Here is a 56,342-nt window from a genome sequence, read left to right as displayed (position 1 = left end):
TCGATTCGCTGATCCCGGCCACCGTGGACCTCGACATCTTGGTCGACCGCTACCTGCCGAACTTGGTGGCCCGCCCGTTCTCACTGGGCCGCGATTTCGTCGAAGCCATTGCTGAGGTCGTCGATTCGCCCTATATCGCTGAGATTCTCGCCGATTGGCAGAGCGCGGCAGCCGATGAACACAAGCTGGCCCGCACCCTGCTCATCGAGTTGCTGGCGTGGCAGTTTGCCTCCCCGGTCCGCTGGATTGAGACCCAGGATCTGATCCTGCGCAGCCTGGACAATGACGGTTTGGGTATTGAGCGTTTCGTTGAGGTTGGCGTTGGCACCTCGCCAACCCTGGCCAATATGCTCGGCCAGACCTTGCGTTTGCCGCAGTACGCTGGATCTCCCATCGAGGTCCTCAACGTCGCCCGTGATCGCTCGGTGGTTTTCGCCACCGATGAAATCGTGCGCGAGGTCGCGGAGCCCACACAAGCAGCTGATCCGGTTGAAAGCACGTCGGCACCAGAGGCTGCGGCAGCTCCGGTCGCGGCTGCAGCATCGACTCCAGTCGCCGCCGCAGGTGCGGCTACTCCGGATGACATCACCTTCACCCCGGGCGATGCCACCGAGATGCTCGTGTCTATCTGGACCAAGGTCCGCCCGGATCAGATGGGTGCGGCCGATTCCATCGAGACCCTCGTCGAAGGCGTGTCTTCTCGCCGCAACCAGCTGCTGCTGGACCTGGGCGTGGAGTTCGGACTTGGTGCCATCGACGGTGCTGCGGATGCAGAACTTGAGGCTCTGAAGGCCACTGTGACCAAGATGGCCAAGAACTACCAAGCTTTTGGTCCGGTTCTCGGTGACGCCAGCGCGGATGCCCTGCGCCGGATCACCGGCCCGACCGGCAAGAAGCCCGGTTACATCGCCGAACGCGTCACCGGCACGTGGCAGCTTGGCCAGGGCTGGGCAGACCACGTCGTCGCGGAGGTCGTCATGGGCGCCCGCGAAGGCTCTTCCCTGCGCGGCGGTGACCTAGCCAGCCTGGCTCCGGCCTCACCGAGCAATGCCAAGGAATTGGATGCGCTTATCGACGCCGCCGTCCAAGCCGTCGCCGCTCGCCGCGGTGTCGCGGTGGGCTTGCCCTCAGCGGGCGGCTCCGCAGGTGGAGTCGTGGATTCGGCAGCACTAGGCGAGTTCGCCGAGCAGGTCACCGGCAAGGAAGGCGTGCTGGCGGAGACCGCCCGCACCATCCTGGCGCAGCTGGGTATCAGCGAGATCAGTGGACACAGCTTTGAAGAACAAGCCGATACCGTCGACCTGTTCGAGATGGTCTCCCGCGAGCTCGGCTCCGATTGGCCTCGCCAGGTCGCACCGAGTTTCAACGCCGAGCAAGCAGTGCTGCTCGACGACCGCTGGGCCTCTGCCCGCGAGGACCTCACGCGTGTGTCTCTCGGCGAGCTCACCGCAGCAGAGTTGGATCTCACCGGTGCCGGTGAGCAGGTAGCTGCCCAAGCTGAGTACCTCGGATTCCCGGAGTTGGCAGCCCAAGCTCGCGATGAGCGCGCATTGGCCTATGCCCAAGATGTCGCCGTGATTACCGGTGCTTCTCCGAACTCCATCGGTGCCGCCGTAGCCGAGCAGTTGTTGGCAGAAGGCGCCACCGTGGTGGTAACCACCTCGAGCCTGTCGCACTCGCGCCTGACTTATTACAAGTCCCTGTATGCCGGATCTGCTCGCGGTAAGGCTGCTCTCTGGGTCATCCCGGCCAACCTGAGCTCCTTTAGCGATCTCGACGAGGTCATCAACTGGATCGGTACCGAGCAGACCGCCACCGTTAATGGTCAGAAGAAGGTGCTCAAGAAGGCACTGGCCCCGAGCCTGTTGTTCCCCTTCGCCGCCCCGCGCGTAATGGGCACGCTGGCCGATGCTGGCCCGTCCGCAGAATCTCAGATGCGCCTGCTGCTCTGGGCCATCGAACGCTTGATCGCTGGTCTTTCTGAGATCGGAACCGATACCAACGTGGGCAAGCGCCTGCATGTGGTCTTGCCTGGCTCGCCCAACCGCGGACGCTTCGGTGGCGATGGTGCTTATGGCGAATCCAAGGCTGCCCTCGATGCCATTGTCACCAGGTGGAAGGCCGAGCCAGTCTGGGGCGATCGCACCAGCTTGGTTCACGCCTTCATCGGCTGGGTCCGTGGCACTGGCCTGATGGGCGGCAACGACCCCTTGGTCGATGCCATCGAAGCTAAGGGCGTGACCACCTTCTCCACTGAAGAAATGGCTCAGCGCTTGGTTTCCCAGGTCACCCCGGAGGCTAGGGAAAGCGCCGCTCAGGCGCCCGTCATCGTCGATTACACCGGCGGACTAGGGGAGTCGGATGTCAACATCGCCGAGCTCGCCCGTGAAGCCGGGGAAGCGGCTGCTGCCGCCGGAGACGGCGGCGTCGATAAGCAGGAAGTCACCGAGCCACGCACCCTGCGCGCATTGCCGAGCCCATACCGTCGCTTCGAGTGGACCGCACCGAAGTTCACCGACGTCTCCACCAGCCTCGAGGACATGATCGTCATCGTGGGCGCCGGCGAGTTGGGCCCCTACGGCTCTGCCCGCACGCGTTTCGACGCCGAGCTCAGCGGTGACCTCACCGCTGCCGGAGTCATCGAATTGGCCTGGAGCATGGGACTGATCCGCTGGGATGACGCCTGGGTCGATGCCGATGACAATGAGATCGCTGAAGAAGATATCTACGAGCACTTCCACGATGAAGTCCTCGCCCGAGTGGGCATTCGCCGCTACCACGATGATTTCTTCATGGTCAACAACCTCGCACCTGAGCTGACCACGGTCTACTTGGATAAGGACCTGTCCTTCACCGTCGCTTCCGAGGAAGAAGCCCGCAGCTTCGTCTCCTCCGAGCCAGATCACACCTCGGCCTATGTTGATGCCGAGTCCGGTGAGTGGACCGTGGTTCGCCACACCGGATCCGCCGTGCGCGTCCCGCGCCGGGTGACCATGTCGCGCTTTGTTGGCGGCCAGATCCCCGAGGGCTTCGACCCGGCAGTCTTTGGTCTGCCGGCCGATATGATCGACAACCTCGATCGTCTGGCGCTATGGAACCTGGTCTGCACCGTGGATGCCTTCCTCTCCTCCGGATTCACCCCGGCGGAGCTGCTGCGCGGCCTGCACCCAGCCCGAGTCTCTTCTACCCAGGGCACCGGCATGGGCGGAGTCGAGTCGATGCGCTCGCTCTACCTCGATGGCCTACTGGCAGAGCCGCGCGCCAACGACATCCTGCAGGAGGCGCTGCCCAACGTCGTGGCCGCGCATGTCATGCAGTCCTATGTCGGTGGCTACGGCCAGATGATCCACCCGGTGGCCGCTTGTGCCACAGCTGCAGTCTCGGTGGAAGAAGGCTACGACAAGATCTCCATCGGCAAGGCCGACTTTGTGGTCGCTGGTGGTCTCGATGATCTCTCCATCGAAGGCATCACCGGCTTCGGCGATATGGCAGCCACCGCTGATTCCGCGGAGATGGAAGCCAAGGGCATCGATCACCGCTACTTCTCCCGAGCCAATGACCGTCGTCGTGGCGGCTTCATTGAATCCGAGGGCGGCGGCACCGTGCTGCTGGCCCGTGGCTCCCTCGCCGCTGATCTGGGGCTACCAGTCCTGGGCGTAGTAGCCTTCGCTGAGTCGTTCGCCGATGGCGCGCACACCTCAATCCCGGCCCCTGGCCTGGGCGCATTGGGTGCTGCTCGTGGCGGTGCTGACTCACGTCTGGCCAACCAGCTGGCCAAGGTGGGTGTGTCCGCCGACGAGGTCTCGATTATCTCCAAGCACGACACCTCCACTAATGCCAATGATCCCAACGAGTCCGACCTGCACGAGCGCATCGCTGCCTCTATCGGTCGCAGCGATGGCAACCCGCTCTATGTGGTCTCGCAGAAGTCCTTGACCGGACATGCCAAGGGCGGTGCTGCCGCCTTCCAGATGATCGGTCTGACCCAGGTGCTGCGTTCTGGCCTGGTCCCGGCGAATATGTCGCTGGATTCTGTTGACCCAGTCTTGGCTAAGCATCAGCACCTGGTGTGGTTGCGTAAGCCGCTGGATCTGTCAGCTCAGGCACCCAAGGCTGGCCTGGTGACCTCCTTGGGCTTTGGACACGTCTCCGCACTGGTGGCTATTGTCCACCCGGGTGCTTTCCTGGCCGCCTTGAGCGCTGAGCGTGGTCAAGAAGCTGCTACCGCGTGGGTTCTGGCCGCAGCCGCCCGGGAGTCTGCCGGATTGCGCCGTATCGTTGGTGCCATGCACGGTGGCGACCCGCTCTTCGAGCGTCCTGCCGATCGCAACCTAGGCGGTACCGGAGACAGCGTCAAGGCTAGGGAAGCCTCGGTCTTGCTCGACGATGACGCCCGCCTAGTCGAGGGTGTTTTGCGCACTGGTGATGAGATCACCAGCTAACTAAGACTCGCCGAAGCTTGATCAAGACCCCCGATGACCGCCACCAGCGGACACCGGGGGCCTTGTCGTGTGTGGGAAGATAATCGGCATGTATTCCATTGGTGTCGATCTCGTCCATATCCCGGGTTTTCGGGAGCAAATGGAGATGCCCGGTTCTCGCTTTGAGGCAGTATTTAGCGCCCTGGAACTGCGAACGGCCTCGACTCGTCTGGATCGTTCCCTGCACTTAGCTGGCCGATGGGCGGCCAAAGAAGCCTTCATCAAGGCCTGGTCGCAGGCGATCTATGGGCGCGCGCCAGTGCTTTCACCTGAGCAGGTAGATTTTCGCGAGATCGAGGTCTGCCCTGACCGCTGGGGGAGGGTGGCCTTCGAACTTCGTGGAGTGGTGGCAGATGCCGTCCACACCAGCCTGGGGGAGATCTCTACTAGCCTCTCGATCAGCCATGACGGTGATTATGCGACGGCTACCTGCGTGCTAGAGCAGCGTTCAAACCTGAGCTAGCTGGTGGCTACCGCGAAGAGGTAGGCCACCAGCATGCGCTTGATTTCCTCGACGATGGAATCGAAGGAGGCGGTGTCATCGCCGCCCAGATCGAGCGTCGCATAGTTCAGTAGCGACGAGACCGTATGTACCAACAATCCCGCCAGCCGTTGGCGCTCCTGCGGGGTGGTGTTCGGCGAAAGCGGAGCCACGACCTCGGAGATGATGTCGAGCATCTGCTTTTCAGTAGCAGCAGCAGTGGCCCGAGTCGTAGGCGTGGACTGCACGGCATGCCAGACTGCGCGCCGAGAAGGATCCTCGCGCCACATCCGCGATAGGTGCTCAATAAATTCATCGAGAATATCGGGCCACTGCAGGGCCGGCACTCGTTGGCTGAATTGCTTGAGCTCCGCGACAGTCTCCGCGGTATCTACTCGGTCAAGCTCGCAGATGAGAACATATTTGTTGGCAAAAAACTGGTAGAGCGTCCCAATGGGCACTTCCGCGCGCCGGGCTACTTCATCGAAGGTGAAAGACTCGAATCCGACGTCGACGAGCACACTGCGGGCCGCGCTGAGGATTCGGTTGAACCGTTCCCGGCTGCGTGCCTGGGCAGGGCGCCGCCGAGGTACGAGGATGCCTTCCTCGGTGGCATCGGCAGCAGCCGCATCGACGCTAATCAGTTTCTTGCTCATGATTGACTATCCCAAATCGCGCAAGATGCGGGCGACGTGCCCGGTGGCCTTGACGTTGTACTTCGCAAACCCGATTGTTCCGTCGGCTTCCACGAGGAAGGTCGAACGGATGACGCCCTGGACAACTTTTCCGTAGTTCTTTTTCTCCCCGAAGGCTCCCCAGGCAGTCATGACCGACTTATCGGCATCTGAAAGCAGCGGGAAGGTCAGACCATGATCGGCGCGGAAGGTAGCCAATTTCGCCGGAGCATCGGGGGAGATGCCCAGCACCGTGACCTCCTGCTCGTTGAGCTGTGCCAGGGAATCGCGGAAGTCACAAGCCTCGGTGGTACACCCTGGCGTGTTAGCGCGTGGGTAGAAGTAGACGAGTACTCGTCGGCCCGCGAAATCGGAAAGAGAGACCAAATTTCCGGTGTCATCGGGCAGTGAGAACTCAGGTGCATTGTCGCCGACAGTAAGACGTGAGGAATCAGTCATATCCCTCACCATACCGGTCGAGCTATGCGGAGAGCCCACCGTGCATGTCCAGGCCGCGTTACACTACCCTCATAGTTAGTATCGTCCTCTAGTAAAACGTGAATCGGGAGAACCCAAGTGGCACGAGATATCGATGACATCCAGCGCGAGATCGAGCGCACCCGTCGCCAGCTCGCCAGCACTCTGGATGAGCTGGCGGACCGTACCAAGCCTAAAAACCTCGTAGAGGGCGCCAAGCGCGAAGCAACCGCGAAGTTCCAGGACCCGAAGGTCCAGAAGGTACTCGCTGGAATCGGCGTCGTAGTAGCAGGTGGCATTGCTTTCGCCATCGTTCGTAGCCGCAAGCGCAGCAACGATCTTGAGGAACTGCAGAAGATCTTGGCTGGGCGTTCCTAAGTCGTCTCGTGAGAGACTCTTTGGGCGTCTGAGCCGCCATCGCAGCTAGGTGGCCGAAGCGATGGCGGTGCGAATAATAAGTTAGCTGAGCTGGGCTCCTGCGGAGACCAGCTCAAAAAGCGTCTCTTCAGCACGGTCTGGATCTACAGCCGCGCACAGATCGGTGAGCACGCGCACTTCAAAATCTTCTGCTAAACCGTCGAGAACGGTAGCCCGAACACAGTGGTCGGTGGCGATTCCCACCACATCGAGCTTATCGACGTCGCGTTGGCGCAGCCATTGAGCCAAACTGACTCCTTCTGCGTGACCTTCAAACCCGGAATAGGCAGCCGTGTAGGCGCCTTTCCGGAAGATCTCCTCAATGCCGGACAGTTGTAGCTCCGGATGAAAAGCCGCACCGTGGGAGTCCGCCACACAATGCACCGGCCAGGTATCTAGATAATCCGGGGTAGAAGAAAAATGAGCTCCGGGATCAATATGCCAGTCTTGAGTAGCCACCACATGGGCGTAGCCCTGACCATGTTCATCTTGATAGCGGCCGATTAATCCAGCGACTTCTGCGCCTCGATCGGTAGCTAGTGCGCCACCAGGGCAGAAATCATTCTGAACATCGACGATGACAAGGGCACGTCGGGGACTGGGCATGAGTGACTCTCCTGATTGATCGAAAGGCTTTCCCCAGCCTAGCGATTTTCGGTCCAATTCCCACCGGATCAGCCTCGACGGCGGCGTCGATAAGCTGGCTTGTTGCAGCCGGTAGGCTCAGTGGAATGCAGATGCGAACCCCGATACCTGATTATCTGGAAAAGATTCTTGATGTCGTACGCGACGAGGACGGGGGAGAAACTGCCGGTTATATCCCTGAGCTAGCAGCCGCCGATCCCGAGCGCTTAGCCATGGCGATATGCACCACCAGCGGGCATATCTACTCCGCCGGGGATGCCGAAGTCGAGTTCACCATTCAATCGATCTCGAAGCCGTTTGTTTATGCCATGGCGCTCCAAGAACTCGGCGAGCACGCTGTTGGGAAAGTCGTCGGGATGGAACCTTCGGGGGAAGCTTTCAACGAGCTTTCGCTGGATTCCTTCGATAAACGCCCCGTGAATCCGATGATTAACGCTGGTGCGATTGCCGTTAACCAGATCATCAACGGTGAAGATTCCTCCGTGGAAGACCGCGTGGAGAAAATCCGGAAGCTGTTTTCCCGATTGGCTGGCCGGGAGCTGACCATCGATGAGCAGGTGCGCGACTCCGAACTTAGTCACTCCGACCGCAATCTTTCTATCGCTTATATGTTGCGCAATTACGACATCATTCATGATGATGCACATGACGCGGTCACCAGCTACACCAGCCAATGCTCGATCCTGGTGAATACTCGTGATCTTTCAGTCATGTCTGCCACCCTGGCCAACGGCGGCGTCCAGCCGGTCACTGGAGAGCGCATTCTCACGCCTACTGCGTGCCGGTTGACCCTGGCAGTGATGAGTTCTGCGGGCATGTATGACGCCGCGGGCCGATGGATGTCCAAGGTGGGCATTCCCGCTAAATCCGGAGTCGCCGGCGGATTAATCGGTAACCTGCCCGGTCGGCTGGGCATCGCTACTTTCTCTCCGCGCCTAGACCCACAGGGCAACAGCACTCGGGGAGTGAGATTTTTCGAGCGACTCTCCCACGACATGGATCTGCACCTGATGTCTTCTGATTCTTATGATGCCGCAGGTGTTCGCTCGATTGCCAGGGATGGCAACCGGACCATCATCCGGTTGCAAGGAATGGTCAACTTCCTTGCTGCGGAGAATATCCTCTATGAGCTAGCTGGTGAGCCCCTCGGTGGGGAAGAGATCATTCTCGACGTCTCCCGGGTCACTGAGATCAACCGGGTGGGACGTCGAATTGTGAAAGAAGGATTGCGTCGTCTTCGGGAACAGGGGTTCTGGTGTGGGATCTATGATCCTGAGGGCTTGGTGAGCAACCTGAAATACGCTGACGGGACCTTTGCCCACAAAGTGGAGTCGCTGTGATTTGAAGCGCGAGCGGCTGGAGCTGGTTGTCGAGAGCTCCAGCTAACTGGCTTGGTTGCTTGTGGGGCAGGGGGTAAGAGACACCTCTTTGGGGAGAGATAGAAAAAACCAGATCAGGAGGTTTAAAAACCTACCGTGATCTGGTCTTATTGTGCGCCATCAGGGACTTGAACCCCGAACCCACTGATTAAGAGTCAGTTGCTCTGCCAATTGAGCTAATGGCGCTAATGTTGTTTTCTGAACCGGTGTGGGCTCTTCTTTGCAACGAAGAAGAATATAACAGGAAATCAACGGCCTAGTAAAATCGCCTGTTCAAACGGGGTTTTTCAGAGGCCGATAACCGACCTTTCCTGTCGGATGTCTGTGCAGATAGCAACGATTGAGTGACAAGCTCTTGTTTTGCGTGTCCAATGAGGCCTCAGAGGCTTGTGTAGTGGTTAGAGTGGTCTGATATCTATTGCGCTTTAGGGAAGGTCTGTGTTGAAAAATCAGTGGTCTGTGGTCAAACGCATTGGGGCAGTCGCCGTTACTGCACTATTGACCGCGGGAACGCTCAGTGCTTGCGTCATTGAGCGAGAATCGGATGGCCTAACAGGGTCTTCTTCTGAGCAAGACTCGGCTCAGCCAGCACAGCTGCCGACGGTGTCAGTGAAAGATGGGGCGACAGATGTTGATCCTTCCGTTCCGGTGACTGTGACAGCCGGCGAAAACGGGCTGGCAGAGGTTGAGATGGTCAACGAGAACGACAAGGTCGTTGACTCTGAATTTAGCGATGATAAGAGCAGCTGGGCCACTACTGAGGATCTTGGATACAACCGCACCTATACGGTCACAGCAACCGATGATGAGGGGGAGAGCGTTACTGCCAGCTTCAGTACCGCGACTCCGACCACGACCTCGTCAGTAGCGCTATCGCCAATAGAAGATTCGACCGTAGGCGTGGCGCAGACCATCGCCTTCCGCTTTGCATCAACCATCGATGATCGACAGGCTGCCCAGGACGCAATCACCATCACCACCTCTCCGGAGGTGGAAGGCGCGTTCTACTGGCTCAATAACAGTGAGGTTCGCTGGCGTCCAGAGGAGTTCTGGGATCCGGGCACCACGGTGACCGTAGATGCAGACATCTATGGTGTTGATCTGGGCGACGGAGTCTATGGCGCCAATGACAACGCCACTAGCTTTACCGTCGGCGACGAGGTGACAACGGTGGTAGATGATGCGACCAAGACCATGACTGTTAGCCGCGATGGCGAGGTTTTGCGCACTATCCCAGTGTCTCTAGGTACTGATAAATGGGCCACTCCGAATGGCACTTATATCATCGGTGACCAGTACGATTCTTTGCTGATGGATTCCGAAACCTATGGGCTTGACCATGAAGATGGCGGCTATAGTACGGAGGTGGACTATGCCACCCAGATGTCCTATTCCGGCATCTTCGTTCACGCCGCCCCGTGGTCGGTATCGCAGCAGGGAGTGTCGAATGCTTCTCATGGTTGCGTCAATGTCACCACCGAGGCTGCCAGTTGGTTCCAGAGCGTAGTTAAACGTGGTGATCCGGTGGTTGTGAAGAACACCTCCGGCGAGACGCTATCGGGGTATGACGGCCTAGGCGATTGGAATATTCCGTGGTCGACGTGGTCGGCAGGTAACGCTGACGAGACCTCAGCGTGGTAGTTGATCTCCTGTTAGTTTTCTTCCGCTGAGCTAGGGGAGTGAGCAGCTTCTCGGGCTGAGAAGGTGTGCTGGCGTAGCGTGGAGTGGTACGCCACATCCTCGAGAGGGAAAGATTGCCACCATGACTAGCGCTGTCCCCAATGCCACCCTCAGCAACGGCGTGAACATGCCCGTGCTGGGGTTTGGCGTATTCCAGATTCCGGCTGAGCAGACCGAACGAGTGGTCACCGACGCGCTAGCTGCGGGCTATCGCCATCTCGATACTGCTGCCATTTATGGCAATGAAAAGGCCGTGGGAGCGGCGATTCGCGCTAGTGGGATTCCCCGCGAAGAGCTGTTTATCACCACCAAACTTTGGGTTCAGGATGGTGGCGAAGACGGCGCCAAGAGCGCTTTTGGCACCTCGATGACTCGACTGGGCCTGGATTATCTGGATCTTTATCTAGTTCACCAGCCTTTTGGTGATTACTACAGTTCCTGGCGGGCGATGCAGGAGCTTTATCTAGAAGGTGCGATCCGGGCTATTGGTGTCTCCAACTTCTATCCCGACCGTCTGGTCGATCTGATCGAGCACAATGAGATTGCTCCGATGGTCAACCAGATTGAGACCCACCCCTATTTCCAGCGGGCTGGCTATCAAGGATTCATGGCACAACGGGGTGTCCAGATTGAGTCCTGGGGGCCGCTGGCAGAGGGGCGAAATGAGATCTTTACTGATCCAGTATTGAGCGAAATCGCAGGTGGACATGGAAAGAGCGTGGCGCAGGTGGTGCTGCGTTGGCTTATCCAACGGGAGGTCATTGTGATTCCCAAGACCGTGCGACCTGAACGCATGGCAGAGAACTTCGCTGTCTTTGATTTTCAGCTCGATGAGCTAGAGATGGGACGGATCTCTGCGCTAGATACCGGGTCGAGCATCATCGTCGATCACAGCGACCCGAAGGTTGCCAGCAAGCTCGGTGGCGCGCGTGTGAGTTAGGACGCAAGTAGAAGCGCTGGGGTATTGACGAACGTCGATGTGGAGAATACGGTAAGGATCGATCGACGTCGATACGTTCTTGGTGCTGTGCGCCGGATGGATCCTCGTCACCCCCCCGAGCGATCTAGGAGACTATCTCTTCCATGACATCACCTCTGGACAAGGCCACCGGTACTGACGTGGTTGTGGTCATCGGCGCCGGCCCCGTCGGATTGGCCGCCGCTGCACACCTTTCTGAACGCGGTTTGTCTTTCCGCGTGCTTGAGCAGGGCGACACAGTTGGGGCGGCAATTTCCCAGTGGGGCCATACCCGGCTGTTTTCGCCCTGGGAGTTCAACATCGACACCGCGGCTCGGCGCCTGCTTGAGTCCCATGGGTGGATCGCCCCAGCCGATGATGGCCTGCCCACCGGGCATGAGCTGCGAGAGAGCTACCTCGAGCCGCTGGCTGCCATTCCGGAACTGGCCTCGGCTATGAGCTTTCATACCCGTGTAATTGCCGTATCCAAACTAGGGATGGACAAGACCCGCACGGCTAAGCGTGACAACACTCCGTTCATTGTTCGCGTCGAGCATTCAGATGGCAATATCGAAGATATTTACGCTGCTGCCGTGATCGATACCTCAGGTACTTGGTCGATCCCTAACCCCTTGGGTCAGGCTGGGCTGCCGGCACCGGGTGAGCGACAAGCTCGCGAACAGGGCCTAATTACCCAGGTTCTGCCGGACATTCTGGGCCGTGACCGTGAGCGCTTTATCGGCAAGGAAGTCTTAGTCGTTGGTGCTGGACACTCCGCCGCGAACTCCCTACTGGAGTTGGCTGATCTTGCGGAGCAGTACCCAGATACCAAGATCAGCTGGGCGGTGCGCTCTGCAGATGTCAACCACGTCTATGGCGGCGAAGACAACGACGAGCTGGCCGCGCGCGGTGCGCTGGGCAGTCGCCTGCGCCGCTTGGTCAGTTCCGGCGATATTCAGGTGCATACCTCGACGGTTATTAGTTCTTTTGAGGCAGGCGAGCGGTTGAGCGTGCACGGGCAGAACCCGGATGGCCAGCAGCTGATCGAGGTTGACCTACTCGTTCCGGCCACTGGCTTCCGTCCTGATCTCACTATTCTCTCTGAGCTGCGCTTGGAACTCGACATCGCCGTCGAGGCCCCGGCGGAACTAGGACCGTTGATCGACCCGGAGTTCCATAGCTGCGGTTCCGTTTCCCCGCATGGTGAGCGCGTACTTGCTCATCCCGAAAAGAACTTCTACATCGCAGGTATGAAGAGCTACGGACGCGCCCCAACCTTCCTTATGGCCACCGGCTATGAGCAGGTCCGCTCGATCGTGGCCGCACTAGCCGGGGACCGTGCCGCCGCCGATGCTGTCCATTTGGATTTGCCCGAGACTGGCGTATGCACCACTGACCTTGGTGGAAGCTGCGACGCTCCGGCGCCGCGGCCTAGTGGGGCGACTGGGTCGGTTGAGGAAGGTTGCTGCGGGGCTGCTCCGGTTGAGTCGGAGGTAGCCGAGCCTGCTGAAAGTGGCTGCTGTGGTGGGGTCGAGCCTGCCGAGCCGGTCGTTTCTAAGTCAGCTCCGAGTGGCTGCTGTACCCCTGCACCGCAGATGCTGGGACTGAGCATTCCGGCTAGGAACTAGCTGACCTTCCTTTATTAGCCCCCAGGTGCCTAATCGGGCATGGGGGCTGGTGGTGGTGCATTGTGTACCGCGATGTTTGTGTCTTGGTGGCCCGTGCTGGTCTTGGCGCCTCTGTTAGCAATGGCAGCCTTAGCAGCGTGGTTCGAGTGGGAAGCGCTGGGCTTAGGTATATACATATATTGATATTGCAATATCTTGAATTACGTGCTGTACTTGAGGCATGGCATTAGAGTCCGGCATCGTGCAAGCAGCAGAGCTTTTTAAGATCCTGGGGAACCCTTCCAGGCTCGAATTGCTGTGCGCCATTGAGCGAACGCCACTCGCGGTAGGAGCATTGGCTGAGGTAACTGGACTTTCGCAGCCCTTGACTTCTCAGCATCTACGAACGTTGCGTCAAGCAAACCTCGTCACTGCGGAGCGTCAGGGCAAGGAAGTTATCTACCGAATTGCTGACCTGCATGTTTCGCATGTGATCGCTGATGCTCTCATCCATGTCCTTGAAGCTGATGCTGCAGAAGCAACCGTCACCCCCTCTGCGGAAGGAAATGATCATGACCACCACTAACGAGCACGCAACAGCTGAACATACCGTCACCGAGCACGAGCACGGACCTAACTGTGGCCATGAGGCCATCAAGCACGAAGACCATATGGATTACCTGCATGATGGACATCGCCACGCTGTGCACGGCGGCCACTACGACGAGCACTGATCGCGTCGTTTTCTTTAACTGAGAGAGGGGTGGATGACATTAGTCATCCACCCCTCTCTCACTTTTTTATTCGCTGCCCGCACGCTTGGAGCAGCTACCTAGTAGCTAGTGTTTCCTTACCTGTGAGGACTTGGTGATGATAGAAAAATCCCCTGACCTTGTTTTCAAGGCCAGGGGATTTCATCTTTGGGGTGGCTGACGGGGCTCGAACCCGCGACACCCAGGATCACAACCTGGTGCTCTACCAGCTGAACTACAGCCACCATTGCTGCACGCTTTCGCAAGCAGCGAGATCAAGGTTATCTCATCAGCGGGATTTTACAAAAACCGCTGGTAGTCGGCGGTTGCAGCGCGTGCGCACTCGGTTGCTTCACTGGTTGACGGGCCTGGAGATTCCACGAACACCGCGCGACGGTAATAGGAGAGCTCTTGAATGGACTCCACAATATCGGCTAGTGCTCGGTGAGCCATTCCCTTGGCTGGCTGCTGGAAGTAGGCCTTAGGGAACCACCTGCGGGCGAGCTCTTTAACGGAAGAAACATCGACCATGCGGTAGTGCAGCGCAGCATCTAGCCGCGGCATCTGCTCCCGAATGAAGGTGCGGTCAGTGGCGATGGAGTTTCCGGCCAGCGGGGCGGGATGCTCAGGCGAACAGTGCTCGGCAATGAGCTCAAGCACGGCATCCTCGGCTTGGGTCATGGTGACCGTGGACTCGCGGATCTGCGAGGTCAATCCGCTGGAGTTGTGCATGTTGACGACAAAGTCGTCCATCTTTGACAGCTCTTCTTCGGTGGCGTGGACAACCAAGTCGACGCCCTCGCCGAGAATGTTCAGATCAGCATCGGTCACCAGTGCCGCCACCTCTACGATGACGTGCTGGTGCACATCTAATCCGGTCATCTCTAGATCGACCCATACGAGGCGATCGTTTTTCTCCGCAATCTTCATGCCATTGTCCTTTTGAGTCATGTCTTAAGCGCCCATCTTTGAGTAGAAATACCCCATCAACGGCGAGATCAGTCCGGTCGGTGCGACCTTGGATACCGCATTCATCACCTTACTCAGCGGGCCCGGCACTACTCGACGTCGGTTTTTCGACATAGCCTCGAGGGTCTCACGGGAGCAAGAATCATAGGTCGTCCACAAAAAGTCCGGAACAACCTTATCGACGATCGATTTTTCACTGTCTGGAATTGTCGCCTCGCGCACCGGTCCCGGCGCCAACAAAGTGCAATGAACGCCCAAGGGCTTGAGCTCGTAGTGCAGTGCCTCAGTGAAGGCATTGACCCCAGCCTTGGTGAACACGTAGGTGGCGTTATTAGGGATCGGAATATTGCCGGCGGCTGAGCCGACGTTGCAAATGGCACCTTGTTTACGGTCAACCATCCCGTCGAGCACTGCCCGGGTGATTCGGTGCACCGCGGTGGCATTGAGATTGAACTGATCGACCTCGTAGTCCCAATCCTGCTTGATCAGCGGGCCGAAGGAAGCAATGCCGGCGGAGTTGATGAGGATGGAGACCTCGCGGGCGTCGATACGCTCGATCAATGAGCTGACCTGATCATGTTTGCTTAAGTCCGCGGCGAAGACCTCGACGGTGACGCCGTGAGCGGATTCCAATTCCGCGGCTAGCTCGGCCAGGACGCTCTCGCGCCGGGCCACGATAATGAGGTTGTGGCCCATGGAAGCTAAATCGCGCGCCATGGCCATGCCGATGCCTTGGCTGGCTCCGGTAATAAGCGCACGGGTATCTGGGCTGGGGGAGGGCAGTGTCATGGGGATCCTTAAAAGGTCTACGAGGACAAGAAGTGTGTCGTTTGCTTCTTCTACCGTATCTAGGTCGCGCTAGGATCCGAGTGAACGTGGCGCAGACTTGTCCTTAGTAGGAGAACTCAGACGTAAATGGGTGTTGATTGCCAGCAGATTTCCAACCGACTGTAGGGCAGGTCACAGATTAAGTACTTTCTTTCCCGCCCGAACGAGGCGAGCGCGTTTTAATCTGTACCAATGAATGCTGTGCTGATCGCCGTCTTGGTGATGCTTGTCCTTGCTGTATCCAGGGTCCATGTGGTCCTGTCCCTGTTTATTGGTGCTCTCGTCGGTGGTCTACTTGCGGGGCTCGGACTCGAAGCCACGATGGTGGCTTTCCAGGACGGGCTTGCTGGTGGTGCTCAAATTGCGTTGAGCTACGCCCTGCTGGGTGCCTTCGCTATGGCGGTGGCTAGCTCGGGATTGCCGAAACTGCTGGCCAATTGGCTAATTGCCAGGTTGGACGTAACCAATGAGGCTACTAAGCGCAATACCGTCGCGGTGACCAAGTGGGGCATGGTAGCCGGCATTTTGGCGATGGCAGTGATGAGCCAGAACCTCATTCCGGTTCACATCGCCTTCATCCCGCTGCTCATCCCGCCATTGCTGACAGTATTCAACCGTCTCAATATCGACCGTCGATTGGTCTCCAGCGTGCTGACCTTCGGCCTGGTGACCACCTATATGTGGATCCCGGTTGGATTCGGAAATATCTTCCTCAACGAGATCCTGCTCGGCAGCATTGAGACTGCCGGCCTAGATACCAGCGGCATCAACATCATCACCACGATGGGTATCCCGGCGTTGGGTATGTTCTTAGGCCTGTTGGTCGCGGTGTTTGTGACCTATCGTAAGCCCCGCGTTTATGAGGACATCCCAGTTGCTGTTAACAGCTCTGAAGAAGAACCCATTTCTCGCTACCGCGTCTCTGTTGCGTTGGTGGCTATCGTGGCTACTTTCGCTGTCCAGGTGATTTTGCAGGCCAATGATTCAGAGGTTGATTCACTGCTCATTGGTGCGCTCACCGGCCTGGCAATTTTCATGGGTACTGGTGCGGTGCGGTGGAACCAAGCTGATGACGTATTCACCTCAGGCATGAAAATGATGGCGCTGATCGGTTTCATCATGATTACCGCCCGCGGTTTCGCCGCAGTCATGACCGCTACCGGAGACGTAGAAACCCTAGTTACCACTACCGCGGACCTATTCGCTGGCAACCAGGCAGCTGCCGCTCTAGCGATGCTGCTGGTGGGCTTGGTGGTCACCATGGGCATCGGATCATCCTTCTCGACGCTGCCGATCATCGCCACCATCTATGTTCCGCTGTGTATCACCATGGGCTTTTCTCCAGTGGCCACAGTCGCGCTTATCGGCACAGCAGGTGCACTGGGTGACGCTGGTTCCCCGGCTTCTGACTCCACACTGGGCCCGACCGCCGGCCTGAACGCCGATGGCCAGCACGACCATATTCGGGACTCGGTCATTCCGACGTTCCTGCACTTTAATCTCCCGCTCATCGCCGCTGGCTGGATCGCTGCAATGGTGCTTTAGTACAGATCAAGAAAAGGTGGCAGCACAGTCCGGGGATAACGGAATGGGGCTGCCACCATTTTTGTGCCTACATCAGGCTATCTTTCTAGCTGGGGCTAGCTGCCACATAGGTACGACTGCAGGATCAATGACAGGAAGAGCATGAAAAAGAGTAGCCATGACCATCAAAGCTGTGAGCCGCTCTCCGTGGTCGTTCTCGAATAGGCGCATCATTGTGTGCGCCACGAGGTAGCCCAAACCAGCAGGGAGCTTCTCTGCTCGCACTACGTGGAACCGGATATTGGGGGTCTCCCGCTAGACCGATTTTCAGATGGCCTTTAGCTGCCGGAGCGACCATTTCGAGACTGCTCTTCCCCGTTCGGTCTCCCGCTCCGTGGTCATTGCAGGACGTCGCTTCTGAAGAATCATCAGTGGTGGATCTAAACTGCCCCTCGTTAGAGGGGGATCCTTAGGGCTGCAAAAGTGGAAACTAAGTGGTTTAATCCACTTGATCTTTGACACGCATTGCTTGGACGTCGGGAAACGGTGACAAGTCGAAAGTGGCAGGCTATCGCGACTAAATCCCACCTAACCCACGGTGATATGTCCATCATCTTGATGGCTGGCTGTGGTGAAGTTCCTTCGGATCTATTGCCATCGCTGGTCCCGCTGGGACAGTATTAGTCTGAGGAATTGATGATGTAAAGATAAGATAGCCATGATAGAAATGAATTCCCTCCTTGCTCATTGAGCTACGGCTACCCCTTTGATCAAGATTCACTGAAACCACCACACAAATACAAATAACGGAAGAGCATTTATGGCTATGGAAGACCCGTCGGACTATATTCGCGCCGATATTTTCGATCCGAACCTGACCTCCGCCGAGCTGAGCAGGGTGGCATTTGCGCGTCCTGATCTCCAAGAGATAATCCTGAGCCACCCCAATTGCCCGGTGGATCTTGCAGCTCAGCTAGGAATTCAAGCGCCGCCAAGCCCTTCGGTCGATCAGGCTCCTACCGATGCACAACCTATTGTCAACAGCGTAGAAAGCGATCCCAATCCTTATGCTGCCCCGACTGCTGCTGAACCCGTCGCCCCGACTGCACCGATAGCCCCGCCCGCTGCTGCTGAGCCTTCGGCGCCGAGCACTCCTGCCGCTTCTGCCGCCGCCGGCGCTGCTGGCTGGAGGGAACATATTCCGAATGCGGAGGGCCTCTCCTTTGGGAGTGCGAAGAGCCGGTGGCAGGAGAGCTGGCAGAAGCGCGAGCCAATCGTGTCGAAGGAAGAAGCCCCAGATGCCTCAACCTGGCAGCGGTGGGCCCCCTTCGTGCAGACACGAGCATCATTTGTGCTGTTGGGCGCCACGGTCCTCTCCGTTATCAGCCTTTTCCTGCCATTGGTCAGGACTCCGGAGATCGAGCTCTTTGGGTATGTTGCGCAGGAAGCAGTGTCTTTCAGCCTTATTGATCTATTCTCCGCATCGTTCCTAGCTGGACTGGGATCACTGTTTTTCCTGATCTCGATGATCGTGCTCGCACTGATGTCAGTTCTTATTGGCGGACGGGAACTGCGACTCGCCGCGGGTGTTGCCGGTGTGATTATCGGATTCCAGACGATACTCGTTGGTCTCGGTGCCACAGGGGGAGTCCGTGCCATCTCTTCGTCCCTTGGGTTCGACAATATTACCGTTGGCCTGGGTCTGATCCTGCTCTCTATTTTTGCTGTCATCATTGTGCTTTCTGCCATCGCCATGATCATTCCGGCAAAAGCCAAGCCTTAGGATGGATTGTCCAGCCCTTGGTGCAGCTCTCGCCAATAGCGGACCTACACCAACAGAGCTGAGGATTTAACAGCAAAACCAACTCTGGGATCACAGCTCTGGTGCTGTTATTTCAGGAGCTGTCTTAAAACACAACTGGCCAGGCACTGAAATGTCAGTGCCTGGCCTTTGGTGCCCCCAGCAGGATTCGAACCCGCGACCTGCCGGGTAGAAACCGGATGCTCTAATCCACTGAGCTATGGGGGCGTGCGGGATAAATAATAGCGCACGGAGGGCTAACCCCGGAAAACCTATCCGGCTAGGACACCGATGGCGGTGCTATTAGGGTGGGGGGCATGTCGCAACCCCAGGAAACGGTGATGGAGAAGACGGCCGGTTCTACCGAGACGTCGATTAGCTCAATGAGGAAAGTGCGGTCGACGTGGCCGCTCTACCTGCTCTTTATTACGGTTGCGGGTTTAGTCGGAGCGACGATCTCTTTCGGGCTGCTCTCCGAGTCGCTGATCGCGCTCGGTATTCCTGATCCAGGGCCGGTCACCACATTTGGGCTGCCGTTTTTCCGCGCGGTGGGCTGGATGCTGGCGGCGCTGTCGATGGGTTCGTTTATGTTCTCCGCGTTTTATATTTCACCGCGGTTGCCCGGCGGGGACAATGATCAGTTGGTCAACGCCAAGCTGACGGTAGATGGGCACCTGGCCGCGCGCACTGGTGCCGTCGCCGCGCTGTGCATGGGCCTAGTGGCCTTACTCATGATTCCGTTGGTGCTGTCGGATGTATCCGGCACCCCGTTTGTAGAAACCCTCGAACCTGCCAGCTGGGCGGTTGCCCTCGAACAGGTAGCCACGGCGCAGGCCTGGGGTGTGGTGGCCTTGATCGCCTTTCCCGTCGGTGTGGCTGGGCTGTTCTTGCGGTCTTGGCTAAGCCAACCGATGCTGGCACTGGGTGCGGTCATGATGATTGTGCCCCTAGGCATGGAAGGCCACGCGGCTACCGGCGGTGACCATGATTACGGCACCAACTCTTATCTCTGGCACCTGATCTTCATGATGGTGTGGATTGGTGGCCTCATGGCGCTGATCGCACATGGTCGCCGATTGGGGCCGGACCTGGGCACTGGCCTGCGTCGTTATTCCACGGTCGCACTATTTTCGATTGTGGTGATGGCTGTCTCCGGGTTGGTCAACGCAGCGATCCGAGTGGAGTGGTCGGATTGGTTTAGCACCACCTATGGCTCGATTTTGGTGGCCAAGACCGTAGGAATTGTCATCTTAGGGTTCATGGGCTGGGTGCACCGGATACTCACCATCCCGCGTATCGACGATCGCCCCTCCCTCTTTATTCGCTTCGCCATCGTAGAAGTCGTAGTCATGGCTGCGGTCACAGGTGTGGCGATCACTATGGGCCGAACTCCGCCACCTCCGCCACGAGATCCTAACCTCTCAACGATGGCCATTGAGCTGGGATTTGACCTCTATGAACAGCCCACCCTGACCAACGTGTTCACCATGTGGCGTTTCGACGTCATGTTCGGCGCGATCGCGGTCCTGCTCACCGTCGGCTACCTCTACGGTCTCTGGCGGGTACGGCGCGCTGGTAAGCAGTGGAAGACCAGCCACACGGTGTGGTGGCTAGTGGGTACCGGCACGTTGCTGGCGACCACTAGCTCTGGGCTGGGGATGAACATGGGCGCTAGCTACTCGATGCATATGGTCGTCCACATGCTGTTGTCGATGGTAGTGCCGCTGTTTCTTGCTCTCGGTGCTCCGTTGTCACTGCTGATGGCGGCCTATGAGCCGGGCGCGCCGGGTCGGCCGGGGGTGCACGATTGGGTCAAGGCATTCACAGCTGCACCGCTGCTGCGGTTTTTGACTCATCCAGCGGTCAACACGGTGCAGTTCCTCTTCTTCTTCTACATCCTCTACCTGATCGTTCCTTTCTATAATCTGATGATTTCCGAACACGCCGGACACTTGTCGATGAACTGGGTGTTTTTGATCTCCGGCTACCTGTATTTCTGGGAGCTGGTGGGCAAAGACCCACTACCTAATCGGCGCCCCGCCGCCATCCGATTGGCGTGGTTGACCGTGTCGATGCCTTTCCACCTATTTGCCGGCGTTTATCTCATGCAGATGGGCACCATCCTGGGCGAGGAGTTTTATATGAACCTCGGCCTGCCCTGGGAGTTGGATCTTCGAGAAGATCAGCGTCTCGGTGGCGGTATTGGTTGGGCTTCTGGTTCCTTCCCACTTGGCTTGGTCTTTTTCATGCTGTTTATGGAGTGGCGGCGTGATGATCGGATCTCCGAGATTCGCTATGACCAAAAAGTCGAGTCTGGCGACGATGAAGACTTTGAGGAGTACAACCGGATGCTCTCTCGGGCCAATTCTGGCGAAGACCTCCATTCTGAGTACTACAACTCGGAGTTCCGGAAGGAATAGCCCAGCTAGGTGCCACCCTATGTTGTGGATAAGCCTCTGTTATCCACAGCTTATCGACGCCCCCGTTGTCCTGACCTGCTTGTTCTGCCACGATTCGAGGTGTCCAGAACACAACAGAACATCTCAGGGGGATCTTCCATGGCACCGACTACCACCACGATCATCGGCAATCTCACCAGCGACCCAGACCTGAAACACTTCGAGAAGTCCGCCTCTGACAAAGGGCGATTGCGGGTGGCGGTCAATCGCCGGGTCAAAGACCGCAATGACAACTGGATTGACGCCGACCCGCTCTATATCAATATTGAGCTCTGGGGCTCATTGGCAGTCAACGCCAAGCAGTCGTTGATCAAGGGGATGCCCATCATTGCCACCGGGACCTTGGTCACCCAAGCTTGGGAAGATAAAGAGGGCAATAATCGTCAACAGGTTTTGCTCAAAGGCAGTCATGTTGGGCTGGATCTCACCCGCTATGTCATCGGTTCGAAACGTTCTGATCAGGCAGAGAAAAACTCCGTGGGAGTTGAAGTTCCAGAGCCAGTCATTGATCGCTCCTTATACAACGACTTCTATACTGACCAGGGAGATAGCGTTAGCGGGGTAGCGGCTGATCCCGGACAGGATTCAGGAGACCAGCTTCCTGCGGATACTGGTGCAGATGCTGCGGCGTCGGCCAACCAGGGAGAGAAGGTTCCCTTCTAATCAGGCCACTTGGGTGATGTACCCTTATGCGTGAGTTCACCGCACTACAAATAAGGGGAAAAATGTCCGAATTCATCTACACGATGAAGAACGTGCGTAAGGCCATCGGCGACAAGCTTATTCTTGACAATGTCACTATGGCTTTTTACCCGGGTGCCAAGATCGGTGTGGTTGGCCCCAACGGCGCCGGTAAGTCGTCCATTCTAAAAATCATGGCTGGCCTTGATCAGCCTTCCAACGGCGAAGCTTTCCTTGACCCCGGCGCGACCGTCGGCATCCTGATGCAGGAGCCGCCGCTCAACGAAGAAAAGACCGTTCGGGAAAACGTTGAAGAAGGCCTGGGCGAGATCTTCGAAAAGAAGCAGCGCTTCGAGGCCATCGCCGAAGAAATGGCCACCAACTACAGCGACGAGCTCATGGATGAGATGGGTCAGCTCCAGGAAGCACTGGATGCTGCCGACGCTTGGGAGGTCGATTCCAAGATCGAACAGGCGATGGAAGCTCTGCGCTGCCCGCCTTCCGATGAAGCCGTCACCCACCTCTCCGGTGGTGAGCGTCGCCGCGTCGCACTGGCGAAGCTGCTGTTGAGTGAGCCAGACCTTTTGCTGCTCGATGAGCCTACTAACCACCTTGACGCTGAGTCCGTTGAGTGGTTGGAAAAGCACCTCGCTGACTACAAGGGTGCCGTCCTAGCGGTTACTCACGATCGTTACTTCCTCGATCACGTCGCAGGCTGGATCTGTGAGGTTGACCGCGGCAAGCTCTACCCCTATGAGGGCAACTACTCCACCTACTTGGAGAAGAAGGCTGAACGACTCGAGGTCTCCGGCAAAAAGGACCAGAAGCTGCAGAAGCGCCTCAAAGAGGAGCTGGCGTGGGTTCGTTCCTCCCCGAAGGCACGACAGTCCAAAAACCGCGCCCGCTTGGAGCGCTACGAAGAGATGGCTGCCGAGGCCGAGCAGTACCGCAAGCTCGACTTCGAAGAAATCCAGATCCCAACGCCGCCGCGTCTGGGCAACAAGGTGGTTGATACCAAGCATCTGGATAAGGGCTTCGATGGCCGCGTACTGATCAAGGATCTTTCCTTCACCCTGCCGCGCAATGGCATCGTCGGAGTCATCGGCCCGAACGGTGTGGGTAAATCGACGCTGTTTAAGACCATCGTGGGTCTTGAACAACCCGATGACGGACTAGTTGAGGTCGGCGACACCGTCAAGCTCAGCTATGTCGACCAGAACCGTGAAAGCCTTGATCCTGAGCGGACCGTGTGGGAGATTGTCTCCGATGGTCAGGACTACATCATTGTCGGCCAGAACGAGATGCCTTCGCGTGCTTACCTCTCGGCCTTTGGTTTCAAGGGCCCGGATCAGCAGAAGAAGTCCAAGGTTCTCTCCGGTGGTGAGCGCAACCGTTTGAACCTCGCGTTGACTCTCAAGCTCGGCGGAAACTTGATCCTGCTCGATGAGCCGACCAACGACCTGGATGTGGAAACTCTTGGCTCGCTGGAAAACGCGCTGCAGAAGTTCCCGGGCTGTGCCGTGGTCATTTCGCACGACCGTTGGTTCTTGGATCGCACCTGTACTCACATTCTCGCCTGGGAAGGCAATGTGGAAGAAGGTAGCTGGTTCTGGTTCGAAGGCAACTTCGGTGACTACGAGAAGAACAAGCTCGAGCGCCTTGGCGCCGATGCAGCTCGTCCTTCACGGGTTACCCACCGCAAGCTGACCCGCTAGATTCACTGGGGTTTATGCCATAGGGCAGGGCACGCGCCATGACGGCGTGGGCCCTGCCCTATATTGCTGTCTGGAGAGGCTAATAGCTTCCGAGAATGAGCATGATGCTCCCCGCGCCAAGAACCAGCAGCATGGCGGTAATCGTGAAGACACTGCCAATGCCAGCCGGAACACTGTCATCGCGGAGACCGTGCCGCTCGACCCGATACCGAGAATGCTGCGACAGCGTGATTGCTAAGGCCATAGTCAGCAGGAGACCGATCAACGCCAGCACCCCGAATCCGAAATCTGAGACGCGCCGTAGTAGCAGTGTCGAGACCAAAGCCAGTTCCAAAGAGGTCCGAGTCCACGAGAGCGTATTGCGTTCGCTGACCTGGTTGAGCTGTGGTGGGGCAGTCATGCCAGTACAAACAACCAGATTGCTACGGCTGAAGCGACAACTACTGCCGCTGAGAGCACCGGCATTGCTGAGGCCACTGGCAGTGGACGATTATGTCGGCCGGCTCGTTCCACTCGGATCCAGCGAATTACGGAGCTGGCAGCAACGAACATGCCAACGCCCAGTACGAATACCGATAGGCCGGTACGTACCTCATTCGAAAATTGTTCAACGGGAAAAGCCCCTAGTGCGATGCCGCCAGCAAGAAAAGCCAGAGCGGTACGTGTCCATGCCAAAAACGTTCGCTCATTAGCGAGCGTGAATTGGGCATCGGGTTCGTCGCCGTCAGGAAAGATTTTTCGGCTTAAGAAAGATCGCTGTTGATCTGCCATAGTTTGTTTTGTCTCCAGTCATGTCCGGGACAGGTGTTTGAGATGATCGTACCCGTCAGCTATCCGGTGGGTTCTTGCTCCGTCTATGGCAACCCACTAAGGCAACAGGGTATAGATTGGTTGAACAAACATCCTGCGCCTTAGGCCAGGACAGCGTCTACTGTGACCGTGTGTATTTCAATTGATCGATCCCGGAAGAGGAAAAGCAAAGCATGAGCGCCGACCAGAATTCCACTCTCCATGAGACTATCGTCCCTGTTCGTTGGTCTGATTTTGATCGTTATGGCCATATTATGAACGCGAACTACATCGAGGTCGCGCAGGAAGCTCGCCTGAAGTTCGCGGAGGATGAATTCACCGCCAAGGGACTTGATTTCGCCGTATTTGTCCGTCATATTGACGCGGATTTCCTGCGCCCAGTTCAGCCAGATACCACCGAGCTGCTGATCGAGACTCAGGTCGTGGAGATCGGAAATACTTCCTTCACCACCCGCCAGGAGATCAAGGATCGTCAGGGCCGGGTCGCTTGCGTTGTTGAGTGCGTACAGGTGGCCATTGATCTCAGCACGGAGCGTCCGCGCTCGATTACTCAGCGGGAAGTTAAGATTCTTACCCGCGCAGGCTCTGAGTAATGACCTCAGAGTTTCTCCAGATAAATGAGGGTCGCCCGGCTCTGCTGTCTTTGATCAGCCGCGCGGTGGGGCTAGATGCTTCGGCTTCGGTGCGCCTGCGGCAGCTGAGCGAGGAGACGGTGGATGTCTTTGTCACCACCCCGTTCCAAGTTGTTGCCTCTCGGCGGATCGCGGGCGTGGTGTCCCGGGATGGCGCAGTAGTGGCAGCCACGAATCTACTTGAGGCCTTGCGTGAGGAGAGTGATTCGATCGGACCTGCGAGCGATCCCAATTGGCCTGGTGCGCTACCTCCGGCAACCGGGTTTGAGCTTCTGGATACTCTCCCGGTCCAGGTAGTCCGCGAGCTCGCCGATAAGGGCCAAGCACTGGCCCGGCAGTTTTCTGGTCCGTTGGGCCCGCCAGCTAGCCTGATGGATCAGTCAGTGGTCACGGCAAGTAATAGTCAGCTCGATGCCGAGATACCCATGCGAATGATCTTCGCTTGCACCGCATTGGGTCTGATTCCGAGCTTTGCTGCTCCGATTGAGATTCCACGGCATCTGCGGGTCTCTGCCACTGGACGTTGGGTGCGTATCGACGCCCCCTTCGGCACCGTTTATCACGCCACCTCGTTGTCGCTATTTTGATCTGCTAGGTAGCTGATCTCCCGATCGATACTGCCCGGTGCTAGGGCACCGCGGGCGTCGATAAGCTCTTGGGGTGCAACCCTGCTCAGTGGGCTTGGTTGAGAGGGGTTCCCGGATCTGGCTGGTTAATCAGCATCGCGGCTACCCGCTCCATATGCTCCCAGATGGCATGGCGGTAGTTGTTGGGAATGATGGTCTCATCGATCTGGGCCAACGATCGGCCCATCAGCTCTAGCCAACGCTCGGCTGCTGCTCGGTCGACTGGGAATTGCACGTGGCGGCGGCGTAGCATCGGCGCCCCGCGCTGCTCATTGAATGTGGTCGGCCCGCCCCAATACTGGGCAAGAAACCACTTCAGGCGATCCTGAGCGCCATCGAGATCCTCGGCCGGATACATCGGGCCGAGGATCTCGTCGTCGGGGATTTGTTCATAAAAACCCCTGGCTAACCGGGTGAAGGTGGCGTCGCCACCTACGGCGTCGTAGAAAGATTCTGGCGCACTCATAGAACCCACTCTAGTCGCGCGGGAGCTCATGGATACCGACGCCGTGGGGATACGGGGTGGTGATGCCGGCAGCCTGCATATCGCGCAATGCGTGTATGAGCAGGACTCGCTGGACAGCCCATTGTTGGCCAGGCCGAGTCTCGACCGAAAGCCGCATGCTCAAATGGTCGGTGGCTAGATCGGTAATGCCGTTGAACACTGGCTCGTTGAGGACGGCGTCGGCAATACTAGGATCAGTCACCGCCTGGGCTGCGGAGGCCAAAATGACATCGGCAGCACGCTCGGCGTCGTTGGATAGGCCCACGGGTACCTGAATTCGGGCGATGGAATATTCATCAGAGAAGTTGCCAACGCGCAGGATTTCTCCGTTGCGCACATACCAAAGGGTGCCGTCGATGTCTCGCAAGGTAGTCACTCGCAGAGTTACCTCTTCGACGGTGCCGGAGACGCCATCACCGACATCGATGGTGTCACCCACACCGTACTGATCCTCGAGCAGCATGAAGATGCCGGAAACAAAATCCTTCACCAGTGATTGGGCGCCAAAGCCTAGTGCGACGCCAGCCACACCAGCAGAGGCAATGATCGGGGCGACGTTGATGCCTAGGGTCGACAGGATCGATATGACCGCCCACGACCACACCAAGATTGATACCGCTGACTTGCCGACGTCTGAGAGCGTGCGAACTCGCGCTTGGCGCCGTTGCTCTTGTGCAGCGAGTAAAGCCGCCTTTTGTTCGGAAGCTTCTTCGTCGACCTTCTGCTTGCGATTGAGCACACTAGCGAAGTTTGGCAGCTTTTTATTCGAGTCGACGTTGTGTTTAGCTAGTCGGTCGATCAGACGGCGCAGGAGCCAGTGGGCGACAGTCGCCACCAATAAAATGATGGCGATCTGGATGGGCCTTTCGACCAGCCACACCTGCACGGTGGGTTGTTCTTGCCAGCTGCTAAACGATTCCACAGCCGCATCGATGGACGATTGTTCAGTAGTAGCGGTAGTCATTAGTGCTCGAGCCTAGCGCGAGATCTTATGCTGGGTTTGATGGCTTAAGGCAACAACTAGCCAAAAACTGAACCGCTTGGTCTATAGTGGTGGGCAGGCTTTTTCCAGACTTGTGAAGGGACGCACCGACATGTCCAACGGTTTTTCCACCGACTCGATCCACGCCGGCTACGATCCAGACAGCCTCTATGGCCCGATCAACACCCCGATTTATGCCTCGACCACGTTTGCGCAGGATGGACTCAACCAACTGCGTGGCGGATTCGAATACACTCGCTGCGGCAACCCCACGATCGACGCCCTGGAAAAGACCGTCGCAGCTCTCGAAGGCGCAACCTATGGCCGCGCCTTTTCTTCCGGAATGGCGGCCACCGACACAATCCTGCGCATTCTCCTTCGCCCCGGTGACCATCTGATTCTGGGCAACGATGCCTATGGTGGAACCTTCCGGCTTATCGACACCGTCTTTGCCTCCTGGGGAGTGGAGTACACGGTGGTCGACACCGCAGACGTCGCAGCGGTCGAGGCTGCAGTACAAGAAAACACGAAGCTCATTTGGCTGGAAACCCCCACCAACCCGGCGCTGGGTATTACTGATATCGCCGCTGTGGCTGCGATCAAAGGCTCGGCCAAGCTCATCGTGGACAACACCTTTGCTTCTCCTTATCTTCAGCGCCCTCTAGCGCTGGGGGCCGATGTAGTCCTGCATTCGACCACTAAATATCTCGGTGGACACTCGGATGTGGTCGGCGGTATCGCAGTCTGTGAAGACGCGGACTTCGATGAACAATTGCTGTTCTACCAAGGCGGAGTGGGACCGATTCCCTCGGTGTTCGACGCCTACCTCACCGCCCGAGGCATCAAGACTCTCGCGGTACGGATGGAACGCCACTGCGATAACGCCGAAGCCATCGCTGAGCACCTAGCGGCCAGCGACTTGGTGGCCACTGTGCTTTACCCAGGTCTCCCTGACCACCCAGGACACAAGGTGGCTGCCAAACAGATGAGCAGGTTCGGCGGGATGATTTCTGTTCGCTTCCATTCAGAGGAAGCCGCTCGGGTTTTCTGTACCTCTACTCGGTTGATCTGTCTGGCAGAATCTTTGGGCGGCGTGGAGTCTTTGCTTGAGCACCCGGCTACCATGACCCACCAATCAGCTGCAGGCTCCCAGCTGGAGGTCCCTCGCGATTTGGTCCGAATCTCGGTAGGTATTGAAGACATCGCTGATCTTCTCGCGGATATCGACGCCGCCTTGGCCGCCGTCGCCGCCAGCTAGAACAAACGAATCGCAGCCACCCCGGCGACCATGAGGGCTAGACCCAATAACTGGATCGGGGTGGCACGCTTTTTATAGGCGCCTAAAAGCCCGAACTGATCGATAGCCAGACTGCCGGCCATCATCCCGAGCAAGATAACCATGACGGTCAGTCCCGTACCGATGATCGGCGCGAGAAATGCAGTACCAAAGACAAAAGCTGCACCTAAGAATCCGCCCACCCACATCCACCACGGATTGGGGCCATCGTCGATGCGCTTGAGCTGCCATGGAGTGCGAGTGGCCAAAATGATCAATAGGAGAGTTGCCACTCCCACCGCGAAGGAGATGAGCGCTGCCGCGACTGCCGAGTCTAAGACGACCCCGAGTCGGCCATTAATCGCGGTCTGGGAAGCTGAACACATCCCGAAAATGATTCCTGCTATTCGCCATAGCCACAGCTGAGGGCCTGCATCCGAACTATTGCCAACAACTGGGGTCCGGCGCACGAGGGCATCGAGAAAGCCAATAACCCCCAAGACGCCGAGAATTAGCAGCAGCGCGCCGAAAATACGGGCAACACTCAACGGGGATTCTGGGGAATCAAACCATCCGAAATTATCGATGAGCAGGCCCATTAGTACCTGGCCCGTGATCGGCAGCACCACCGTTTGAACGCTGCCAAGACGCGGAAATAAGAAGATATTCCCGGTCAAGACGACCACGCCTAAGAACCCGCCTGTGAGCAGCCACCCAGGCTGCCCGGAGGCAAGGGAAAGGTCGGGCAGATGGGCGTCGATAAGCAGGGTGGCCACCAGCAGCGTGCTGACTCCGACGAGGAAGGACACTAGGGAGGCCAGAAATGGTGAGCCAACCGATTGTCGGAGCCGGGAGTTTGCGCTGGTTTGGATCGGCATGACCAAGCCGATCAGCGCGCCTAGAGCAACTGCGAACACTCGAAACTCCTGGGTAAGGGGCGGGGTAGAGCGGACTTGCTACACCCTAGTCTCGCCCGCCCAGCTGCCCGGGATCAGTTGGGCGGGAGGAGTGGGTTTTGCCCGGCTATATCCCGAGATCAGTGGTGATGCCTGCCGATTGATCCCTGGGTATGGCTATAAGACACGGTTGCTGGGATCTTGTGGTCGTGAGAAGTTCGCCAGCGCATTCACAATCAGGTCCAAGAACTCGCAACTGCCGTCCGGAGCCTGTCGCAACTGGGCAGCCCCCACACGCAGGACCGGAAAACCACCATTCTGGATGCCCTTTTCGCGTGCGCGTTCACCCCGAATGACCTCATCAGGATCCTCATCGAACCCGTAGTGATACTTGGCCTGGCCATCGACCTCGACGATCAGCCATCCGTTGACCAGCAGATCCACACGATATCGCCGACCGCTGCTAGCCATCCGAAACTCAACCTGAGTGGAAATCGAGGTCACCTGCGCAAGCCTGGCCGAGCAGAGGATAAACCGAGCTTTGGACTCCAATGGGCTACCGGAATCGGGGACAGACAGCGCAATAGCCTGCCGAAACGCTGGCGCCCCATGGAATCGGCCCAACAACGAGGACTCCTCGAACAGCCGACTTGTTGTGAGCTCAGGCCACCGGCGGCGGGCAGAATCGATGGCCACCACAGCCTGGCAGGGACCGTAATAGCGGGAAATATCAGCGAGAGTGCGGACTCGAGTAGTCAGACGCAGACCATGCAGGTGCCGGATCTGTCGAGGATCGAGATATCCATGCCGGTAGACCACACCTGCCGGCCAATCAGATTTGCGTCCGGGCTTGGCTCGCCCAGGAAGATGCAGATCGACGGCCTGTTTGGTGCCGAGGACCTCGATGCCCCAAAGGCGGGCTGCGGCGGGGCCGGAGACCACTGCCGTATCGACAGTAAGTCCGACTGCTGCTGCCCGAGCCCGAGCTTGCTCCCACCTGGGGAGTAGTCGATAACTATGGGCCTCGACTGCGACTTCGGCTGTTAATTTGATGAGGAAGCCGTTGTTGATCCGTTCGATTGTGTCGTGGTCATAGTTTGGGACTTTCCGCAGCTCGATGAGACCGAAGGCGTCTTTCCAATTCTCCATGCCGCTGACTATTCCGACCTAGCAGAGAGGGTGCCGCGGACTGGGAGACGATCGCGCCGGGAGATGTGCACAGGGGAGGTTTGTCCACAAGCGGAGAGACTTGGTGGTTGACCGACTGGCGGCCTGGGTAGATACTGGTTTGTTTTGGTGCCCCGAGATGAGTCGGGTGGGATGAGTCTGATTTGGGCAGCAGTTGACCGGGATCACTACTGATCCCGGTCAACTGATCTCGGTGGATGGGGGAGATGGAGGTGGAGGAAAGCTAGTTCGCTCCGGCGTCAACTCCCTGGTTCCGCAGAGCACGCTCGACTCGGGCGCGCTGCTCGACCACAATTCGGCGCAGCCCGGAGGGAAGGTCACGGCTGAGGAAGGCATCGGCACGCTCTAGGCCAGCTGCCGAGATGTCCCACGATGGGTACAAGCCAGTCAACGCCTGAAGAGTCATCTCGGAGGAACCCCGAGCCCAGAGGGATTCGGCGATCTCGAAGTAGGGCGCGGACAGCGGCTCGAGGAAATCTCCGGACCCTGGGTAGACCAAGCCTTCAAGCTTGTGGCGCGCAGCCAGGTTCGATAGCTCTGCGCCAACAACTTCATCCCACACGGACTGCTTGGTTTCGGCAGTGTTGACTGCTGCAGCGGCTCGTTGTGCAGCCTGTTCTCCGGTAGCGGAAGAATCCAAGGCCCTCTGGCCACTGATGGCGCCGTTGACATCATCTACTCGGCCGTAGGCGATGAGGGCGGCTAGTGCCAACCAGCGCAGCTCAGCATCGTCGGAGTCGGCGAGGACGGATTCTAGGTGGTCGGCGGCGGCGTCGTTAAGCGGAAGTTTGGTGAGGGCATGGTCGAAGACCAAGGAGGTTTCTTCGGTGCCTTCGTGGATTCCGCGCAGGTAGGCGTCGGCGAGTAGATCGCGTCCCTCTGTATCTGCCCAGGTGGGATCTGCGTAGAGGCGCACTGCGGTGGTGGCTTGGGTCAGGATACGTTCGAGGACTGCGAGTTCGGTTTCTGCGGGTGCGCCGCGGACTACCAAGCGGGCGAAGTCGCTGGCTTTCATCTGACCGTCGCGGGTGGCTTCCCAGGCGGCGGACCAACATAGGGTCCGGGCCATCGGGTCGTCAATGCGATCGATGTTGGCGACTACGAAGTCCAGCGCGGCCTCGTCGAGCTGCATGAGGCAGTAGGTGAGGTCGTCATCGTTGACCAGCACCAGGTCAGCGGCGGGCTGACCGATGAGTTCGGGGACAGAGGTGGAAGCGCCGGCGACGTCGAGCTCGACGCGCTGGGTGCGGGTGACACGGCCGTCGATAAGCGAGTAGAGACCGACCGCAATGCGGTGGGTGCGCAGTTCGCCAGCGCCGGGTGCTGCGCCGGATTGCTCGACAGCGAAGGAAGTGTAGGTGCCATCGGTGACTGAGACAGCCGGGGAGAGGCGGTTAACGCCGGTGGTCTTGAGCCATTGATCGGCCCAATCGGAAAGGTCCCGCCCGGATGCTTCCTGCAGCGCGCCGAGCAGGTCATCGAAGGTGGCGTTGCCCCACGCATGGTTAGCGAAGTGGCGTCGCACTCCGGCGAGGAAATTCTCCTGACCGACATAGGCGGCGAGCTGCTTGAGCACGCTGGCACCCTTGGCATAGGTGATGCCGTCGAAGTTCTGCTCGACGGTTTCCACGTCGCTGGCATCGGCGAGGATGGGGTGGGTAGAGGGCAGCTGGTCTTGTTGGTAGGCCCACGACTTTTCGACGTTCGCGAAGGTCACCCAAGCAGTGTCATACTGCGTTGCCTCAGCCTGGGCAAACGCGGCCGACCACGTGGCGAAGGACTCGTTGAGCCAGAGATCATCCCACCACGCCATGGTCACCAAGTCACCGAACCACATGTGTGCCAGCTCGTGCAGAATTGTGTCTGCTCGGCGCTCGTAGCGGTAGTGAGTTGCCTTAGAAGTAAAGACGTACTCGTCGCGGATGGTTACGCAGGCGGCGTTTTCCATTGCCCCCATGTTGTATTCCGGGCAGAAGACCTGGTCATACTTGCCGAAGGGGTAGGCCATGCCAAAGTGCTGGTGGAAGAAATCGAAGCCCTGCTTGGTCTCTTCGAACAAGCGATCTGAGTCCAGGCTCTTAGCAATGGACCGGCGGCAGTAAATCCGCATCGGGACCTCTAACGCGGTGGGCTCAGTGCCCGGAGTCTCAGCGTGATGGGTCAACTCGCCGCGCCACATGGAACGAACCTCGTGGTACGGGCCAGCACAAAGAGCGACCAAATAGGTCGAGAGAGGGTAGGAGATGCTCGAGCGGTGCGTGATCGTGTCGCCGGTGCGAGTGGTGTCCTGGTGTGCGTTGGAGATGACCCGCCAGTTGCTCGGAGTGGTCACCGTCAAACCATAGGTGGCCTTGAGATCCGGCTGGTCGAAGCAAGCGAAGACTCGCTTGGCGTCGGCGGTTTCGAACTGGGTATAGAGGTAGGTCTGGCCATCGGCCGGATCTACGAAACGGTGCAGTCCTTCGCCGGTGCGGGAGTAGAGACAGGTTGCCATAATGCGGAGAGTGTGGCGGCCTACGCTCAGGTTTTCCAGTGCGATGCCATTGGTGTCGTCATAGCCGTTGCTGTCCAGCGTCAGCGCGGAAGAGCGGATATCCTGACCGTCCAGATACACGCCATTGATTCGCGACGCTCGCAGATCGATGAACGTGGAGCCTTCCTCCTTGACGGTGAACGAGACCCGAGTGACAGATGAGAACTCTGTGTCGGACTCCGTCAAGTCAAGTGCGATGTCGTAATTGTGCACCTTTAGCAGCCGCGCGCGGTGGGCGGCTTCGTCGCGGGTGAGGTTGGTGGAGCTCATGTGCTCTCCTGATTTTAGTCGGCGGAGGGGTATCTGCGCCTAGCCTAATCCTCACCTAGGCTGTACGGCATGACCTCCACTACTAACGTAACTTTTTGGTTCGATGTTTCCTGCCCTTTCTGCTGGCAGACCTCCCGCTGGATCAAGGAAGTAGAAAAGGTTCGTGACTTCACAGTTAACTGGGTCCCGATGTCTTTGTCCGTCCTCAATGACGGCCGCGATCTAGACCCCGGCTACTTAGACATGATGAAGGCGAACTGGGGCCCGGCACGTGTGTTCACCAAAGTGGCGCTCGAGGAGCCGGAGAAGGTCGACGAGCTCTATACCGTGATGGGCACGATGATTCATGCGGGCAAGGAAAGCGGCAAGGCTGGTTTTGGTGGCTATGACGATGTCATCGCTCGAGCTCTGGCAGAAGTTGGACTCGATCATACTTACGCCGAGGTGGCCAATACCGAAGAAGTTGATGAACAGTTGCGTGCTTTCCACGCTGGCGCCATAGACTCTGTAGGCGATGACGTAGGAACTCCCGTGATCAAGCTCGGAGACACTGCTTTCTTCGGTCCTGTCCTTACTCGTGTGCCGGAAGGCGAGGAAGCTGGCGAGATCTTTGATGCAGCTCTACGCCTTGCTCAGTATCCTTACTTCTTCGAAATTAAACGCTCCCGGACAGAAAGCCCGCAGGTATAAACCATGTTTTGGACAACAGTAATCGCCAGCGTCATCGCCGCTTTGGCCGGCGGAGTTACCTACTACGCATGGAAATCTGATCACAAGCCGATTGCAGCCTTGACCGCAGTGGTCTGTGCCATCTCCGCATCGATTGCGGTAGTTTTCGCTTTCCTTGGCGCAGTGGCTCTTTTCTTGCGCATCATCCCCATCCTTTTGCTCGCGCTTGGTGTTTGGCTGATGTGGAAAGTATTCACCGGTGGTTTTAGCAAGAGTGGCACCACTAGCCAGGTAGGATAGGTTTTATGCGCGTTTATTTGGGAGCAGACCATGCTGGCTTTGAGATGAAAAACATCATTGCCGAGCACTTGAAAACTAACGGCCACGACGTTATTGATTGTGGTGCCCACACCTACGATGCTGAGGATGACTACCCAGCCTTCTGCATCGAGGCAGCCGCTCGTACCGTCAATGACCCAGGTTCCCTGGGCATTGTCCTCGGTGGCTCGGGCAATGGTGAGCAGATCGCCGCTAACAAGGTCCAGGGTGCTCGCTGCGCTCTGGCGTGGTCCCCGGAGACCGCTCGCCTGGCACGTGAGCACAATAACGCCCAGCTCATCGGTCTTGGTGGGCGGATGCACTCTAAGGAAGAGTCGCTGGCCATCGTCGATGCTTTCCTCGATCAGGAATGGTCCAACGCTGAGCGTCACCAGCGTCGCATCGACATCTTGGCTGACTACGAGCGCACCGGTATTGCTCCGGAGCTGCCGGAGAGCAACTGATCTTTCTTTAGCTGACACTCAAGGCCCCCACATTCGATCTGAATGTGGGGGCCTTTTTCTGCTTTTGCCAAAGCTGGTGGGGAAGGCGGCTTAGCTGCTGATCTCTGCCCAGAGTGCCTGGATGCGATCGTCGATGTCATCGACGATGGGGCGGACCTGTTCAAGCGACTCATCGGCTGGGTCTGCGAGATCCCAATCCAAGTAGTTCTTGCCGGGGTAGATGGGGCAGACATCGCCGCAGCCCATGGTGATCACGTAGTCAGCGGCGCGAACCACATCATCGGTCAGCGGCTTGGGGTAAGCGCCGGAGATATCGATGCCGCGTTCTTCGATGGCCTCTACGACGACGGGGTTGACCTCGAGGCCGGGCATGGAGCCAGCGGAACGTACTTCGACGGCCTTGCCCGCGTAGTGGGTCAACAAGGCTGAAGCGATCTGGGAGCGGCCACTGTTGTGAACACAGACAAATAGCACCTGAGGCACATCAGAATCGATTTTGCCTTGGGCCAGTGCGAGTGCTCGGAGGCGGTCTTTGGCGAAACGCTCAGCGAGGATCGGCAGGTAGGTCTTGACCTTCGCGGTACGCGCGAGGGAGGTGTAGGACTCGTAGATGTAACGCTCGATGGTCTCGGTGGAGAACATTCCGCGGTACTTTTCGGACAGGTCTTCTACGGCACGCAGGAGGACTTTGGAATGAAACTCAGGCTGTTCGTAGGTGCTCATGGTGATCCTTTAGTAGTCGGCAGTGCCGGGGAGGAGTTCTTCGATGAGGGTATTGACTCGGCGGCGGATTTCATCGCGGATGGGCCGGACGGCATCGATGCCTTGTCCTGCCGGATCGTCGAGTTTCCAGTCGAGGTAGCGCTTGCCGGGGAAGATTGGACAGGTATCGCCGCATCCCATGGTGATGACGACGTCGGAAAGCTCGACAGCTTCAGTGGTGAGAATTTTTGGTTCAGCAGAAGTGAGATCGATGCCCTCTTCGGCCATTGCTGTGACGGCGGCCGGGTTGAGTTGATCTGCAGGTTCGGATCCGGCGGAACGGACGGTGATCTTTCCGTCGGAGAGCTCGGTGAGGTAAGCGGCGGCCATCTGAGAGCGGCCGGCGTTGTGGACGCAGACGAAAAGAACGCTGGGCTTGGTCACTGTGGGAAGGCCTTTGAGTTTTGGCGAAAGGGAAGTGATGGCCGCCGAACCAATCATTATCGACGTTCATCGATGTTTAACCTACTACTGATATCGACGTTCGTCAATAGATGGAGAAATTCCAGGTGAAGAGGTGATTCTTGCCAGGATTTATGTCGATTTGCTTCAATCAAAACTGCTTATCGACGCCCCCCTTCCGCCCAGCGTTGGCATGGAAAAACCGGCGAAGGCGGAGTGAATAATCACTCCGCCTTCGCCGGTTTAAGGGGGTGGAGGCTAGAAGTCGAAATCGAATCCGCCACCATCGAAGAATCCGCCGCCGTCACCGCCGCCGAAGTCGCCGCCCATGTCTTCGCCGCCGCCCATATCGCCTGAATCCATGTCGCCAGCGTCCTCGGCGCCCATATCGGACCCGTCCCCGGATCCGTCCTCGAACTCATTGGCCGAGTAGTTAACGCCAGCCATACCGGAGAACATTGCCGAGAACATCATCATCGAGGCGGCAGTCCACATGCCGGTGGCCATTGCGTCAGCCCACCAGGGGCGGGAGTACCAACCGGCAGGGACTGGTCGGCCAGCAACGGTGCCGCCGGGGTAGTAGTTTGGGGTCTCTTCTGAAGCGTCGGGAGAGGCTGTCAGGGTCTGGCCGTCCTGTTCGATGGTGCGACGCTCGGTGACCTTGCCTGCCTTAATCTGACCTTCCAGAAGCGGCAATTCCGGTCCTGGAGTCATCCCCATGATCTCGCGGGCGGCATTCATGTAATGCAGACCTTCGAGCGCTGATTCGCGGGCTAGCTCTGCCTGTCGGACCGTGGTGGCTGTGGAAATCGCCGAAGATGCCGCGTTATAGCGCTCGGAGGCATCGGCAATAGCTTGGGTGGAAGCCGCATCGTTGCCGGCAATGGTGAGCACCTGAGAGCCCAGTCGCTCGATCCATCGACGAGCTTCTGCCTGTGCGTCAGCTAGCTTCTCGGATTCGACCTCGGCTGTCTTCTGCTTAGTAGAACGGTTCATAAAGTAGGCGCCGCCGCCAACGACGATCAGCAGTAGGAGAATCAAGTCCACGGGGAAATTCACTCCGTCAGGTAGGGGATTTGTTTAGGATAAGTCTCCTACAGGCAACGCTCTGGCTTGCGGAAAAGTTCCAGTTTTTTTATTTCGCGGAATATGCGCTAAGCTGATCCGGCGCGAGCATGGGAATGTCGTATAGTGGCTAATACCTCAGCCTTCCAAGCTGAAGACGCGGGTTCGATTCCCGTCATTCCCTCCAGTTTTTTCCAGAGCCCCATCATCACTTTGCGAATGTGATGATGGGGCTTTTTTGTTGATGCTCGATGGTTGAGTGGGGGATTTGCTCAGCTGTGAAATGCCAGTGGATCCCGGGGATCTAGCCGGTGGAAAACGATGTCACTGAGTGGCACATTGCTTAGCTCCATGGCATGGCGGGGTGGCTGTTGATTATATGGCTTGAACAGGGGTTTTTGTTCCTTAGCTACCCCAGTGTTGGTTAATGTCTGGGTGTGTCGCTACACTTCAAACACACCTACGGGGCGTGGCGCAGCTTGGTAGCGCACCTGCTTTGGGAGCAGGGGGTCGCAGGTTCAAATCCTGTCGCCCCGACGTAGGAGACCATCACCAAGTGGTCTCATATTTATTAACCTTCAATGTGAATCCAGGAGAGTAACTCGTGCAGAGTTCCGTCGAGAAGCTGAGCGACACCCGCGTCAAGCTCACCGTCAATGTTCCTTTTGCGGAGCTGGAGTCGGAAATTGACCAGGCATATGCCGCAATTGCTCAGCAGGTGTCCCTCCCCGGATTTCGTAAGGGTAAGGCTCCTCGTCAGCTGATCGATGCTCGTTATGGCCGTGGCCCGATTCTGGAGCAGGTCGTCAACGACATGCTTCCTTCTCGTTACCAGCAGGCCTGCGAAGACAATGAACTCGTGGTCATCGGCCAGCCGAGCGTTGATATTACTCAGGTCGAGGACAAAGACTTCGTGGAGTTCGTCGCCGAGGTTGACGTTCGCCCCGAGATCGAGGTTCCGGACTTCACTGAGCTTTCCGTTGCTGTTCCGGCCATTGCGGTTGACGATGCTGCTGTGGACGAGGAAATTGATTCTCTCCGTGCTCGCTTCGGTGAGCTCAAGGACACCAAGCGCAAGCTTAAGACCGGCGACTTTGCCATTATTGATCTCAAGGCCACCGTCGACGGCGAAATCGTCGATGAGGCCACCACTGAGGGCCTGTCTTATGAGATCGGTCAGGGCGACCTGATTGACGGTCTGGACACCGCACTGCGCGGCCTGAAGACCGATGAGTCCGCAGAATTCACTACCAAGATCGTTGCCGGTGAGCACGAGGGCCAGGAAGCTGCTGTTTCCGTCTTCGTTAAGCAGACCAAGGAGCGCAAGCTTCCTGAGTTCGACGACGAGTTCGCACAGCTGGCCTCCGAGTTCGACACTGCCGAGGAACTGCGTGAAGCAACTCGCGGCCAGGTCGAGGAGTCCAAGAAGGGCGAGCAGGCCGCCGCTATCCGCGATGAGGTCCTCAAGGCCGCACTGGCCAAGACCGAGTTCGCACTGCCGTCCTCTGTAGTTGAGGAGCAGGTTCAAAACCAGCTCAACTCTCTGCTGGGCCAGGTAGATCACGACGAAGCCGCTCTGGCACAGGTCCTGGAGTCCCAGGGCACCAACCGTGAAGAGTTCGACGCACAGTCCCGTAAGGACGCCGAAGAGGCCGTCCGCACGCAGCTGTTCCTCGACGTTCTCGCTGAGAAGGAAGAGCCGGAGGTCTCCCAGCAGGAGCTCACCGACCATATCCTGTTCACCGCGCAGTCCTACGGCATGGATCCGAGCCAGTTCGTTTCCCAGCTGCAGCAGTCCGGCCAGATCGCGAACCTGTTCGCTGATGTGCGTCGTGGCAAGGCACTTGCCGCAGCTATCTGCCGCGTCTCCGTCAAGGACGAAGAGGGCAACGACGTTGACCCGACTCAGTTCTTCGGTGAGGAAGAGCAGGCTGAAGAGTCTGCTGAAGAAAGCGAAGCCTAAAACTAGGTTTGACCGCAACACCCCGGATCACCTCGTGCGATGAGCGCGAACGGTGACCGGGGTGTTCGTCGATTAGCAGGGTGTTCCGGCCCAAAGAACTAGCTGAGGGCAAACGCTGATAGCGAACAGAGGTGAGATTTCTCTGCCTTCGCTAGTACCCTTAAGTCATCGGCGTAACGAGAATTACAGGAGTTTGATTCAATGACTGACCAGATCACGATGACCTCCCCCGGGGCGGGCATGAACCTGGGCGATTCGGTGTTCGAGCGCCTGCTGCGCGAGCGCATCATCTTCCTTGGACAACAGGTCGATGACGAGATCGCTAACAAGCTCTGCGCGCAGATCCTCCTGCTGACTGCTGAGGATCCGACCCGCGACATTTCGCTCTACATCAACTCACCGGGCGGTTCTGTCACCGCTGGTATGGCGATCTACGACACGATGAAGTACTCACCGTGCGATATCGCTACCTATGGCATGGGCCTGGCTGCTTCTATGGGGCAGTTCCTGCTTGCCGGTGGTACTAAGGGCAAGCGTTTCGCGCTGCCGCACGCTCGTATCATGATGCACCAGCCCTCTGCCGGTGTGGGCGGAACTGCCTCGGATATTGCTATCCAGGCTGAGCAGTTCGCAGCCACTAAGCGTGAGATGGCGGGTCTGATTGCTGAGCATACCGGCCAGAGCTTTGAGCAGATCACCAAAGACTCCGACCGTGACCGCTGGTTCACCGCTGAGCAAGCCAAGGAATATGGCCTCGTCGATCACGTGATCGGCCACGCACAGGGCTCAATTAGCAACTAGGAATTTTGAGGAGACTTTAGATTATGACCAACGGATTCCAGATGCCGCAGTCCCGGTACGTGCTGCCGTCGTTTGTTGAGCAGTCGGCCTATGGCACCAAAGAGACCAACCCGTACGCGAAGCTGTTCGAAGAGCGCATTATCTTCCTGGGTACTCAGGTCGATGACACCTCGGCCAATGACATCATGGCTCAGCTGCTCGTCCTTGAGGGACTTGACCCAGACCGCGATATTACGATGTACATCAACTCGCCCGGTGGTTCTTTCACCGCGTTGATGGCCATCTACGACACCATGCAGTACGTGCGTCCCGATGTTCAGACCGTCTGCTTGGGCCAGGCTGCTTCTGCTGCTGCAGTGCTGCTGGCTGCCGGTGCGAAGGGTAAGCGTGCAGCTTTGCCGAATGCGCGCGTGCTCATCCACCAGCCAGCCACTCAAGGCACTCAGGGCCAGGTTTCTGACCTAGAGATCCAGGCCGCAGAGATCGAGCGCATGCGCCGGCTTATGGAAGTCACTCTGTCTAAGCACACCGGCCAGACCGAAGAACAGATCCGTACAGATACTGACCGCGATAAGATTCTCGTCGCTGCTGATGCTAAGGAATACGGCATCATTGACCAGGTTTTCGAATACCGGAAGCTCAACGGCTAGCCGTCAGTTTTCAAACTAGGGGACACCTTCGGGTGTCCTCTTTTTTATGTCCACTTCTCCAGTGCCCACTGCTGGTGCGGTTAGTCGCACCGCAGTTAGCTACTGAGACGGTTGTTCGTAGCCGCTAAGTGCTGTGCGAATAACCGGGAGGTAGCAGCCAAGTAGTATCCAACCCTGGGACTATCACCCGCGTTGAGAAATTTGGAGGAAACACGTATGTCTAGGTGCCTGGCCAACTGTTCGAAGGACAGCTGATGAGCACGTGGTTGATTCGTCTGAGTGCACAGTTGCCCGCGGAGATGGACCCGGAAGCTCGCGCGGACCTGATTGAGCGCACTCGATTGGCGGTCGAGGGCTGGCCGGAGGTTCAGTTGTGGCGGCTGGTGGGCGGCTGGTCGGTAGTGGCAGTAGTAAACTCTGAGCATCCGCATGAGCTGATCGTGGAACTCCCGCTGTATCCGTGGCTGACCGTGAATATCGAGCCGTTGGCAGCCTTCTAATAGCGACCGCGTACAAACCGGACTGTGATGCATGGCCGGTCCAACGTATAGATAAACATCAATACGTGGAGTAGTGTCATCCTCATGAACAACGTATCTGAAACGCGGATTCTCACTCCTGAGGAAACGCAACGCTGCGCGGAGATAGCCAAAGCGCTCGGCGATCCAGTCCGCATGAATATCTATGTGCATTTGGCCGACAATTGCTGTTCGACGGTCTGCGCTTGCAAGGCCCCTGAGCTTTTCGGCATCAGCCAGCCGACCTTTTCCCATCACGTTAAAAAGCTTGTCGACGCCGGCTTAGTCGCCCGCGAGCAAGTCGGCAGGTGGGCGCATTTCTCCGTGATTCCGGAGGGATTGGACCCATTGCGTCAGCTTTCTGCTGCCGTTGAAGTATCTCCCTGCCGCGATTCTTAGCACGGGGCGAGAAAATGAATTGGGCATCAGGGTTCTTCGATTTCCTACAGAACCAAATTCTCGGCATGGCCTGGTTGAACACCCTGGTAGGGAATGGATTGGCTGCACTGGGTCTAGATCCAGAATCTCAGGTCGGAGCGAGTCTCCAGTTCTTCATTTATGATCTGATCAAAATTTCTATCCTGCTCTGTGTGCTGATCTTCGCTGTTTCCTATCTTCAAAGCTACTTCCCGCCGGAGCGAAGCCGCCGAATACTCAGCCGCTTCCACGGTCTTAAAGCCAATACGGTGGGTGCTGTGCTTGGCACGATTACCCCGTTTTGTTCTTGCTCATCGATCCCGATTTTCATGGGATTTTCCGCCGCAGGTCTACCGCTGGGTGTGACCTTCTCCTTCCTCATCTCTTCACCCATGGTTGATTTAGCCAGTTTGGTGCTGCTGGCGAGCATCTTCGGATTCAAGATTGCCTTCGCCTACGTCATCCTCGGTCTGGTGATCGCGATCGTCGGTGGCACGATCATCGAGAAGCTGAAGATGGAATCTCATATCGCCCAATTCGCGGCGCCTGGCATTCGCCAGCCAGTGGCCCCGGGTAGTGGATCAGGCGCGGAGCTGGTCGAGGAAACGGAACTGGAGCTGAGCCGCAAGGAGCGCGTTGACTATGCCACCGAACAGGTGAAGGAGACCTTCGTTTCGGTCATTCCTTATATCCTCATTGGCGTCGGCATTGGCGCCCTGATCCACAATTGGATCCCGCAAAGTTGGGTGGAGACTGCGCTCGGTAGTGGCAATCCCTTCGGCGTGGTCATGGCGACGCTGCTGGGTGTGCCGATGTACGCCGATATCTTCGGCACCCTGCCGGTAGCGGAAGCGCTACTGGGCAAGGGGGCTCAGCTCGGTACGATCCTGGCCTTCATGATGGCCACCACCACATTAAGCCTGCCCTCGATGATCATGCTCAAGCGTGTGATCTCTGGCCGCTTGCTCGCAGTGTTTGTGAGCATCTGTGTAGTCGGAATCATCATCGTCGGCTACTTCTTCAACTTCACGCAATATCTACTCGTCTAAGAAAGGGACCATGATCATGGGACTATTTGGAAAGAAAAAAGAGACCTTCAAAATCGGAATGTCCGCACCTGCGGCAAGCGACGCGCGTGTGAAAATCCTCGGCCCGGGGTGCCGCAAATGCGTGGCGCTGGAGGCCTCGGTACAGCAGGCACTTTTGGAACTCGGGAGTGAGGAAGTCATCGACCATGTCACCGACTACGCACAGATCGCCGCCTACTCAGTAATGAGCACGCCAGCGCTGGTGATCGATGAGGCAGTGGTGAGCTATGGCAAAGTCCTAGACGCCACAGAGGCTAAGCAATTGCTGCAGCAGAAACTGTGATTTGAGTGGGATTGTCTGCCATTGTGCTCAACGTGAGCTCGATGTTGGGGGCTGTTAAAGCGTTTTAGGTGCCGATTATAAGTCGCTGCTAAACGAGGAAGCAGAGACTTGCACCGGCGTCGACGGCGGGCCCATCCCACTATTTCCTCCCTATTTGACCTGCTCATAGGCGGCTAATGCCATTGCTCTGGAGTCCTTGAGATCCACCATCGGTAGGGGATAATTGGGAGTGAGACGTTCTGGGACCCAGTGGTTGCAGTATTGACCCTCAGGATCAAAACGCTTTTGTTGGGTCGCCGGATTAAAGATCCGAAAATAAGGGGCGGCGTCATCGCCACAGCCAGCCACCCATTGCCAGTTGAACGGGTTGGAAGCGGCGTCGGCGTCGACCAGGGTCTCCCAGAACCATTCCTCACCGTGGCGCCAATGAATGCCTAGATTTTTGGTCAACAATGATGCCACCACCATCCGCACTCGGTTGTGCATCGTGCCGGTCTGCCAGAGCTCCCGCATACCGGCATCTACCAATTCAATGCCCGTAGTACCGGAACGCCAATCGCCGAGATCCGATAGCCAGCTTTCTGTTCCATCCGCGGAACGACGTGGGTCGCGCATCCCCGCGGAAGCACGTTCCAACTCGCCTTCCTGCCATTTCCACGGGAAGGCATCGAAACTGCTCCGAACATTATGAGTCGCTAGATCGGGTAGGTGGAATAGTCGGTGCCAGGCGAAATCACGCCAGAGCAATTCGGCGCGGAAGCGGAGGCCATCAGCCTCCGGTAACTCGGCTGCCAATTCCCATAATTCACGCGGACTAATCTCGCCAAAGCGCAGGTGCGGAGAAAGCCCGCTGGTGGCATTGACCGCAGGCAGATCGCGACCTTCGGCGTATCCTGCACCGCGAGTGGAGAAATCCGCTGCCCTTAGCCGAGCGCCAGCCTCACCAGGCTGCCACGTCTTGGCCAATCCCGATGCCCAGAAGACAGCGGCAGGCTCCGGCCAGGGTTGTGCGCCGGGCCCAGAGAGATTGGGTGGAACAGGAAGGGAAGGGGAGGCGTCGAAAAGCTGGGTTGCCTTGCGGGAGAACGGAGTAAACACCCGATAAGGGGTGTTCTGTCCAGTTTTCACTTGGTGCGGTTCTGTCAATAGATAGCCGGGATGGCTTTTGGCGAGCACTCCCTCTGCAGTCAACCGGGTTTTGATAGCAGCGTCGTGCTCACACAGCGGTGCGTGATAGCGGCGATGCCAGGTCACCGCCGAGGCTCCAGTCTCAGCTATCAGCCGGGGAATTTCCACCAGGGGATCGCCGCTGAGTCGAAGCAGTGGGACATCAGCTGAAGCAAGCTGATCCGCCAAAGCCTTGAGGCTTCTTTCACGCCACCATCTTGATGCTGCGCCTAGGCCACGGGTGCCAGTGATTTTCGGGTCTTCATCGATGACAAAACCCACGACTGGGCCACGCTCGGCAGCCCAACTCAGGGCTGCGTGATCGTGCAGGCGCAGGTCATCTCGGAACCAGACCAAGATCGGGGATACCATGGGCCTAGCGTACGGGAGCCGACGCTAGGGGGAGTCGCCCTCGAGCGCGGAGGAATACTAGAGTTGAGTCACTCCCGCTAGTCCTCAACTCCGAAGCGAGAACGAATTACCTTATGGCAAGAATGCAAGAAAGCGCCGATCTGCTCAAGTGTTCTTTCTGCGGGAAGAGCCAGAAGCAGGTGAAAAAGCTCATCGCCGGCGGCGGTGTGTACATCTGTGATGAGTGCATCGAGCTGTGCAATGAGATTATTGAGGAAGAACTCGGTGCTGCTGAGACCGCCGAAAGGCAGGAAGATAAGCTTCCTCGCCCTTCGGAGATTTCTTCTTTCCTGGATAATTACGTCATTGGCCAGAGCAAAGCTAAACGCATCTTGGCGGTCGCGGTCTATAACCACTACAAGCGCATCCGCGTCAGTGACACGACTGAGGCCAGCCCGCGCAAGGTTAAGTCCGAAGATATTGAACTGGCCAAGTCCAATATTCTCCTGCTCGGCCCCACTGGTTCGGGAAAAACCTACCTCGCGCAGACACTGGCACGCATGCTTGATGTTCCGTTCGCGATCGCCGATGCCACTTCCTTGACCGAGGCTGGCTATGTCGGAGAAGACGTGGAGAATATTCTGCTCAAGCTGCTTCAAGCTGCTGATTTTGATGTGCAGCGGGCTCAGCGCGGGATCATCTACGTCGATGAGGTAGACAAGATTTCCCGTAAGTCTGATAACCCCTCGATTACTAGAGATGTTTCTGGTGAAGGCGTACAGCAGGCGCTGCTGAAGATCTTGGAGGGAACGACCGCTTCGATTCCGCCGCAGGGTGGGCGCAAGCATCCCAACCAAGAGTTCATCCAGCTCGATACTTCCAATATCTTGTTCATTGTTGCTGGTGCTTTCGCCGGCCTAGAAAAGGTTGTCGCTGAACGGGTTGGAAAAAAGGGAATCGGTTTCGGCTCCGAGATTGAGTCCGCTTCGGATCGTGAGAAGGTGGATCTCTTCGCTCAGGTCCGTCCCGAAGACTTGGTCAAATTTGGCTTGATCCCTGAATTCATCGGTCGTCTGCCCGTCGTGGCCACCGTCGACAACCTTGACCGGGAATCTCTTGTTCGGGTGCTCACTGAGCCACGCAACTCCTTGGTCAGGCAGTATCAGAGGCTTTTCGAGCTAGACGGAGTAGTGCTGACATTCTCGGAGGACTCCCTCGACGTTATCGCTGAGAAGGCTCTGTCGCGGGGTACCGGTGCCCGAGGCCTCCGCGCGATCATGGAGGAGCTGTTGGTTCCAGTGATGTACGACATCCCCGATCGTGACGACGTCGCTGAGGTCGTCATCACCGGCGATGTCATTCGCGGCGATGCGGAGCCGACGTTCGTGCTCAATGAGGAAGCTGAAAAGACCGCCTAGTAGCGCTCTTTCAATCGCTAAAGAACCCGTTGCCTTGAATAGTTTTCAAGGTAACGGGTTCTCTGTCGCCTACTGACAAGGCGAGTTTTCACTCTCTTTAAGTCAACGAGAGAAATAGCTGCTCTAGTTCTGTGACGCTCAACTGTTTGCGCTGGCTAGCTGAATCCTCTGAGGCGCCCTCGGGGCTGTCCTCTTCGTGGTTACTAGGTTCCATGAGGCAGGTCTTCATGGCATCTAAGACGACTGCGTAGCCTGCTCGATTGAGCGCCGCGGTCACTGCGGAGAGCAAGGGCACGACCTCTTGGCAGGATTTTTCGTTTTCCATGGTGTTGATTACCGCGTCGAGTTGTCCGCGGGCACGCTTGAGACGATTGATGATCTTTCGCTGGTCACTGCTGATAGTCATGAGTGATCACGTGGCCGGTATCGCCGAGGTTGGAGCTGGGCGCAGCGCTGGTATTGGGCAGCGCGGCCCGGCTTGGCGGCACAGCCATCCGGCCACTGCCAGTACCACTGCTACTCCGGCGATAATCAATCCGAAGGGTGCGGGCAGTTCTTGAGAAAGGACAAATATACCCATCACCAAGACGAAGACACCGAAGCCCTTGCGGAGCGCAGCCTCGGGAACCACGGAGGTCAGGCGCGCACCAATGAGTGCGCCGATGAGCGCCATCCCAGTGACTCCTAGTACCAATGGCCAGTCGAGACTGACTGAGGTGAGGTAGCCGCCGAGCCCAGCAAAGGACTTCATGGCGATGACTAATAGCGAGGTACCCACTGCCACCGGCATGCTCAGCCCGCCAAGCAACGCCAGCGCAGGAACAACCAAGAATCCGCCGCCCGCGCCAACGAGACCGGTTACTAAGCCGACGATGAGGCCCTCAATGAGGATCTTTCCCAACGGAAGGTGCTTTGCTACGTCTTGCTCACCCGATCCGCCTTTGCGCCCCCTGAGCATGGCCAAAGCGGTGGCGATCATCATGACGGCAAAGGCAATCATGAGAATCACCCCCGGGATAAACCCGCCGACGAGACCGCCGAGGAAGGCGCCAGCCATGCCGGCTGCGCCGAAAATCAGTCCGGTGCGCCACTGCACATTTCCCTTTCGGGCATGCGCAAAGGTACTAACCACTGAGGTGGTGCCGACCACGAAAAGGGAGGCCGCGATAGCTTCCTTGGCGTCCATACCAGCCACATAGGTGAGTAGGGGAACGGTGAGGATGGAGCCGCCGCCTCCGAGTAATCCCAGGGAGAGTCCGACAACCACGGCAAGAATCATGACCACGATGAGCGTGAGGTCCATGAGTGATGTCCTGTCCAGATTGGGTCAGCCGGGGAGCTTACCGGGGCCGACGGGTGAGTGAATGTCCCTCAGGCCAGCTTCACAGTGCCAGTGGCCGTCGAGATGTTGTTGATGGTCGATTCCAGGGTGGGGGTCACAGAACCGCGGTTCCACGGCATCCGCGAGAGCACTTGAGCCATGGCGCAGGAATCGCTGAGCGCCGAGAACGTCAGGCCACATCCAACTGCGGCAGAAAGATATCCGATCGGTCGAGCAATAGTGCGGGAGCCGATAAAACCAGCCAGGACTAGCGAACCAGCGGCCATTCGAACTTGGCGTTCCATCTGCCAGCGGTGTTTGCCATAAACGACATCGCCGCCAGCTTCTTGGTAGGCAGCCGTGCCGCCGAGGAGCACGCTGGCGGTATCGAGTCCAGCAGTACTCAGCCGTTCTCTGGCCTGCGCTGCGCGGGTTCCGGACTGGCAGACCAAGACCACATTGCTATCTAGACGGGCTGCGAACTCTTGGGCATGCTCGGCGACCAACGACAGCGGGACATTGTAGGCGCCACGGATGTGGGCCGATTCGAACTCCGCGCGGGAACGGACGTCGATAAGCACGAGGTTGTCGTTAGCGGAGATTCTTTCCATGAGCTCGGTTGGCTCGAGCGCAGTGATGGTGGTTGTGTTACTCATGAAGGCTGGGTGGTCCTTAATTTAGCGAGGTCACGGGGATGGTGCGACGGAGTGTATGCGCTCAATTGCGGCCACTTGACCCCGAGGTGGTGGGGTATCAAGTGACCGTGCTTGGGCTAGCGCTGATTCTGGTAAGCGGTCCATCCGAGGTAGCTGTCTTCGAGCTCGATGACCTCGTAGCCTTTGCGGCGTAGCGCGGAGGCGGCGACGCTATTGCGCACGCCACTTTGGCAGTAGGTCACGATGGTGCCTTCGTCGGGCAGCTGATCGAGATTCCACAGGACGCGGCCTCCGCTGAGCTGTTGCGCGCCGGGGATATGCCCTTCGGCGTATTCCGTCTTGTTGCGAACATCAAGCAGAAGTGCGCGCGGGTAACCCTCCAATTCGGCGGGTTCGATCATCTCCGGAGTGACCATCGGTAGGCCGTTGAGGTCGGTAGTGAAGCCTGCGACGGTATCGATTCCTACGCGTATGAGGTGGGCACGGAATTCGTTGGCTTCGGCTTCATCTTCGCTGAGCAGAACCAGCGGAGTGTTTTCGGCTTCTGGATCGTAGACCCAGGCACCGTAGGAAGCAGACTTTTCGACGCCCGGGACGTTGACAGATCCGGCGACGGTTCCTGCGTGGACCTCATCTTGGGAACGGGTATCAACAAAGATCACCTCGTCAGCGATAATTTGCTCGGCGAGCTTGCCATTTTCCACGTTGGTCAGCTGCGCTAGCGGGTAGCCAAGGATGGCTGGGCCCTGCTTGTTTTGGCGCTTCATCCGGCCGAAGTAAGCATGCGCATCGGGTTGGCCCTCGAGGAGCTCATCGATGAAGCCTTGCTCGTCGTTGGCCGCCAGGTATTTGCCCCACCAAGCGAACTTGCGCTCGTAGCCGACGGTAGTCGAGGGCAGCGCTCCCAGTGCTTTGCCGCAGGCGCTACCAGCACCGTGTGCGGGGAAAACCTGGACGTGATCGGGGAGTGCTAGGAAGACATCGCGCAGGCTGGCAAAGAGTTGCTTAGCTCCAATAAAGCGCGTATCGACGCCGCCGGCAGCCTCATCGAGCAGATCCGGTCGGCCGAGGTCGCCGGAGAAGACGAAATCGCCAGAGAGCAAGTATCCGGGCTCATCGGTGAATGCGCCGTCGGTGATGAGGAAGGCGAGGTGCTCGGGAGTATGACCCGGGGTATGCCGGGCTTGGATAACAATGTTGCCGATCTGGAAGCTCTCACCGTCGTGGAGGCGTTCGCCTTCGAAGCCGTACTGCCAGTCTTCATCGCCATCCCCTGACAGATAAGTCGTGGCGCCGGTAGCAGCGGCTAGTTCACGGGTGCCGGAAAGGTAGTCGGCGTGGATGTGGGTCTCGGTGACCGCCACGATTTCCATACCGTGGTGAGCTGCGAGAGCGAGGTATTCGTCGATATCGCGCCGAGGGTCAACGACCACAGCCTGCCCTTTGGCTTGGCAGCCGATGAGGTAGCTGGCGTGGGCAAGGTCTTCGTCATAAATGCGTTGCAGCAGCATGTCAGCTTCTCCCTTGTTGGTGGCTAGTGGAACCCACTGTGCCATATACCTCTAGGGGTATACAAGGGCTGGGTGAAGATTTGGTGCGCTGTCGGCTGGGGGAGGCTAAGTGATGGGGTCTGAGAGGTCCTCTTCGCCAATTCCGTAGACGCTGTCGCTGCCGCTTTCGATCTCCGGAGTGGAATCTAGAGCGAGGTAGCTCATGCCGCCTTGGCTGGACATCGTTGAGGTTAAAAATGCCAACGTTGTGTCAACCGCCATGCGCTCTAGGCCAGCGGTGTTGGCTTCGCTCATCATGTCAATCTCGTAGAAGCGCTCCGTGGTGTCGTGGAACGCCAGACGATAGCAGGCCAAGGAAGCGATGAGCATGTAAATATCTTGGGTGGAGATTCCTGGCCGAAACACTCCAGAGTCTTGGCCGAGGATCAGTAACCTATCTAGCTGCAGCGGGACTGCCGGATTGTCTTCAGAAATACTCAGGTCCGCTGGATCAATGTGGTGATGGGTGTTCTCAAGCAAGATGAGCCATAGTTCAGTCTGGTGTGCGGCGATGCTACGGAATACTGATTTGACGATCTTGCGCATTCCATCCACCGGAACGGAGGTTTCTGGCTCCATGTCTGCAGGGCTAGGTTGCAGTCTGGTGAGGCTTTTGTTTAGCGCGCGTAGGTAGAGGCCCTTTTTATCGCTGAAGTGGTAATGGATCATCCGCTTAGACATGCCGGAGATTCGAGCGATTGTTTCCAATTTTGTGTTGTCAAACCCGTGTCGAGAAAACTCCACGATAGCGACATCGATCACCTCATCTGGCTGGATACTTCCACCAGGACCGATGGTCTCGACACTGTTGCTCATGGGTGATCCTTCCGTGACCACGACGCCGTGGAATCAAATCAGACGTAAAACCGAACCGTACTCTTGCAATCGTGCCCGAGATTGGCTCTAGGGGTGGATTTATGTGGGTCCTTTGCCCCGGATGGGGTAGATAATTTGGGCGATCGCAAGGCGGTAGGGGTGAAGTGGGGGTAATTGATGAAGTAGGTGAGATCTACCTCGCACAGATAGGGCCGCCCGAAAGAGGCGGTGGCCGTTTCCTCGGTCGGGTTGGCAAAGTCGAAATACAGGACCGCTTAGACACTGACGATGGCAGTTCAATGCCGGTATGATCAACAAAGAAGGCAACTGTCCGGACGATCGCTGGCGCAGTGTCTAGACCGTGCAATTGGAAACTATTCTCGGCGGAAACCGGCTGATCCCGGACGCGGGAAAATTTGAAGGGGCGTCTTATATGAGCGTTGAACCCAGGACCATCACAGTCACCGGCGGAGCCGGTCAGATCGCCTACTCGATGCTGTGGCGCATCGCTAACGGAGACGTCTACGGTAAGGACGTTCCGATCCGCCTGCGCCTGTTGGAAATCCCCGCTGGAGTTCGAGCAGCGGAAGGCGTGGTCATGGAGCTGACGGACTCCGCTTTCCCGCTTCTGACTGAGGCCACTGTCACCGATGATGCCGCAGTAGCTTTCGATGGCGCCAACGCAGCTTTCCTCGTCGGGGCAAAACCTCGTGGCAAGGGTGAAGAGCGCGCGGATTTGCTGGCCAATAACGGTCGGATCTTCGGCCCCCAGGGCCGTGCGATCAATGACAACGCCGCTGATGACATCCGTGTTCTGGTCGTGGGCAACCCGGCCAACACCAACGCCCTGATCGCACAGCATTCTGCACCGGATGTTCCCGCTGAGCGATTCACCGCCATGATGCGTTTGGACCATAACCGTGCGCTGTCGCAGTTGGCTGACAAGCTTGGTGTCGCTTCTTATGAGTTCGAGAACCTCGTGGTTTGGGGTAATCACTCTGCTACCCAGTTCCCGGATATCACCTATGCCACTGTCAATGGCGCGCCGATCATCGATCAGATCGATCATGATTGGTATGTCAATGAGTTCATTCCGCGGGTAGCCAAGCGTGGCTCCGAGATCATCGAGGTCCGTGGCAGCTCCTCCGCTGCTTCCGCAGCATCAGCTGCGGTTGATCACATGCGGGATTGGATCCAGGGCACCGAGAGCTGGTCCACCGCTGCAGTTGTTTCCGATGGTTCCTACGGCGTCGACGAAGGTCTCATCGCTGGCCTGCCGACGGTCGCTCGTGATGGCGCCTGGGAAATTGTCCAGGGCCTGGAAATCAATGATTTCCAGCGTCAGCGCATTGCTGCCAATGTTGAAGAGCTCAAGGCTGAGCGCGCAGCTGTCGCTAACCTGCTGGGCTAACCCTTTCGAATTTCCAGAACCATTCCCCTGATAAGTCCTCGGGGGAGAGTGGATGATTTTCAGAGGCAGTGTGGGACGGGATCTCCAGCAATGGTTGGGTCCCGTCCCATGCTCATTTCACCCCATTTTCGGTGAGGTGCAGTCAGCTACGGCCAAGAAATCCCAGACGGCTAAGATGGGGCGCGTGACTGAGCAGAGAATGGGCAGCAACCGTAGCGACGCACTTCCGAAGTCCTGGGATCCCCAGGCTGTGGAGGCCGACATTTACCAAGGATGGGTCGACGCCGGCTATTTCACCGCCGATCCAGATTCGGATAAGCCGGCTTATTCCATCGTCTTGCCCCCACCGAATGTGACTGGCCAACTACACATGGGCCATGCGTTGGACCACACCCTCATGGACTCCCTCGTGCGTCGTAAACGCATGCAGGGATTTGAGGTGTTGTGGCTGCCAGGGATGGATCACGCGGGCATCGCTACGCAGACCAAAGTTGAGACCATGCTCCGGGAGACCGAGGGCAAGGATCGCTATGACTATGGTCGTGAGGAGTTCATTGCCAAGGTCTGGGAATGGAAGAAGCAGTACGGTGGCACCATCACCGATCAGATGCGCGCCATCGGCGATTCCGTGGATTGGTCCCGCGAGCGCTTCACCCTCGACGAAGGACTATCCCGCGCCGTCCAGACGATCTTCAAGGAATTGTTCGACCGTGGCCTAGTCTACCGAGCTAATCGCCTAGTCAACTGGTCGCCAGTTCTCGAAACTGCGGTCTCCGATATTGAGGTCGTCTACCAAGATGTCGAAGGCGAGCTCGTCTCGATGCGTTACGGCTCTCTCAATGATGATGAGCCGCATGTCATCGTCGCCACCACTCGCGTGGAGACCATGCTTGGCGATGTCGCGGTGGCTGTCCACCCAGATGATGAGCGCTACGCCGATCTGGTGGGCACCGTCTTGCCGCACCCGTTCCGAGATGATCTGAGCTTGCGCGTGGTCGCCGATGACTACGTTGACCCAGAGTTTGGTTCCGGAGCAGTCAAGATCACCCCGGCCCATGACCCCAATGACTATGCACTGGGTCTGCGCCACGATCTGGATATGCCCACGATCATGGACACCACAGGTCGTATTAGTGACACCGGTACCCAATTTGATGGGCTTACCCGTGAAGAAGCCCGAGTCGCCGTGCGTGAAGAATTGGCCAAGCAAGGTCGCATCGTCAAGGAGATTCGTCCCTATGTTCACTCCGTCGGCCACTCTGAGCGTTCTGGTGAAGCCATCGAGCCGCGGCTATCTTTGCAGTGGTTTGTCAAGGTAGAAGAACTGGCGGCTATGGCTGGAGACGCCATCCGCGAAGACGATACTGAGATTCATCCGGAGAGCATGGAACCGCGCTACTTCGACTGGGTCGACAACATGCACGATTGGACGATTTCCCGGCAGCTGTGGTGGGGCCACCGCATCCCGATTTTCTACGGTCCTGAAGGCGATGTCATCTGCGTCGGCCCCGATGAGCAGGCACCCGAGGGATATACCCAGGACCCAGATGTTCTGGACACGTGGTTCTCCTCCGCCTTATGGCCATTTTCCACGATGGGATGGCCGGATAATACTCCTGAGCTGGCAAAATTCTATCCCACGACCGTACTAGTGACCGCCTATGACATCTTGTTTTTCTGGGTAGCCCGGATGATGATGTTTGGCACCTTCGCCGCCAAAGTCACCCCAGAGATCCTCGGCACAGGTCCTGATGGTCGTCCGCAGGTTCCATTTGAGAATCTCTTCCTGCATGGCCTGGTCCGCGACGAACATGGCCGCAAGATGTCGAAGTCACTGGGCAACGGTATTAACCCGATGGACTGGGTTGAGAACTTTGGCGCCGATGCCCTGCGTTTTACCCTGGCACGTGGTGCCAACCCAGGCGTCGACCTGCCGGTTGGCGAAGATGCGGCGCAGTCCTCCCGTAATTTCGCCACCAAATTGTTCAACGCCACTCGTTTTGCTTTGATGAACGGCGCCGAGACCGGGGAGCTACCTGCCCGCGAAGAACTCACTGACGCCGACCGCTGGATCTTGGATCGCCTCGAAGAGACCCGTGCCAAGGTTGACGCCTACCTGGATAACTACCAGTTCGCCAAGGCTAACGAAGAGCTCTATCACTTCGCCTGGGATGAGGTTTGTGACTGGTACTTAGAGATCACCAAGACCCAGATCCCGCGCGAAGGTTACAGCCAAGAAGGCCGCAACACTCAGCTGGTTCTCGGCCGCGTGCTTGATGTCCTGCTGCGACTGCTGCACCCAACGATGCCGTTTGTCACCGAAGTGCTGTGGAAAGCCCTGACGGAGAAAGACACCATTGTGCTTTCCAGCTGGCCGAGTGCGGAAGAAACCAATGGGGCAGTGGCCACTGATGAGACCGCCCGCGGACGCATCGAAGATGCCGAGAAGCTGATTACCGAAATCCGCCGCTTCCGTGCGGATCAAGGAGTCAAGCCCTCCCAGAAGGTTCCGGCAGCTATTGATTTCTCTGCCGCCGATCTAGTCGGCCAAGAAAATCTGGTCAGGTCGATGGCGAAGCTCGAGGTGCCTGCCGAAGGCTTCACCGAGTCCGCGTCCATCGAACTTCGACTATCTAAGGCCACCATCACCGTGGCACTAGATACCTCCAGCACCGTGGATGTTGCCGCCGAGCGGAAGCGATTGGAAAAGGACCTGGCCGTGGCGGAAAAGGAGCTGGTGACCACCGCAAAGAAGCTTGGCAACGAGGCATTTTTGGCGAAGGCCCCGGACGCGGTCGTCGATAAGATTAGTCACCGCCAGCAAGTTGCTCGCGAAGAAGTTGAGCGGATCACCGCTCGTCTGGAGGCACTGGCATGAGCAAGAATGAACAACGCGACGAAGCGGAGTTAATTTTGGACTCCGCCGCTGATGACGAAGATCTAGAAGACCTCGACAGCCTCGTTTCCCCGGAAGAGGGCGTCGGAATTGCCGAGCTCAACGAAGCTGGGCTGACGCTCAACCTAGATTTAGGCGAGACTGAAAAGCCTGCGGATATCGAGATCGCACCAGAGGATCTAGCCGAGCTTGCAGCTGTGGAAGCTGAACTAGATACTCGCTGGCCAGAAACCAAAATTGATCCTTCGCTCGAGCGCATCGAGCTGCTCATGGACCTGCTTGGCTCTCCCCAGCGCTCCTACCCGGCGATCCATGTCGCAGGTACCAACGGCAAGACCTCCACTGTGCGGATGATCGAGTCGCTTCTGCGTGCCTTCCATCGACGGACGGGCCGCACCACCAGCCCGCATCTGCAGCTAGTTACTGAACGAATTGGTATCGACGGTCGCCCCATCCATCCCCGCGACTATGTTCGCGTCTGGCGCGAGATCCAGCCCTATGTAGAACTGGTCGACACCAAGCTCGGCCGGATGTCTAAGTTCGAAGTTCTTACTGGCATCGCTTATGCCGCGTTTGCCGACGCCCCCGTCGACGTCGCCGTCGTCGAAGTCGGCATGGGCGGAACCTGGGATGCCACTAACGTCATTTCCTCAGACGTTGCAGTAGTCATGCCCGTTGGTCTCGACCACACCGAATACCTCGGCGAGACCATCGAAGAGATTGCCACTGAAAAGGCTGGCATCATCAAGTCCCGCTGGGATGCCGAAGATCTGCTGACCCCGCCCGATAACGTCGCAGTGGTAGCCGAACAAGACCCAGCTGCCATGAAGATCATTCTGGAACAGGCTGTCAGCGTCGACGCTGCCGTGGCACGCGCAGGTTCCGAGTTTGGCGTCATCGAGTCTCGCGTGGCAGTCGGTGGCCAGCAGCTGTCGATCCGTGGTCTCGGTGGCGAATATGAGGACATCTTCTTGCCCCTGTCCGGTGAACACCAAGCCCGCAACGCCGCGGTGGCATTGGCTGCAGTCGAAGCATTCTTCGGCGCTGGCAGCGGACGAACTCTCGACATCGCCAGCGTGCGGACTGGCTTTGCGCAGGTCACCTCGCCTGGACGGCTCGAACGAGTGCGCACCTCACCGTCAACCTTTATCGACGCCGCCCATAATCCGCACGGGGCCAAGGCACTCGGCGAGGCCCTAGAGCGAGATTTCTCCTTCAGCCGCTTGGTCGGAGTAATCGGGGTTCTCGGCGATAAAGATGCAGTGGGAATCCTCCGAGCACTGGAGCCCTATCTGTCCGAGGTAATCTGCACCCAAAACTCCAGCCCGCGAGCGCTTGACGCTTATGAGCTGGCAGAATATGCTCGCGACATCTTCGGTGAAGAGCGCGTCCATGTGGAAGAGAGCCTGCCTAGCGCCTACGCTCAGGCGGTCGAACTCGCCGAAGACGCCGATATCCAATCGGGCGCAGGCGTTGTGGTTACCGGTTCGGTAGTCACCGCAGGTGAGGCACGAACCCTCTTCGGAAAGGAACCCTCATGACCGATACCGATCTCGGCCCGCTTGGCTCCGGCCACGACCCAGCCAAGGACCCGATGAAAGGTATCCGGGGTGTCATGGCAGGCACTTTGGTGCTCGAAGCCATCACTATTTGGTTGGCGTTGACCGTGGTCCTCCGAGTGGACAACGGTGAATACTGGACCACCTTCAACTGGGTGTACATCACCGCGCTGGGTACTGCTCACTTCTTTATGGCTTTCCTTCAGCGCTTGCGATGGGCCCTGCCAGTGAACCTGGTTCTGCAGGTATTCGTCCTGGCGGGTGTCTTTGTTCATCCCTCCGTGGGAATCATCGGAGTTATCTTCGTCATCGTCTGGTGGTATCTGCTGCACCTGCGCTCATCCCTGATCGCCAGAATGAAGCGCGGACTGCTGGTCACCCAGCACCTGTAGCTTGTTTGGTAGCAAACCCGCCTTCGGGCGGGTTTTTTCATGCTTGTGGGTAGTGGGTGGTTGTTGGCGCTGCGGTTGTGGGCTGGTTAGTGGGGTGCGGGGCGTTTGGTGCGGTGCGGCTGACCGTTCGAGCGCGACGTGGTTGTTGGCGCTGCGGTT

53 protein-coding genes and 5 tRNA genes (1 of these 58 cut by a window edge) are annotated in these 56,342 nt (G+C 57.8%); 34 read left to right on the top strand and 24 right to left on the bottom strand.

What is annotated here, in order from left to right:
• Together C5L39_RS04980 and acpS are read left to right on the top strand one after the other, a co-directional pair.
• Positions 1-4,442 carry the final stretch of a type I polyketide synthase gene (locus C5L39_RS04980; RefSeq protein ID WP_123047734.1) on the top strand. It extends 4,630 nt beyond the left edge of the window, so the window shows 4,442 of its 9,072 coding nt (coding positions 4,631-9,072); its start codon lies off the left edge, out of view; it ends in the stop codon at positions 4,440-4,442.
• A gap of 88 nt (positions 4,443-4,530) precedes the next feature.
• Entirely contained in the window at positions 4,531-4,944 is a 414-nt protein-coding gene (acpS, locus tag C5L39_RS04975; protein WP_123047733.1) for a holo-ACP synthase AcpS, read from the top strand.
• On the opposite strand, the gene C5L39_RS04970 is transcribed toward acpS, so the two are convergent.
• Together C5L39_RS04970 and bcp are read right to left on the bottom strand one after the other, a co-directional pair.
• Entirely contained in the window at positions 4,941-5,618 is a 678-nt protein-coding gene (locus C5L39_RS04970; protein WP_123047732.1) for a TetR/AcrR family transcriptional regulator, read from the bottom strand. The genes acpS and C5L39_RS04970 overlap by 4 nt on opposite strands.
• A gap of 6 nt (positions 5,619-5,624) precedes the next feature.
• The gene (bcp, locus tag C5L39_RS04965; RefSeq protein ID WP_123047731.1) at positions 5,625-6,095 is read right to left on the bottom strand and encodes a thioredoxin-dependent thiol peroxidase; all 471 of its coding nucleotides are present in this window, start codon (positions 6,093-6,095) and stop codon (positions 5,625-5,627) included.
• 117 nt (positions 6,096-6,212) lie between these two features.
• On the opposite strand from bcp, the gene C5L39_RS04960 reads away from it, so the two are divergent.
• Positions 6,213-6,491 carry a DUF3618 domain-containing protein gene (locus C5L39_RS04960; RefSeq protein ID WP_123047730.1) on the top strand — a complete coding sequence of 93 codons (279 nt, stop codon included), beginning with the start codon at positions 6,213-6,215 and terminating at the stop codon, positions 6,489-6,491.
• Between the two features lie 81 nt (positions 6,492-6,572).
• On the opposite strand, the gene C5L39_RS04955 is transcribed toward C5L39_RS04960, so the two are convergent.
• Positions 6,573-7,136 carry a nicotinamidase gene (locus C5L39_RS04955; RefSeq protein WP_123047729.1) on the bottom strand — a complete coding sequence of 188 codons (564 nt, stop codon included), beginning with the start codon at positions 7,134-7,136 and terminating at the stop codon, positions 6,573-6,575.
• A gap of 131 nt (positions 7,137-7,267) precedes the next feature.
• Between C5L39_RS04955 and C5L39_RS04950 the strand changes: the two genes are divergently transcribed.
• A complete protein-coding gene (locus C5L39_RS04950) occupies positions 7,268-8,515 on the top strand; it encodes a glutaminase (RefSeq protein ID WP_123047728.1) in 1,248 nt (415 codons plus the stop codon).
• Positions 8,516-8,667: 152 nt separating this feature from the next.
• Here C5L39_RS04950 and C5L39_RS04945 read toward each other — a convergent pair.
• Positions 8,668-8,740: transfer RNA gene (locus C5L39_RS04945), tRNA-Lys, on the bottom strand.
• 252 nt (positions 8,741-8,992) lie between these two features.
• On the opposite strand from C5L39_RS04945, the gene C5L39_RS04940 reads away from it, so the two are divergent.
• The 5 genes from C5L39_RS04940 (at position 8,993) to C5L39_RS04920 (ending at position 13,533) form a co-directional block, all read left to right on the top strand.
• Complete coding sequence (locus tag C5L39_RS04940; protein WP_245974875.1) at positions 8,993-10,195, top strand: L,D-transpeptidase; 1,203 nt, start codon at positions 8,993-8,995, stop codon at positions 10,193-10,195.
• Between the two features lie 121 nt (positions 10,196-10,316).
• Positions 10,317-11,174 (top strand): aldo/keto reductase, encoded by an 858-nt coding sequence (locus C5L39_RS04935; RefSeq protein WP_123047727.1) that lies wholly within the window; start codon positions 10,317-10,319, stop codon positions 11,172-11,174.
• A gap of 143 nt (positions 11,175-11,317) precedes the next feature.
• Positions 11,318-12,820: an FAD-dependent oxidoreductase gene (locus C5L39_RS04930; RefSeq protein WP_123047726.1), complete on the top strand. Its 1,503-nt coding sequence runs from the start codon at positions 11,318-11,320 to the stop codon at positions 12,818-12,820.
• Positions 12,821-13,040: 220 nt separating this feature from the next.
• Positions 13,041-13,385 carry an ArsR/SmtB family transcription factor gene (locus C5L39_RS04925; protein WP_123047725.1) on the top strand — a complete coding sequence of 115 codons (345 nt, stop codon included), beginning with the start codon at positions 13,041-13,043 and terminating at the stop codon, positions 13,383-13,385.
• Positions 13,372-13,533 (top strand): zinc transporter permease, encoded by a 162-nt coding sequence (locus C5L39_RS04920; protein WP_123047724.1) that lies wholly within the window; start codon positions 13,372-13,374, stop codon positions 13,531-13,533. The genes C5L39_RS04925 and C5L39_RS04920 overlap by 14 nt, the downstream gene beginning before the upstream one ends.
• A 187-nt stretch (positions 13,534-13,720) precedes the next feature.
• Here C5L39_RS04920 and C5L39_RS04915 read toward each other — a convergent pair.
• The 3 genes from C5L39_RS04915 to cmrA all read right to left on the bottom strand — a co-directional run bounded on the left by C5L39_RS04915 (position 13,721) and on the right by cmrA (position 15,309).
• A tRNA-His gene (locus C5L39_RS04915) sits at positions 13,721-13,796 on the bottom strand.
• 55 nt (positions 13,797-13,851) lie between these two features.
• Positions 13,852-14,502, bottom strand: a complete 651-nt coding sequence (gene orn, locus C5L39_RS04910; protein WP_123047723.1) for an oligoribonuclease — start codon at positions 14,500-14,502, stop codon at positions 13,852-13,854.
• A 3-nt stretch (positions 14,503-14,505) separates the two neighbouring features.
• Positions 14,506-15,309, bottom strand: coding sequence for a mycolate reductase (gene cmrA, locus C5L39_RS04905; RefSeq protein ID WP_123047722.1), 804 nt, complete (start codon positions 15,307-15,309; stop codon positions 14,506-14,508).
• Between the two features lie 231 nt (positions 15,310-15,540).
• On the opposite strand from cmrA, the gene C5L39_RS04900 reads away from it, so the two are divergent.
• Together C5L39_RS04900 and C5L39_RS04890 are read left to right on the top strand one after the other, a co-directional pair.
• On the top strand, positions 15,541-16,893 hold the full coding sequence (locus C5L39_RS04900; RefSeq protein WP_123047721.1) for a Na+/H+ antiporter family protein: 1,353 nt from the start codon (positions 15,541-15,543) through the stop codon (positions 16,891-16,893).
• Positions 16,894-17,692: 799 nt separating this feature from the next.
• Entirely contained in the window at positions 17,693-18,655 is a 963-nt protein-coding gene (locus C5L39_RS04890) for a variant leucine-rich repeat-containing protein (RefSeq protein ID WP_123047719.1), read from the top strand.
• 169 nt (positions 18,656-18,824) lie between these two features.
• Here C5L39_RS04890 and C5L39_RS04885 read toward each other — a convergent pair.
• Positions 18,825-18,901 (bottom strand) — tRNA-Arg (locus tag C5L39_RS04885).
• Between the two features lie 89 nt (positions 18,902-18,990).
• Here C5L39_RS04885 and C5L39_RS04880 point away from each other — a divergent pair.
• From C5L39_RS04880 to ettA, 3 genes are all read left to right on the top strand, one after another.
• Positions 18,991-21,093, top strand: a complete 2,103-nt coding sequence (locus tag C5L39_RS04880) for a bifunctional copper resistance protein CopD/cytochrome c oxidase assembly protein (RefSeq protein WP_425453840.1) — start codon at positions 18,991-18,993, stop codon at positions 21,091-21,093.
• Positions 21,094-21,231: 138 nt separating this feature from the next.
• On the top strand, positions 21,232-21,795 hold the full coding sequence (locus tag C5L39_RS04875) for a single-stranded DNA-binding protein (RefSeq protein ID WP_123047717.1): 564 nt from the start codon (positions 21,232-21,234) through the stop codon (positions 21,793-21,795).
• Positions 21,796-21,857: 62 nt separating this feature from the next.
• Complete coding sequence (ettA, locus tag C5L39_RS04870) at positions 21,858-23,528, top strand: energy-dependent translational throttle protein EttA (RefSeq protein WP_123047716.1); 1,671 nt, start codon at positions 21,858-21,860, stop codon at positions 23,526-23,528.
• A gap of 79 nt (positions 23,529-23,607) precedes the next feature.
• Here the strand turns inward: ettA and C5L39_RS04865 are convergent, their stop codons facing one another.
• Both C5L39_RS04865 and C5L39_RS04860 read right to left on the bottom strand, forming a co-directional pair.
• On the bottom strand, positions 23,608-23,928 hold the full coding sequence (locus C5L39_RS04865; protein ID WP_123047715.1) for a DUF202 domain-containing protein: 321 nt from the start codon (positions 23,926-23,928) through the stop codon (positions 23,608-23,610).
• Positions 23,925-24,299 (bottom strand): YidH family protein, encoded by a 375-nt coding sequence (locus C5L39_RS04860; RefSeq protein WP_123047714.1) that lies wholly within the window; start codon positions 24,297-24,299, stop codon positions 23,925-23,927. Before C5L39_RS04860 ends, C5L39_RS04865 begins: the two co-directional genes overlap by 4 nt.
• 212 nt (positions 24,300-24,511) lie before the next feature.
• Between C5L39_RS04860 and C5L39_RS04855 the strand changes: the two genes are divergently transcribed.
• On the top strand, positions 24,512-24,931 hold the full coding sequence (locus C5L39_RS04855) for an acyl-CoA thioesterase (protein ID WP_123047713.1): 420 nt from the start codon (positions 24,512-24,514) through the stop codon (positions 24,929-24,931).
• Positions 24,931-25,557 carry a DUF8185 domain-containing protein gene (locus C5L39_RS04850; protein WP_123047712.1) on the top strand — a complete coding sequence of 209 codons (627 nt, stop codon included), beginning with the start codon at positions 24,931-24,933 and terminating at the stop codon, positions 25,555-25,557. Before C5L39_RS04855 ends, C5L39_RS04850 begins: the two co-directional genes overlap by 1 nt.
• An 85-nt stretch (positions 25,558-25,642) precedes the next feature.
• Here the strand turns inward: C5L39_RS04850 and C5L39_RS04845 are convergent, their stop codons facing one another.
• Positions 25,643-26,062, bottom strand: coding sequence for a globin (locus tag C5L39_RS04845; RefSeq protein ID WP_123047711.1), 420 nt, complete (start codon positions 26,060-26,062; stop codon positions 25,643-25,645).
• 10 nt (positions 26,063-26,072) lie between these two features.
• The gene (locus C5L39_RS04840) at positions 26,073-27,065 is read right to left on the bottom strand and encodes a mechanosensitive ion channel family protein (RefSeq protein WP_123047710.1); all 993 of its coding nucleotides are present in this window, start codon (positions 27,063-27,065) and stop codon (positions 26,073-26,075) included.
• A 130-nt stretch (positions 27,066-27,195) separates the two neighbouring features.
• Here C5L39_RS04840 and C5L39_RS04835 point away from each other — a divergent pair, with 130 nt between their 5' ends.
• Entirely contained in the window at positions 27,196-28,341 is a 1,146-nt protein-coding gene (locus C5L39_RS04835; RefSeq protein ID WP_123047709.1) for a cystathionine gamma-synthase, read from the top strand.
• On the opposite strand, the gene C5L39_RS04830 is transcribed toward C5L39_RS04835, so the two are convergent.
• The 3 genes from C5L39_RS04830 to pepN all read right to left on the bottom strand — a co-directional run bounded on the left by C5L39_RS04830 (position 28,338) and on the right by pepN (position 33,246).
• Entirely contained in the window at positions 28,338-29,276 is a 939-nt protein-coding gene (locus tag C5L39_RS04830) for a DMT family transporter (protein ID WP_165857971.1), read from the bottom strand. The two genes, C5L39_RS04835 and C5L39_RS04830, sit on opposite strands and share 4 nt — an antisense overlap.
• Before the next feature lie 156 nt (positions 29,277-29,432).
• Entirely contained in the window at positions 29,433-30,404 is a 972-nt protein-coding gene (locus C5L39_RS04825; protein WP_123047708.1) for a single-stranded-DNA-specific exonuclease RecJ, read from the bottom strand.
• 262 nt (positions 30,405-30,666) lie between these two features.
• Positions 30,667-33,246, bottom strand: a complete 2,580-nt coding sequence (pepN, locus tag C5L39_RS04820; protein WP_123047707.1) for an aminopeptidase N — start codon at positions 33,244-33,246, stop codon at positions 30,667-30,669.
• 69 nt (positions 33,247-33,315) lie between these two features.
• On the opposite strand from pepN, the gene C5L39_RS04815 reads away from it, so the two are divergent.
• Genes C5L39_RS04815 through C5L39_RS04805 form a run of 3 tightly spaced genes read left to right on the top strand, consistent with a single transcriptional unit; the run spans position 33,316 to position 34,697 of the window.
• Entirely contained in the window at positions 33,316-33,936 is a 621-nt protein-coding gene (locus C5L39_RS04815) for a mycothiol-dependent nitroreductase Rv2466c family protein (protein WP_123047706.1), read from the top strand.
• A 3-nt stretch (positions 33,937-33,939) separates the two neighbouring features.
• A complete protein-coding gene (locus tag C5L39_RS04810; protein ID WP_123047705.1) occupies positions 33,940-34,215 on the top strand; it encodes a hypothetical protein in 276 nt (91 codons plus the stop codon).
• A 5-nt stretch (positions 34,216-34,220) separates the two neighbouring features.
• Entirely contained in the window at positions 34,221-34,697 is a 477-nt protein-coding gene (locus C5L39_RS04805) for a ribose-5-phosphate isomerase (protein WP_123047704.1), read from the top strand.
• Positions 34,698-34,787: 90 nt separating this feature from the next.
• Here C5L39_RS04805 and C5L39_RS04800 read toward each other — a convergent pair whose 3' ends face one another.
• The 3 genes from C5L39_RS04800 to C5L39_RS04790 form a co-directional block, all read right to left on the bottom strand.
• Positions 34,788-35,420 (bottom strand): arsenate reductase ArsC, encoded by a 633-nt coding sequence (locus C5L39_RS04800; protein WP_123047703.1) that lies wholly within the window; start codon positions 35,418-35,420, stop codon positions 34,788-34,790.
• 9 nt (positions 35,421-35,429) lie between these two features.
• Positions 35,430-35,900 (bottom strand): arsenate reductase ArsC, encoded by a 471-nt coding sequence (locus C5L39_RS04795; protein ID WP_123047702.1) that lies wholly within the window; start codon positions 35,898-35,900, stop codon positions 35,430-35,432.
• A gap of 219 nt (positions 35,901-36,119) precedes the next feature.
• The gene (locus C5L39_RS04790) at positions 36,120-36,857 is read right to left on the bottom strand and encodes a DUF1542 domain-containing protein (RefSeq protein ID WP_245974899.1); all 738 of its coding nucleotides are present in this window, start codon (positions 36,855-36,857) and stop codon (positions 36,120-36,122) included.
• A 181-nt stretch (positions 36,858-37,038) separates the two neighbouring features.
• On the opposite strand from C5L39_RS04790, the gene C5L39_RS04785 reads away from it, so the two are divergent.
• From C5L39_RS04785 to C5L39_RS04745, 9 genes are all read left to right on the top strand, one after another.
• Positions 37,039-37,113 (top strand) — tRNA-Gly (locus C5L39_RS04785).
• Between the two features lie 276 nt (positions 37,114-37,389).
• Positions 37,390-37,463, top strand: a tRNA-Pro gene (locus C5L39_RS04780).
• Positions 37,464-37,530: 67 nt separating this feature from the next.
• The gene (tig, locus tag C5L39_RS04775) at positions 37,531-38,889 is read left to right on the top strand and encodes a trigger factor (RefSeq protein ID WP_123047701.1); all 1,359 of its coding nucleotides are present in this window, start codon (positions 37,531-37,533) and stop codon (positions 38,887-38,889) included.
• 201 nt (positions 38,890-39,090) lie between these two features.
• Positions 39,091-39,690 carry an ATP-dependent Clp protease proteolytic subunit gene (locus tag C5L39_RS04770; protein ID WP_123047700.1) on the top strand — a complete coding sequence of 200 codons (600 nt, stop codon included), beginning with the start codon at positions 39,091-39,093 and terminating at the stop codon, positions 39,688-39,690.
• 23 nt (positions 39,691-39,713) lie between these two features.
• A complete protein-coding gene (locus C5L39_RS04765; protein WP_123047699.1) occupies positions 39,714-40,340 on the top strand; it encodes an ATP-dependent Clp protease proteolytic subunit in 627 nt (208 codons plus the stop codon).
• A gap of 254 nt (positions 40,341-40,594) precedes the next feature.
• Positions 40,595-40,840, top strand: a complete 246-nt coding sequence (locus tag C5L39_RS04760; RefSeq protein WP_126268728.1) for a muconolactone Delta-isomerase family protein — start codon at positions 40,595-40,597, stop codon at positions 40,838-40,840.
• Between the two features lie 84 nt (positions 40,841-40,924).
• Positions 40,925-41,257 (top strand): ArsR/SmtB family transcription factor, encoded by a 333-nt coding sequence (locus tag C5L39_RS04755; protein WP_123047697.1) that lies wholly within the window; start codon positions 40,925-40,927, stop codon positions 41,255-41,257.
• Positions 41,258-41,271: 14 nt separating this feature from the next.
• Positions 41,272-42,324, top strand: coding sequence for a permease (locus tag C5L39_RS04750; RefSeq protein ID WP_123047696.1), 1,053 nt, complete (start codon positions 41,272-41,274; stop codon positions 42,322-42,324).
• A 10-nt stretch (positions 42,325-42,334) separates the two neighbouring features.
• Complete coding sequence (locus C5L39_RS04745) at positions 42,335-42,646, top strand: thioredoxin family protein (RefSeq protein WP_245974874.1); 312 nt, start codon at positions 42,335-42,337, stop codon at positions 42,644-42,646.
• 150 nt (positions 42,647-42,796) lie between these two features.
• Here C5L39_RS04745 and C5L39_RS04740 read toward each other — a convergent pair whose 3' ends face one another.
• Positions 42,797-44,185, bottom strand: a complete 1,389-nt coding sequence (locus C5L39_RS04740) for a cryptochrome/photolyase family protein (RefSeq protein WP_123047695.1) — start codon at positions 44,183-44,185, stop codon at positions 42,797-42,799.
• Between the two features lie 113 nt (positions 44,186-44,298).
• Between C5L39_RS04740 and clpX the strand changes: the two genes are divergently transcribed.
• Positions 44,299-45,582, top strand: a complete 1,284-nt coding sequence (clpX, locus tag C5L39_RS04735) for an ATP-dependent Clp protease ATP-binding subunit ClpX (RefSeq protein WP_123047694.1) — start codon at positions 44,299-44,301, stop codon at positions 45,580-45,582.
• Between the two features lie 97 nt (positions 45,583-45,679).
• On the opposite strand, the gene C5L39_RS04730 is transcribed toward clpX, so the two are convergent.
• The 5 genes from C5L39_RS04730 to C5L39_RS04710 form a co-directional block, all read right to left on the bottom strand.
• Positions 45,680-45,988, bottom strand: coding sequence for a metal-sensitive transcriptional regulator (locus C5L39_RS04730; RefSeq protein WP_123047693.1), 309 nt, complete (start codon positions 45,986-45,988; stop codon positions 45,680-45,682).
• Between the two features lie 6 nt (positions 45,989-45,994).
• Positions 45,995-46,885: a sulfite exporter TauE/SafE family protein gene (locus C5L39_RS04725; protein ID WP_123047692.1), complete on the bottom strand. Its 891-nt coding sequence runs from the start codon at positions 46,883-46,885 to the stop codon at positions 45,995-45,997.
• A 68-nt stretch (positions 46,886-46,953) separates the two neighbouring features.
• Positions 46,954-47,559, bottom strand: a complete 606-nt coding sequence (locus C5L39_RS04720; protein WP_123047691.1) for a rhodanese-like domain-containing protein — start codon at positions 47,557-47,559, stop codon at positions 46,954-46,956.
• Between the two features lie 116 nt (positions 47,560-47,675).
• Complete coding sequence (locus C5L39_RS04715) at positions 47,676-49,070, bottom strand: MBL fold metallo-hydrolase (protein ID WP_123047835.1); 1,395 nt, start codon at positions 49,068-49,070, stop codon at positions 47,676-47,678.
• A gap of 105 nt (positions 49,071-49,175) precedes the next feature.
• Positions 49,176-49,925 (bottom strand): TetR/AcrR family transcriptional regulator, encoded by a 750-nt coding sequence (locus C5L39_RS04710; RefSeq protein WP_123047690.1) that lies wholly within the window; start codon positions 49,923-49,925, stop codon positions 49,176-49,178.
• Between the two features lie 433 nt (positions 49,926-50,358).
• Between C5L39_RS04710 and C5L39_RS04705 the strand changes: the two genes are divergently transcribed.
• From C5L39_RS04705 to C5L39_RS04690, 4 genes are all read left to right on the top strand, one after another.
• Complete coding sequence (locus tag C5L39_RS04705; protein WP_123047689.1) at positions 50,359-51,336, top strand: malate dehydrogenase; 978 nt, start codon at positions 50,359-50,361, stop codon at positions 51,334-51,336.
• A 175-nt stretch (positions 51,337-51,511) separates the two neighbouring features.
• Positions 51,512-54,214, top strand: a complete 2,703-nt coding sequence (locus tag C5L39_RS04700) for a valine--tRNA ligase (RefSeq protein ID WP_123047688.1) — start codon at positions 51,512-51,514, stop codon at positions 54,212-54,214.
• The gene (folC, locus tag C5L39_RS04695; RefSeq protein ID WP_123047687.1) at positions 54,211-55,773 is read left to right on the top strand and encodes a bifunctional tetrahydrofolate synthase/dihydrofolate synthase; all 1,563 of its coding nucleotides are present in this window, start codon (positions 54,211-54,213) and stop codon (positions 55,771-55,773) included. Before C5L39_RS04700 ends, folC begins: the two co-directional genes overlap by 4 nt.
• Positions 55,770-56,183 carry a DUF4233 domain-containing protein gene (locus tag C5L39_RS04690; RefSeq protein ID WP_123047686.1) on the top strand — a complete coding sequence of 138 codons (414 nt, stop codon included), beginning with the start codon at positions 55,770-55,772 and terminating at the stop codon, positions 56,181-56,183. The genes folC and C5L39_RS04690 overlap by 4 nt, the downstream gene beginning before the upstream one ends.
• Positions 56,184-56,342: the final 159 nt, after the last annotated feature.

Origin of the sequence: Corynebacterium alimapuense, from assembly GCF_003716585.1 — a bacterium.
Taxonomy (GTDB): domain Bacteria; phylum Actinomycetota; class Actinomycetes; order Mycobacteriales; family Mycobacteriaceae; genus Corynebacterium; species Corynebacterium alimapuense.
Note: the sequence above shows the minus strand (reverse complement) of the source record. Positions and strands in the feature narration are given on the sequence as shown.

Excerpts from the sequence above, each read along its gene's own strand:
- C5L39_RS04690 (WP_123047686.1), top strand. The coding sequence starts at position 55,770 with ATGACCGATACCGATCTCGGCCCGCTTGGCTCCGGCCACGACCCAGCC.
- pepN (WP_123047707.1), bottom strand. The coding sequence starts at position 33,246 with ATGAGCTCCACCAACCTCACCCGCGACGAAGCCGCCCACCGCGCGCGG.
- C5L39_RS04710 (WP_123047690.1), bottom strand. The coding sequence starts at position 49,925 with ATGAGCAACAGTGTCGAGACCATCGGTCCTGGTGGAAGTATCCAGCCA.
- C5L39_RS04825 (WP_123047708.1), bottom strand. The coding sequence starts at position 30,404 with ATGGAGAATTGGAAAGACGCCTTCGGTCTCATCGAGCTGCGGAAAGTC.
- C5L39_RS04935 (WP_123047727.1), top strand. The coding sequence starts at position 10,317 with ATGACTAGCGCTGTCCCCAATGCCACCCTCAGCAACGGCGTGAACATG.
- acpS (WP_123047733.1), top strand. The coding sequence starts at position 4,531 with ATGTATTCCATTGGTGTCGATCTCGTCCATATCCCGGGTTTTCGGGAG.
- C5L39_RS04800 (WP_123047703.1), bottom strand. The coding sequence starts at position 35,420 with ATGAGCACCTACGAACAGCCTGAGTTTCATTCCAAAGTCCTCCTGCGT.
- C5L39_RS04715 (WP_123047835.1), bottom strand. The coding sequence starts at position 49,070 with ATGCTGCTGCAACGCATTTATGACGAAGACCTTGCCCACGCCAGCTAC.
- cmrA (WP_123047722.1), bottom strand. The coding sequence starts at position 15,309 with ATGACACTGCCCTCCCCCAGCCCAGATACCCGTGCGCTTATTACCGGA.
- folC (WP_123047687.1), top strand. The coding sequence starts at position 54,211 with ATGAGCAAGAATGAACAACGCGACGAAGCGGAGTTAATTTTGGACTCC.
- C5L39_RS04730 (WP_123047693.1), bottom strand. The coding sequence starts at position 45,988 with ATGACTATCAGCAGTGACCAGCGAAAGATCATCAATCGTCTCAAGCGT.
- C5L39_RS04750 (WP_123047696.1), top strand. The coding sequence starts at position 41,272 with ATGAATTGGGCATCAGGGTTCTTCGATTTCCTACAGAACCAAATTCTC.
- bcp (WP_123047731.1), bottom strand. The coding sequence starts at position 6,095 with ATGACTGATTCCTCACGTCTTACTGTCGGCGACAATGCACCTGAGTTC.
- C5L39_RS04790 (WP_245974899.1), bottom strand. The coding sequence starts at position 36,857 with ATGAACCGTTCTACTAAGCAGAAGACAGCCGAGGTCGAATCCGAGAAG.
- C5L39_RS04835 (WP_123047709.1), top strand. The coding sequence starts at position 27,196 with ATGTCCAACGGTTTTTCCACCGACTCGATCCACGCCGGCTACGATCCA.
- C5L39_RS04875 (WP_123047717.1), top strand. The coding sequence starts at position 21,232 with ATGGCACCGACTACCACCACGATCATCGGCAATCTCACCAGCGACCCA.
- C5L39_RS04725 (WP_123047692.1), bottom strand. The coding sequence starts at position 46,885 with ATGGACCTCACGCTCATCGTGGTCATGATTCTTGCCGTGGTTGTCGGA.
- C5L39_RS04880 (WP_425453840.1), top strand. The coding sequence starts at position 18,991 with ATGTCGCAACCCCAGGAAACGGTGATGGAGAAGACGGCCGGTTCTACC.
- C5L39_RS04850 (WP_123047712.1), top strand. The coding sequence starts at position 24,931 with ATGACCTCAGAGTTTCTCCAGATAAATGAGGGTCGCCCGGCTCTGCTG.
- C5L39_RS04865 (WP_123047715.1), bottom strand. The coding sequence starts at position 23,928 with ATGACTGCCCCACCACAGCTCAACCAGGTCAGCGAACGCAATACGCTC.
- C5L39_RS04860 (WP_123047714.1), bottom strand. The coding sequence starts at position 24,299 with ATGGCAGATCAACAGCGATCTTTCTTAAGCCGAAAAATCTTTCCTGAC.
- C5L39_RS04845 (WP_123047711.1), bottom strand. The coding sequence starts at position 26,062 with ATGAGTGCGCCAGAATCTTTCTACGACGCCGTAGGTGGCGACGCCACC.
- C5L39_RS04955 (WP_123047729.1), bottom strand. The coding sequence starts at position 7,136 with ATGCCCAGTCCCCGACGTGCCCTTGTCATCGTCGATGTTCAGAATGAT.
- C5L39_RS04950 (WP_123047728.1), top strand. The coding sequence starts at position 7,268 with ATGCGAACCCCGATACCTGATTATCTGGAAAAGATTCTTGATGTCGTA.
- C5L39_RS04815 (WP_123047706.1), top strand. The coding sequence starts at position 33,316 with ATGACCTCCACTACTAACGTAACTTTTTGGTTCGATGTTTCCTGCCCT.
- C5L39_RS04930 (WP_123047726.1), top strand. The coding sequence starts at position 11,318 with ATGACATCACCTCTGGACAAGGCCACCGGTACTGACGTGGTTGTGGTC.
- C5L39_RS04700 (WP_123047688.1), top strand. The coding sequence starts at position 51,512 with ATGGGGCGCGTGACTGAGCAGAGAATGGGCAGCAACCGTAGCGACGCA.
- C5L39_RS04890 (WP_123047719.1), top strand. The coding sequence starts at position 17,693 with ATGGCTATGGAAGACCCGTCGGACTATATTCGCGCCGATATTTTCGAT.
- C5L39_RS04720 (WP_123047691.1), bottom strand. The coding sequence starts at position 47,559 with ATGAGTAACACAACCACCATCACTGCGCTCGAGCCAACCGAGCTCATG.
- C5L39_RS04755 (WP_123047697.1), top strand. The coding sequence starts at position 40,925 with ATGAACAACGTATCTGAAACGCGGATTCTCACTCCTGAGGAAACGCAA.
- C5L39_RS04795 (WP_123047702.1), bottom strand. The coding sequence starts at position 35,900 with ATGATTGGTTCGGCGGCCATCACTTCCCTTTCGCCAAAACTCAAAGGC.
- ettA (WP_123047716.1), top strand. The coding sequence starts at position 21,858 with ATGTCCGAATTCATCTACACGATGAAGAACGTGCGTAAGGCCATCGGC.
- C5L39_RS04925 (WP_123047725.1), top strand. The coding sequence starts at position 13,041 with ATGGCATTAGAGTCCGGCATCGTGCAAGCAGCAGAGCTTTTTAAGATC.
- C5L39_RS04805 (WP_123047704.1), top strand. The coding sequence starts at position 34,221 with ATGCGCGTTTATTTGGGAGCAGACCATGCTGGCTTTGAGATGAAAAAC.
- clpX (WP_123047694.1), top strand. The coding sequence starts at position 44,299 with ATGGCAAGAATGCAAGAAAGCGCCGATCTGCTCAAGTGTTCTTTCTGC.
- C5L39_RS04765 (WP_123047699.1), top strand. The coding sequence starts at position 39,714 with ATGACCAACGGATTCCAGATGCCGCAGTCCCGGTACGTGCTGCCGTCG.
- C5L39_RS04920 (WP_123047724.1), top strand. The coding sequence starts at position 13,372 with ATGACCACCACTAACGAGCACGCAACAGCTGAACATACCGTCACCGAG.
- C5L39_RS04705 (WP_123047689.1), top strand. The coding sequence starts at position 50,359 with ATGAGCGTTGAACCCAGGACCATCACAGTCACCGGCGGAGCCGGTCAG.
- C5L39_RS04740 (WP_123047695.1), bottom strand. The coding sequence starts at position 44,185 with ATGGTATCCCCGATCTTGGTCTGGTTCCGAGATGACCTGCGCCTGCAC.
- C5L39_RS04855 (WP_123047713.1), top strand. The coding sequence starts at position 24,512 with ATGAGCGCCGACCAGAATTCCACTCTCCATGAGACTATCGTCCCTGTT.
- C5L39_RS04760 (WP_126268728.1), top strand. The coding sequence starts at position 40,595 with ATGAGCACGTGGTTGATTCGTCTGAGTGCACAGTTGCCCGCGGAGATG.
- C5L39_RS04900 (WP_123047721.1), top strand. The coding sequence starts at position 15,541 with ATGAATGCTGTGCTGATCGCCGTCTTGGTGATGCTTGTCCTTGCTGTA.
- C5L39_RS04810 (WP_123047705.1), top strand. The coding sequence starts at position 33,940 with ATGTTTTGGACAACAGTAATCGCCAGCGTCATCGCCGCTTTGGCCGGC.
- C5L39_RS04770 (WP_123047700.1), top strand. The coding sequence starts at position 39,091 with ATGACTGACCAGATCACGATGACCTCCCCCGGGGCGGGCATGAACCTG.
- C5L39_RS04840 (WP_123047710.1), bottom strand. The coding sequence starts at position 27,065 with ATGACTACCGCTACTACTGAACAATCGTCCATCGATGCGGCTGTGGAA.
- C5L39_RS04970 (WP_123047732.1), bottom strand. The coding sequence starts at position 5,618 with ATGAGCAAGAAACTGATTAGCGTCGATGCGGCTGCTGCCGATGCCACC.
- C5L39_RS04745 (WP_245974874.1), top strand. The coding sequence starts at position 42,335 with ATGATCATGGGACTATTTGGAAAGAAAAAAGAGACCTTCAAAATCGGA.
- orn (WP_123047723.1), bottom strand. The coding sequence starts at position 14,502 with ATGACTCAAAAGGACAATGGCATGAAGATTGCGGAGAAAAACGATCGC.